50 protein-coding genes and 1 tRNA gene (1 of these 51 running past the window's edge) are annotated in these 56,435 nt (G+C 65.9%); 22 read left to right on the forward strand and 29 right to left on the reverse strand.

The annotated features are described in order from the left end of the window. The 3 genes from AB4Z00_RS18685 to AB4Z00_RS18695 all read left to right on the forward strand — a co-directional run. Positions 1-666 (forward strand): electron transfer flavoprotein subunit beta/FixA family protein (locus AB4Z00_RS18685; RefSeq protein WP_442046888.1); only part of this gene is annotated, 666 nt, incomplete at its 5' end. Next, positions 666-1,595 carry an electron transfer flavoprotein subunit alpha/FixB family protein gene (locus tag AB4Z00_RS18690; RefSeq protein ID WP_442046889.1) on the forward strand — a complete coding sequence of 310 codons (930 nt, stop codon included), beginning with the start codon at positions 666-668 and terminating at the stop codon, positions 1,593-1,595. The genes AB4Z00_RS18685 and AB4Z00_RS18690, both read left to right, overlap by 1 nt. A gap of 89 nt (positions 1,596-1,684) precedes the next feature. Next, entirely contained in the window at positions 1,685-2,560 is an 876-nt protein-coding gene (locus AB4Z00_RS18695; RefSeq protein ID WP_442046890.1) for a hypothetical protein, read from the forward strand. 55 nt (positions 2,561-2,615) lie between these two features. Here AB4Z00_RS18695 and AB4Z00_RS18700 read toward each other — a convergent pair whose 3' ends face one another. From AB4Z00_RS18700 to AB4Z00_RS18725, 6 genes are all read right to left on the reverse strand, one after another. After that, positions 2,616-3,167, reverse strand: coding sequence for a GNAT family N-acetyltransferase (locus AB4Z00_RS18700; protein ID WP_442046891.1), 552 nt, complete (start codon positions 3,165-3,167; stop codon positions 2,616-2,618). Beyond that, positions 3,164-4,384, reverse strand: a complete 1,221-nt coding sequence (locus tag AB4Z00_RS18705; RefSeq protein WP_132264384.1) for a DUF445 domain-containing protein — start codon at positions 4,382-4,384, stop codon at positions 3,164-3,166. Before AB4Z00_RS18705 ends, AB4Z00_RS18700 begins: the two co-directional genes overlap by 4 nt. A 100-nt stretch (positions 4,385-4,484) precedes the next feature. Then, on the reverse strand, positions 4,485-7,922 hold the full coding sequence (locus AB4Z00_RS18710; RefSeq protein WP_442046892.1) for an efflux RND transporter permease subunit: 3,438 nt from the start codon (positions 7,920-7,922) through the stop codon (positions 4,485-4,487). A gap of 7 nt (positions 7,923-7,929) precedes the next feature. After that, on the reverse strand, positions 7,930-9,159 hold the full coding sequence (locus AB4Z00_RS18715; RefSeq protein WP_442046893.1) for an efflux RND transporter periplasmic adaptor subunit: 1,230 nt from the start codon (positions 9,157-9,159) through the stop codon (positions 7,930-7,932). Positions 9,160-9,522: 363 nt separating this feature from the next. After that, positions 9,523-9,822: a CtrA inhibitor SciP gene (sciP, locus tag AB4Z00_RS18720; RefSeq protein ID WP_031342751.1), complete on the reverse strand. Its 300-nt coding sequence runs from the start codon at positions 9,820-9,822 to the stop codon at positions 9,523-9,525. A gap of 2 nt (positions 9,823-9,824) precedes the next feature. Further along, a complete protein-coding gene (locus AB4Z00_RS18725; protein ID WP_132264388.1) occupies positions 9,825-10,157 on the reverse strand; it encodes a hypothetical protein in 333 nt (110 codons plus the stop codon). Between the two features lie 221 nt (positions 10,158-10,378). Here AB4Z00_RS18725 and mnmA point away from each other — a divergent pair, with 221 nt between their 5' ends. Beyond that, positions 10,379-11,551, forward strand: coding sequence for a tRNA 2-thiouridine(34) synthase MnmA (gene mnmA, locus AB4Z00_RS18730; RefSeq protein WP_134094791.1), 1,173 nt, complete (start codon positions 10,379-10,381; stop codon positions 11,549-11,551). Between the two features lie 47 nt (positions 11,552-11,598). Here the strand turns inward: mnmA and AB4Z00_RS18735 are convergent, their stop codons facing one another. Continuing rightward, positions 11,599-12,042 carry a hypothetical protein gene (locus tag AB4Z00_RS18735; protein WP_442046894.1) on the reverse strand — a complete coding sequence of 148 codons (444 nt, stop codon included), beginning with the start codon at positions 12,040-12,042 and terminating at the stop codon, positions 11,599-11,601. A 32-nt stretch (positions 12,043-12,074) separates the two neighbouring features. On the opposite strand from AB4Z00_RS18735, the gene AB4Z00_RS18740 reads away from it, so the two are divergent. Then, positions 12,075-13,244 carry a serine hydrolase domain-containing protein gene (locus tag AB4Z00_RS18740; RefSeq protein WP_132264392.1) on the forward strand — a complete coding sequence of 390 codons (1,170 nt, stop codon included), beginning with the start codon at positions 12,075-12,077 and terminating at the stop codon, positions 13,242-13,244. A 145-nt stretch (positions 13,245-13,389) separates the two neighbouring features. On the opposite strand, the gene AB4Z00_RS18745 is transcribed toward AB4Z00_RS18740, so the two are convergent. The 9 genes from AB4Z00_RS18745 to AB4Z00_RS18785 all read right to left on the reverse strand — a co-directional run bounded on the left by AB4Z00_RS18745 (position 13,390) and on the right by AB4Z00_RS18785 (position 21,513). Further along, complete coding sequence (locus tag AB4Z00_RS18745; RefSeq protein ID WP_132264393.1) at positions 13,390-13,806, reverse strand: DUF3035 domain-containing protein; 417 nt, start codon at positions 13,804-13,806, stop codon at positions 13,390-13,392. A 4-nt stretch (positions 13,807-13,810) separates the two neighbouring features. Continuing rightward, positions 13,811-14,356, reverse strand: coding sequence for a signal peptidase II (gene lspA, locus AB4Z00_RS18750; protein WP_132264395.1), 546 nt, complete (start codon positions 14,354-14,356; stop codon positions 13,811-13,813). Next, positions 14,353-17,265, reverse strand: a complete 2,913-nt coding sequence (gene ileS / locus AB4Z00_RS18755; RefSeq protein ID WP_132264397.1) for an isoleucine--tRNA ligase — start codon at positions 17,263-17,265, stop codon at positions 14,353-14,355. The genes lspA and ileS overlap by 4 nt, the downstream gene beginning before the upstream one ends. A 154-nt stretch (positions 17,266-17,419) precedes the next feature. Further along, positions 17,420-18,352 (reverse strand): bifunctional riboflavin kinase/FAD synthetase, encoded by a 933-nt coding sequence (locus AB4Z00_RS18760; RefSeq protein ID WP_207912873.1) that lies wholly within the window; start codon positions 18,350-18,352, stop codon positions 17,420-17,422. A 12-nt stretch (positions 18,353-18,364) separates the two neighbouring features. Further along, a complete protein-coding gene (locus AB4Z00_RS18765) occupies positions 18,365-18,850 on the reverse strand; it encodes a dihydrofolate reductase (protein ID WP_442046895.1) in 486 nt (161 codons plus the stop codon). 9 nt (positions 18,851-18,859) lie between these two features. Then, entirely contained in the window at positions 18,860-19,924 is a 1,065-nt protein-coding gene (locus AB4Z00_RS18770) for a 5-(carboxyamino)imidazole ribonucleotide synthase (protein ID WP_442046896.1), read from the reverse strand. 22 nt (positions 19,925-19,946) lie between these two features. After that, on the reverse strand, positions 19,947-20,435 hold the full coding sequence (gene purE / locus AB4Z00_RS18775) for a 5-(carboxyamino)imidazole ribonucleotide mutase (RefSeq protein ID WP_431566981.1): 489 nt from the start codon (positions 20,433-20,435) through the stop codon (positions 19,947-19,949). A 1-nt stretch (position 20,436) separates the two neighbouring features. Further along, on the reverse strand, positions 20,437-21,123 hold the full coding sequence (gene gpmA, locus AB4Z00_RS18780) for a 2,3-diphosphoglycerate-dependent phosphoglycerate mutase (RefSeq protein ID WP_132264404.1): 687 nt from the start codon (positions 21,121-21,123) through the stop codon (positions 20,437-20,439). Positions 21,124-21,201: 78 nt separating this feature from the next. Further along, positions 21,202-21,513, reverse strand: a complete 312-nt coding sequence (locus tag AB4Z00_RS18785; protein WP_132264406.1) for a hypothetical protein — start codon at positions 21,511-21,513, stop codon at positions 21,202-21,204. A 57-nt stretch (positions 21,514-21,570) separates the two neighbouring features. On the opposite strand from AB4Z00_RS18785, the gene AB4Z00_RS18790 reads away from it, so the two are divergent. From AB4Z00_RS18790 to AB4Z00_RS18805, 4 genes are all read left to right on the forward strand, one after another. Then, positions 21,571-21,645, forward strand: a tRNA-Thr gene (locus AB4Z00_RS18790). A gap of 183 nt (positions 21,646-21,828) precedes the next feature. Continuing rightward, positions 21,829-24,642, forward strand: a complete 2,814-nt coding sequence (locus AB4Z00_RS18795) for a TonB-dependent receptor (protein WP_442046897.1) — start codon at positions 21,829-21,831, stop codon at positions 24,640-24,642. Beyond that, a complete protein-coding gene (locus tag AB4Z00_RS18800) occupies positions 24,642-25,760 on the forward strand; it encodes a phytase (protein ID WP_314467717.1) in 1,119 nt (372 codons plus the stop codon). Before AB4Z00_RS18795 ends, AB4Z00_RS18800 begins: the two co-directional genes overlap by 1 nt. Before the next feature lie 67 nt (positions 25,761-25,827). Beyond that, on the forward strand, positions 25,828-26,475 hold the full coding sequence (locus tag AB4Z00_RS18805; RefSeq protein ID WP_442046898.1) for a lytic transglycosylase domain-containing protein: 648 nt from the start codon (positions 25,828-25,830) through the stop codon (positions 26,473-26,475). Positions 26,476-26,618: 143 nt separating this feature from the next. On the opposite strand, the gene AB4Z00_RS18810 is transcribed toward AB4Z00_RS18805, so the two are convergent. Continuing rightward, positions 26,619-27,512 carry a UTP--glucose-1-phosphate uridylyltransferase gene (locus AB4Z00_RS18810; RefSeq protein ID WP_132264413.1) on the reverse strand — a complete coding sequence of 298 codons (894 nt, stop codon included), beginning with the start codon at positions 27,510-27,512 and terminating at the stop codon, positions 26,619-26,621. A gap of 127 nt (positions 27,513-27,639) precedes the next feature. Between AB4Z00_RS18810 and murA the strand changes: the two genes are divergently transcribed. Then, on the forward strand, positions 27,640-28,923 hold the full coding sequence (gene murA, locus AB4Z00_RS18815; protein ID WP_132264415.1) for a UDP-N-acetylglucosamine 1-carboxyvinyltransferase: 1,284 nt from the start codon (positions 27,640-27,642) through the stop codon (positions 28,921-28,923). A 78-nt stretch (positions 28,924-29,001) separates the two neighbouring features. Further along, positions 29,002-29,223 (forward strand): hypothetical protein, encoded by a 222-nt coding sequence (locus tag AB4Z00_RS18820; protein ID WP_132264417.1) that lies wholly within the window; start codon positions 29,002-29,004, stop codon positions 29,221-29,223. Positions 29,224-29,341: 118 nt separating this feature from the next. Here the strand turns inward: AB4Z00_RS18820 and AB4Z00_RS18825 are convergent, their stop codons facing one another. Further along, positions 29,342-29,575 (reverse strand): ribbon-helix-helix domain-containing protein, encoded by a 234-nt coding sequence (locus AB4Z00_RS18825; protein WP_134094783.1) that lies wholly within the window; start codon positions 29,573-29,575, stop codon positions 29,342-29,344. Positions 29,576-29,744: 169 nt separating this feature from the next. On the opposite strand from AB4Z00_RS18825, the gene AB4Z00_RS18830 reads away from it, so the two are divergent. Then, on the forward strand, positions 29,745-30,071 hold the full coding sequence (locus AB4Z00_RS18830; RefSeq protein ID WP_134094782.1) for a YnfA family protein: 327 nt from the start codon (positions 29,745-29,747) through the stop codon (positions 30,069-30,071). 60 nt (positions 30,072-30,131) lie between these two features. On the opposite strand, the gene phbB is transcribed toward AB4Z00_RS18830, so the two are convergent. Both phbB and AB4Z00_RS18840 read right to left on the reverse strand, forming a co-directional pair. After that, positions 30,132-30,854 carry an acetoacetyl-CoA reductase gene (phbB, locus tag AB4Z00_RS18835; protein ID WP_132264422.1) on the reverse strand — a complete coding sequence of 241 codons (723 nt, stop codon included), beginning with the start codon at positions 30,852-30,854 and terminating at the stop codon, positions 30,132-30,134. Between the two features lie 140 nt (positions 30,855-30,994). Next, positions 30,995-31,717, reverse strand: a complete 723-nt coding sequence (locus AB4Z00_RS18840; RefSeq protein ID WP_442046899.1) for a hypothetical protein — start codon at positions 31,715-31,717, stop codon at positions 30,995-30,997. Between the two features lie 385 nt (positions 31,718-32,102). Between AB4Z00_RS18840 and AB4Z00_RS18845 the strand changes: the two genes are divergently transcribed. The 5 genes from AB4Z00_RS18845 (at position 32,103) to AB4Z00_RS18865 (ending at position 38,366) form a co-directional block, all read left to right on the forward strand. Further along, positions 32,103-32,570: a DUF3576 domain-containing protein gene (locus AB4Z00_RS18845; RefSeq protein ID WP_132264426.1), complete on the forward strand. Its 468-nt coding sequence runs from the start codon at positions 32,103-32,105 to the stop codon at positions 32,568-32,570. A gap of 71 nt (positions 32,571-32,641) precedes the next feature. Continuing rightward, a complete protein-coding gene (gene leuS / locus AB4Z00_RS18850) occupies positions 32,642-35,173 on the forward strand; it encodes a leucine--tRNA ligase (RefSeq protein ID WP_442046900.1) in 2,532 nt (843 codons plus the stop codon). Between the two features lie 86 nt (positions 35,174-35,259). Continuing rightward, a complete protein-coding gene (lptE, locus tag AB4Z00_RS18855) occupies positions 35,260-35,697 on the forward strand; it encodes an LPS assembly lipoprotein LptE (protein WP_442046956.1) in 438 nt (145 codons plus the stop codon). Between the two features lie 61 nt (positions 35,698-35,758). After that, positions 35,759-36,817, forward strand: coding sequence for a DNA polymerase III subunit delta (gene holA / locus AB4Z00_RS18860; RefSeq protein ID WP_132264430.1), 1,059 nt, complete (start codon positions 35,759-35,761; stop codon positions 36,815-36,817). A gap of 148 nt (positions 36,818-36,965) precedes the next feature. Further along, positions 36,966-38,366, forward strand: a complete 1,401-nt coding sequence (locus tag AB4Z00_RS18865) for a sugar transferase (protein WP_132264432.1) — start codon at positions 36,966-36,968, stop codon at positions 38,364-38,366. Positions 38,367-38,535: 169 nt separating this feature from the next. On the opposite strand, the gene AB4Z00_RS18870 is transcribed toward AB4Z00_RS18865, so the two are convergent. Genes AB4Z00_RS18870 through AB4Z00_RS18880 form a run of 3 tightly spaced genes read right to left on the reverse strand, consistent with a single transcriptional unit; the run spans position 38,536 to position 40,381 of the window. Then, complete coding sequence (locus AB4Z00_RS18870) at positions 38,536-39,078, reverse strand: LptA/OstA family protein (RefSeq protein WP_442046957.1); 543 nt, start codon at positions 39,076-39,078, stop codon at positions 38,536-38,538. Positions 39,079-39,092: 14 nt separating this feature from the next. Further along, the gene (gene lptC / locus AB4Z00_RS18875) at positions 39,093-39,740 is read right to left on the reverse strand and encodes an LPS export ABC transporter periplasmic protein LptC (RefSeq protein WP_442046901.1); all 648 of its coding nucleotides are present in this window, start codon (positions 39,738-39,740) and stop codon (positions 39,093-39,095) included. 17 nt (positions 39,741-39,757) lie between these two features. Continuing rightward, positions 39,758-40,381, reverse strand: a complete 624-nt coding sequence (locus AB4Z00_RS18880; protein WP_132264438.1) for a ribonuclease D — start codon at positions 40,379-40,381, stop codon at positions 39,758-39,760. Between the two features lie 138 nt (positions 40,382-40,519). Between AB4Z00_RS18880 and ung the strand changes: the two genes are divergently transcribed. Further along, a complete protein-coding gene (ung, locus tag AB4Z00_RS18885) occupies positions 40,520-41,191 on the forward strand; it encodes a uracil-DNA glycosylase (protein ID WP_132265279.1) in 672 nt (223 codons plus the stop codon). A 29-nt stretch (positions 41,192-41,220) separates the two neighbouring features. Here the strand turns inward: ung and AB4Z00_RS18890 are convergent, their stop codons facing one another. The 5 genes from AB4Z00_RS18890 to AB4Z00_RS18910 all read right to left on the reverse strand — a co-directional run bounded on the left by AB4Z00_RS18890 (position 41,221) and on the right by AB4Z00_RS18910 (position 51,371). After that, entirely contained in the window at positions 41,221-41,529 is a 309-nt protein-coding gene (locus tag AB4Z00_RS18890; RefSeq protein WP_132264439.1) for a putative quinol monooxygenase, read from the reverse strand. A gap of 179 nt (positions 41,530-41,708) precedes the next feature. Next, positions 41,709-43,142 carry a glutamate synthase subunit beta gene (locus AB4Z00_RS18895; RefSeq protein ID WP_132264441.1) on the reverse strand — a complete coding sequence of 478 codons (1,434 nt, stop codon included), beginning with the start codon at positions 43,140-43,142 and terminating at the stop codon, positions 41,709-41,711. A gap of 19 nt (positions 43,143-43,161) precedes the next feature. After that, on the reverse strand, positions 43,162-47,799 hold the full coding sequence (gene gltB, locus AB4Z00_RS18900; RefSeq protein WP_442046902.1) for a glutamate synthase large subunit: 4,638 nt from the start codon (positions 47,797-47,799) through the stop codon (positions 43,162-43,164). A gap of 274 nt (positions 47,800-48,073) precedes the next feature. Next, the gene (locus AB4Z00_RS18905) at positions 48,074-50,071 is read right to left on the reverse strand and encodes a hypothetical protein (protein ID WP_442046903.1); all 1,998 of its coding nucleotides are present in this window, start codon (positions 50,069-50,071) and stop codon (positions 48,074-48,076) included. 46 nt (positions 50,072-50,117) lie between these two features. After that, complete coding sequence (locus AB4Z00_RS18910) at positions 50,118-51,371, reverse strand: TIGR04063 family PEP-CTERM/XrtA system glycosyltransferase (protein ID WP_442046904.1); 1,254 nt, start codon at positions 51,369-51,371, stop codon at positions 50,118-50,120. Positions 51,372-51,436: 65 nt separating this feature from the next. Here AB4Z00_RS18910 and AB4Z00_RS18915 point away from each other — a divergent pair, with 65 nt between their 5' ends. The 4 genes from AB4Z00_RS18915 (at position 51,437) to trmB (ending at position 55,051) form a co-directional block, all read left to right on the forward strand. Continuing rightward, on the forward strand, positions 51,437-51,673 hold the full coding sequence (locus AB4Z00_RS18915) for a hypothetical protein (RefSeq protein ID WP_132264449.1): 237 nt from the start codon (positions 51,437-51,439) through the stop codon (positions 51,671-51,673). Next, positions 51,666-53,024 carry a putative O-glycosylation ligase, exosortase A system-associated gene (locus AB4Z00_RS18920; RefSeq protein WP_132264451.1) on the forward strand — a complete coding sequence of 453 codons (1,359 nt, stop codon included), beginning with the start codon at positions 51,666-51,668 and terminating at the stop codon, positions 53,022-53,024. The genes AB4Z00_RS18915 and AB4Z00_RS18920 overlap by 8 nt, the downstream gene beginning before the upstream one ends. Before the next feature lie 204 nt (positions 53,025-53,228). Further along, a complete protein-coding gene (gene ctrA, locus AB4Z00_RS18925) occupies positions 53,229-53,924 on the forward strand; it encodes a response regulator transcription factor CtrA (protein WP_021233000.1) in 696 nt (231 codons plus the stop codon). Between the two features lie 395 nt (positions 53,925-54,319). After that, positions 54,320-55,051 carry a tRNA (guanine(46)-N(7))-methyltransferase TrmB gene (trmB, locus tag AB4Z00_RS18930; RefSeq protein ID WP_134094772.1) on the forward strand — a complete coding sequence of 244 codons (732 nt, stop codon included), beginning with the start codon at positions 54,320-54,322 and terminating at the stop codon, positions 55,049-55,051. Positions 55,052-55,198: 147 nt separating this feature from the next. On the opposite strand, the gene AB4Z00_RS18935 is transcribed toward trmB, so the two are convergent. Beyond that, positions 55,199-56,435: the 3' portion of an NADP-dependent malic enzyme gene (locus AB4Z00_RS18935; protein ID WP_132264456.1), read on the reverse strand. Its footprint extends 1,025 nt past the window's final position; only the last 1,237 of its 2,262 coding nucleotides appear in the window; its start codon lies beyond the right edge, outside the window; the stop codon is at positions 55,199-55,201.

Below are 56,435 nucleotides of genomic sequence, written 5' to 3' on the forward strand. Positions count from 1 at the left end.
CTGGCCAACGTCAAGATGAGCATGAACCCGTTCGACGAGATCGCGGTGGAAGAAGCCATCCGCATCAAGGAAGCGGGCAAGGCGGAAGAGATCGTCGCCGTCTCGGTCGGCCCGGCCAAGGCGCAGGACACGCTGCGCACCGCGCTCGCCATGGGCGCCGACCGCGCGATCCTGATCGAGACCGATACGGAAGTGGAACCGCTGGCCGTCGCCAAGATCCTCAAGGCGATCGTCGCCGAAGAGAATCCCGGCCTCGTGATCCTGGGCAAGCAGGCGATCGACGACGATTCGAACCAGACCGGCCAGATGCTCGCCGCGCTGCTGGGCCGCCCGCAGGGCACTTTCGCCAGCAAGGTCAAGATTGAGGGCGATCACGTTGCCGTGACCCGCGAAGTCGATGGCGGTCTGGAGACCGTGAAGCTGTCGCTGCCCGCGATCGTCACCACCGACTTGCGTCTCAACGAGCCGCGCTACGCTTCGCTGCCCAACATCATGAAGGCGAAGAAGAAGCCGCTCGATGTGAAGACCGCCGCCGACTACGGCGTCGACATCGCCCCGCGCCTCAAGACCCTGAAGGTCTCGGAGCCGCCGGTGCGTGTCGCAGGCGTCAAGGTCGCCGATGTCGACGCGCTGGTTGCAAAGCTCAAGGAACTGGGAGTCGCCTGATGAAGACGCTCGTTTGGGTCGAACACGACAACGCGTCGGTCAAGGACGCGACGCTCCACACCGTCACTGCTGCTGCCAAGCTGGGTGAAGTGCACCTGCTGGTTGCCGGTGCGAACTGCCGCGCCGCTGCCGAAGCCGCTGCCAAGATCGCCGGTGTCGCCAAGGTGCACGTGGCCGACAACGCGGCCTACGAACATGCGCTGGCCGAGAACGTCGCGCCGCTGATCGTGGACCTCATGGGCCACCACGACGCGTTCCTGGCGCCCGCCACCACCACCGGCAAGAACGTCGCCCCGCGCGTGGCCGCGCTGCTCGACGTGATGCAGTTGTCGGACATCCTCTCGGTCGAGGGCGAGAAGACCTTCACGCGTCCGATCTACGCCGGCAACGCCATCGCCACCGTCGAATCGAGCGATGCCAAGCTGGTCATCACCGTGCGTGGCACCGCCTTCGAGAAGGCCGCTGCCGAGGGTGGTGCGGCTGTGATCGAAGACGTAGCCGGTGCCGGTGACGCGGGCCTCTCCAGCTTCGTGGGTGCGGAACTCGCCAAGTCGGAACGTCCGGAACTGACCAGCGCCAAGGTGATCGTCTCGGGCGGCCGCGCGCTGAAGGATTCGGAAACCTTCGAGCAGGTCATCATGCCGCTGGCCGACAAGCTCGGCGCTGCCGTCGGCGCCAGCCGCGCTGCGGTCGACGCGGGCTATGTGCCGAACGACTACCAGGTCGGCCAGACCGGCAAGATCGTGGCGCCCGAAGTCTACATCGCCGTCGGCATCTCGGGCGCGATCCAGCACCTTGCGGGCATGAAGGACTCCAAGACCATCATCGCCATCAACAAGGACGAGGACGCCCCGATCTTCCAGGTCGCCGACGTCGGCCTCGTCGCGGACCTGTTCACCGCCGTGCCGGAACTGACCGGCAAGCTCTGAGCGGTTTAAAATTCTGAAATCGTGCGAACCCCGGTCGGAAACGGCCGGGGTTTTTGTAATGGGTTCGGGCATTTGCGGGGGCAAAGAGAATGATCGTTCGATATATCGGCGCGGTAGCGACGGGCATGATCGCCATTATGCAGCCGGTGAAGGCTGCTGCGGCGCAGCCAATGACACTCAAGCCGATCTCACCATGGAGCATCGAGCAATCCGACGATACCTGCCGTCTGGCTCGGACATTCGGAACTGCCGAAGATCCTTATCTGCTCCGCATGCGGGCCGATGCTCCAGGATACAAATTCGATATCACGCTGGCGGGTGCGGAGATTTCGGCATTCCAGAATGCAACGGAGCGATCCATCACTTACGGTTCGGGGGCGGCGCTGCCCTTTACGCCCGTGGTGAGGGGGGCCCTAAAGACATATGGACCCGCAATCGTCTTCTTTAACGAGATGACCGAAAAGCGGCGTGCGTACACGGACGAAACCGAGCAACCCTTCCCGAACCCGCCATTGGAAGCAGGAGTAGACCGCATTGGTGTTGCGGCTTCCAACAAGAGGCTGGTTTTGGAAACCGGGCCTATCGGAGCGGCCATGGACGCCATGCGTAAATGTATGGACGATGTAGTGCGGGGCTGGGGGTTGGACCCTGCAGTCCAGTCGACCCTGTCGCGGCCCGTAACGCCTTTGAACCGAGCTGAGGTGAACGCGCTGGTTGCCGCCAATGACCCGCCGGCGGCAGTCCGTGCCTTAGGTGGCATCGCGCGCGTACATATTCGGCTGATGGTGGATGCTATGGGCAAGCCTGTCGATTGCACAACTTGGCCGACCGATCAGGTTCCCGATTTCAAAGTGGACGCTTGCGAAATCATGCTTGAGAAAGCCCGTTACGCGGCGGCTCTCGATGCCAACGGGGTTGCCGTGCCGTCCTATTTCGTCACGAGTCTGGTCTTCAGAGTTTTCTGAATCCGCTGCGAAAGCAGGAAGCAGCGGGTGCTTTCGGAGAACATGCGAAGCGCCGTCAGTCCGCTCCGCGCTCCAGCAGGTTGACGATCAGAGTCTTGCCGTCTTCGCCGATGTCGTGTTCGCCGCATGGGGTAAAGCCTAGGGCCGCGGCGACGCGCTGCGAGGCTTGGTTGCCCTCTTCGATCATGCAGGCGATGCGGCGCTGGCCGTGGGTCTTGTCGAACCATTCGAGGGCGGCGCGCATGACTTCCTTGGCGAGGCCTTGGCCCCAATGGTCGCGGCGCACGATCCAGCCTGCTTCGGGGACGTCGTCCATGCCCTTGCCGAAGCCGCGCCAGGAGTGGAAGACCCCGCAATTCGCGACGATCTCATCGCCGCCGCGCCGGCGCACCGGGAAAGTGCCGTAGCCGCGCAGCGACCAGGATCCGGCGTTGCGTTCCAGCCTTTCGAACACGCCTTTGGGCTCCGGCTGCGCCTGGCCCAGAAAAGTGCGGGTCTCCTCGTCGGCAATCAGGCGAATCATGTCGTCGAGATCGCTCGCCTGCGGTTTCCAGAGTTCGAAGCGCTCGGTCACGAGAACTGGGCCATCCAGCGCTGCGACGGTCACAGGAACTGGTCCACAACGTGGATGCAGACGCCGAACAGGCCGCCGACCAGCGTACCGTTGATCCGGATGAACTGCAGATCGCGGCCCACAGCGCCTTCGATCCGGTCCGTCACGGTGCGCGCATCCCAGCGCTTCACGGTTTCCGACACCAGCCTCACGATCTCTCCCCCATAACGCGATACGACGCCTACGAGCGTGCGGCGTGCGAAGCGATTGACCATGTACTGCAGTCGCGGGTCTTCGCCCAGAGCCTGGCCGAGTTGGGCAAGGCTTTCGCCGAGCGCACCGGCGAGCGCCTGATCGGGATTGCGCACGGCCTTGAGCAAGGCCCCGCGCGCGCGTTCCCACATGCCGTCGAGCCACGATGCCATGGCCGGGTTGTCCAGCAGTTCCCCTTTGATGCGCTCGACCTTGGCGCGGGTCTCGGGCCGATGCAGGAGGTCGTCGGCCAGCTTGGCGAGCGCCTCGTCGATGCGGGCGCGCAGGGGATGGTCGGGCTGGACGATCACTTCGGCGAGCAGGCGATAGGCCCCATCGAGCACGCCATTGGCCAGCCGCTCGTCGAGTCCGGTCCAGCGCATGACGGTATTGGCGCGCTGGTGGATCATCTCGCGGATCATCGGCTCGTTCGCCTCGATCGCTTCACCGATCTTGCGCAGCAGGCTTTCCAGAACCGGGAGGTGTCGCCTGTCGGCAATGGCGTTGGAGAGCATCTGGCCGAGCAGGGGGGCAGCGTCGATCTTCTCGATCTGCCGCCGCAGGCCGGCCTTGACCATGCCGCCCATCTGTTCGGGATCGAGCGATTCGAGCACGTCGCCCAGCAGGTTGGCGGCGCCCGCGCGGATGCGGGACTGCTCGTCACGGGCCGGATCGGCCAGGAAGCCCCCGGCCGCGGCAGCGAGGTTGAAGCCGCGCAGGCGGCGGGCCACGACTTGGGGAGTCAGGAAATTGTCGCGCAGGAAAGTCGCCATCGAATCGGCGATGCGATCCTTGTTGACCGGGATGATGGCGGTGTGGGGGATCGGCAGGCCGAGCGGATGGCGGAACAGGGCCGTGACCGCGAACCAATCGGCCAGTCCGCCCACCATCGCCGCTTCGGTAAAGGAAATCGCGTAGCCGAGCGGCACGCTCCATTCCGGATGGAATACGGCCACACGGCGGAGCACGACGAAAGCCGCCGCCATGAACAGCAGCAGCCCGCCCGCGAACATCCGCATGCGGCGGGCCCGATCGCCAGGGACCGGACCCGGCTGGAAAAAGTCTTGCCGTGCCACGGGGATGCTACGCTTGGGGGCCGGCAATGTTCCTCCCTATCCCTTATTCCGCCGCGATCGGCTGAGGCATGGGCACGGCACCATGGGCGGTTTCCTGTGCATGATGTGGCTCGTACGTGAGCAGCTTGCGGCGCAGCCAGGGGCCGAGGCGCTTTTCGAAACCGTCTGCCAGGCTGAAGGCGGCCGGGACGATCACCAGGGTGAGCATGGTCGAGAGCAGCAGGCCGCCGATCACGGTGATGCCCATCGGCGCGCGCCAGGCGGCGTCGCCCGAGAGCGAGATCGCGGTGGGCACCATGCCCGCCGTCATCGCGACGGTGGTCATGATGATCGGCTGGGCCCGCTTGTGCCCCGCGTCCATGATCGCCGTGAGCTTGTCTACGCCCTTTTCCATCTCCTCGATCGCGAAGTCGATCAGCAGGATGGAGTTCTTGGCGACGATGCCCAGCAGCATCAGGATGCCGATGTAGACCGGCATCGAGATCGGCTGGCCGACGATCACCAGCGCCAGCAGACCACCAAGCGGGGCCAGCAGCAGCGAGGCCATGTTCACCAGCGGCGAGACGAAGCGGCGGTAGAGCAGCACCAGCACCGCGAAGACCAGGAAGATGCCGCTGATGACGGCGATGACGAAGCTGTTCACCATCTCCGCCTGCCACTTGTCCTCGCCGACGGGGGCGTTGGAGACGCCGGTCGGAAGGTCCTTCATGATCGGCAGCTTCTGGATCTGCTCCATGATCGGGCCCTTGACCTGGCCCTCGCCGAGGTCGGCACCCACGAAGATGCGGCGCGACTGGTTGTAGCGCTGGATCTGGGTGGGCCCGGCGCCGAAGCGGATTTCCGCCACGCGCTTGAGCGGCACGGAACCGCCGCTGGCCGTGGTGACCGGAAGATTCTCGATCGTCGAGAAATCCCGGCGCGAAGCGCGCGCCAGGATCACGCGGATCGGCACCTGACGGTCGCTCAGCGAGAACTTGGCGGCGTTCTGGTCGATTTCGCCGAGGGTGGCGATGCGGATGGTCTGGCTGAGCGCGGCCGTGGTCACGCCGAGCTGTGCCGCAAGGTCGAGCCGGGGCACCACGACCAGTTCGGGGCGCTGAAGATCGGCGGCGATGCGCGGGGCGATGACGCCGGGGATGGTGCGCATCTGATCGGCCAGCTTCTGCGCCGTCTTGCGCAGCAGTTCCGAATCGCTTCCCGAAAGCATGACCGAAATGTCGCGGCCGCTGCCGAAGCCGCCCGACTGCGTGGCGAAAGTCACGCGGGCATCGGGGATGTCCTGAAGCTGCGGCGCCATCCGGCGTTCGAATTCGATGCTGGTCGCCTTGCGCTGGTCGGCAGGCTTGAGCGCGATGTAGAGCGATCCCTTGCCCTCGCGCGAAGCTTCCAGGATGTGCTGCACTTCGGGCTGGCTTTCCAGCAGGCGGGTGACCTTGTCGGCCACGGCGGCGGTCTGTTCGATGGTGGTGCCGGGCACCATCTCGAGATTGACCGTGCTGGTGTCGTTATTGGTGTTCGGCTGGAACTGCGAGGGCAGGCCGGCGAGCAGGGCGAACGTCAGCACCAGCGCGTAGATACCAGCGCAGAAGGCGTAGAACCGGTGGTCGCGCATGCGGGCCGCGAAACGGTCCGAGAAGTAGCGATACCACACGCCAAAGCGGCCGATCGCGCCCAGCAGGATCTTCATGCCCGCTCCGAGCAGGAAGATCACGACCGGGACGGCAAGCGGTGCGACGACCGCCGCCAGCACCAGGGCGGCCTTGTCGAGACCGGCCTTGGTCAGGACTGCCTTGACGCCCATGAAGAGCAGGGACGCGGCGAAGAGACCGCCCGCCAGGATGGCGATGACGGCCACGGCGGCGATCACATAGTACCACCAGCGCGCCGGGCTCTTGACGAGGCGTGCCTTCAGCCGGTGCGCTTCGCTGGAATCGAGCGTCCAGGCCAGGATCTTCAGATAGAAGTCCATCGCCCGCCCGCCGCCATGTTCGGCATGGCCGTGCGCCTTGAGGAAGTAGGCCGCGACCATCGGCGTGATAAGGCGCGCAACGGCAAGGCTCATCAGCACCGCGGCCACGACCGTCAGGCCGAAAGCCTTGAAGAACTGGCCGGGGATGCCGGGCATCAGGCCGACCGGAAGGAACACCGCGACGATCGAGAAGGTGGTGGCGACGACGGCCAGGCCGATCTCGTCCGCCGCGTCGATCGAGGCCTGGTAGGCGGATTTACCCATGCGCATGTGGCGCACGATGTTCTCGATCTCCACGATCGCATCGTCGACCAGCACACCTGCCACCAGGCTGAGCGCCAGCAGCGAGAGGAAGTTGAGCGTGAAGCCCAGCATGTCCATGAACCAGAAGGTCGGAATCGCGGAGAGCGGGATGGCGATGGCGGAAATCATCGTCGCCCGCCAGTCGCGCAGGAACAGATAGACGATGACGATGGCCAGGACGGCGCCTTCGACCAGCGCCTCCATCGAACTGGTGTACTGCCCCTTGGTGTAGTCCACGTCGGAGAACAGCCGCGTGATGTGGATGTTCGGGTTTTCCTTGCGGATCTTGTCCAGCGCCTTCTCGGCCCCGTCGTAGACGGCGACGTCGGAGGCCCCGAGGGCGCGGGTGAAGCCGAAAGTCACCACTTCGCGGCCGCGCAGCTTGGCGATGCGGGTCTGCTCGGAATAGCCGTCGTAGACTTTGGCGATGTCGGACAGCTTGACCTGCCGGCCGCCGCCCACGTTGATGCGGGTCTGCGAAAGCTGGAAGGCGTCCTGGGCATTGCCGAGCACGCGAACCGACTGGCGCGAGCCGGCGATTTCCGCCTGGCCGCCCGCCGCGTCGGTATTGACCTGGCGCAGCACGCCGTTGATGTCGTTGGCGGTGAGGCCCAGCGCGATCAGGCGCTCGGGATCGACGACGACGCGGATCTCGCGGTCGACGCCGCCGTTGCGCTCTACGGAGGCCAGGCCTTCGATCGAGAGCAGGGTCTTGGAGATCGTGTCGTCGACGAACCAGCTGAGCTGCTCCATCGTCATGTCGTCGGCGCTGACGGCGTAATAGGCGAGATTGTCGCCATTGGCCTCGATCTTGGTGACCATCGGCTCGAGAATGCCGTCGGGCAACTGGCCGCGAACCTGATCGACCGCGTTCTTGACCTGGTTGGTCGCGACATCGGGATCGGTGCCGACCGTGAAGAAGACCAGTGTGGTCGAAGTGCCTTCGGAGGCGGTCGACTGGATTTCCTCGATTCCCGGCACGGAGCGCACGGCGCCCTCGATGATCTGGGTGATCTGCGTCTCGATCTCGGTCGGGGCGGCGCCCGGCTGCGAGATCATGACGTGGACGCCGGGGAATTCGACGTCCGGCATGTTGTTCACGTCCATGCGCATGAACGAGACCACGCCGGCGATCATCACGCCGATGAAGAAGACGATCGGAATGATCGGATTGCGGATCGACCAGGCCGAGATATTGCGAAGGCTCATCGCGTATTTACTCGCCCGCGTTCGGTTTGGCGGCGGCGGTCATGCGCGGCTTGACCTTGTCGCCCTCGTTGAGGAAGCCACCGGCGCGCAGCACGACCTTCTCGCTGCCGTCGAGGCCCTGCTTCACGGTGATTCCCCGTGCGGTGACGATGCCGGTCTGCACGGCGCGGCGGTGGACCACGTCCTTGGCATCGACGACATAGACGAAGGCGCCCTTGTCGTCGTTCTGGATCGCGGATTCGGGCAGCACCGGGGCCACCGTCTGGCCGCTGTTGATCACGGCGCTGGCGAAGCCGCCGGGACGCAGGGCGGAATTGTAGGCGAGGGCGATGCGGGCGATGCCCTGGCGGTTGGTGGCGTCGATCACCGGGGCGATCTGCCATACCTGGCCGGTGAAGTTCTGGTTGCTGCCGGTAGGCGTCACCGTGGCTTCCACGCCCACTTTCATGCGCGCAAGGTCATCCTCGCTCATCTGGGCGAGCAGTTCCATTTCGCCGCCCTTGGCAAGGCGGAACAGCACCGAGCTGCCGCCGCCCACGACCTGGCCCAGTTCGACATTGCGTTCGAGCACGAGGCCGGAAGCCGGCGCGACGATGTTGAGGCGGGCGGTCTGCGCCTGGAGCTGGCCCAGCGTGGCGCGCGCGACCTTGACCTGGGCATTGGCCGAATCGCGCGTCGCAGTGAGRCGGTCGACATCGRCGGCGGAGATGAAGCCGCGGTCGACAAGCTTGAGGGCGCGGTCGAGATTGGCCTGAGCCAGGCGGGCGTCGGCCTGGGCCACCGCGATCTGCGCGGACTGGCTGGCCTGCTGCTGCGACTGGACCGAGCGATCAATGACGGCGAGCACCTGGCCCTGGGAAACCCAGTCACCCGGTTCGACCAGAACCGAACGGACCTGGCCGCCTTCGCCGACCGAGCCGACCGGCATCGGGCGGCGTGCCGCCAGCGAGCCGGTGGCGGTGATCTCGCCTTCGACGGAGGCACGGCCCGGCACGACGACGGTGACCGCAGGCATCTGGATGTCCGCGGCGCCGGCCTTTTCGGTCTTTTCGCCGCCGCGCACGGCGAACCATATCCCGGTGGCCAGCACGATCGCGGCAACGATGGCGATCAGCCACCAGCGGCGCGATGCGCGGTCCTGCTCATTGTCGCTGTCGAGCGGATTGCCGCCCAGTCCGCTTCCGGTGGCCGCCAACCCCTCGTTCTCCGTCACGTCGATCCTGCTGTCGTAATTCATCGTGTCACCGCAAAAATTGCGATTGCCCCCAGTCCCGAATGCCTCGTCCGGATGCCCTTGCCCCGCGAAAGCGATGTCGCCCCTGGGGTGGCCGGAAGGCACGATCTGCCGCCGGAGCGCGGACACGTCGGTCCACGCCGCTGCGACGGCCAAATTTCCTGCGAAACGACATATACCTGCGGCGGACGGGTGGCAATCAGCAGTCGCCGTGTCGCCGACCCGGATCGACCAGCGTCGACGACAGTATCCGGCGGTCAGGCCCCTGCTATCTTTCGAGAATTGCCCGGAGATATACGAAAAACGGCGACGAACCGAGGTCCGCCGCCGCTTTCAGGTCCTTTGGGGACCAAATAGGTAGTGCGCTCAATACTTCTGCTGGCGCTCGTAGAGATCGCGGTAATGCTGAATACGCGTGACGCGCAGGCCCTGCATTCCCGAACGGTCCACGGCACGCTGCCAGGACGCGAATTCCTCGAGCGTGAGCTGGTAGCGATCGCAGACCTCGTCGATCGACAGCAGGCCGCCGTTCACGGCCGCCACGACTTCCGCCTTGCGACGCACGACCCAGCGGGTGGTGTTCGCCGGGGGCAGCGATTCCAGCGTCAACGGCTCGCCGAGCGGCCCGATTACCTGGGCAGGACGGATTTTCTGGTTTTCGATCATCATCACCCTCGTACGCCGGTGCTTGGATTGCCGGCGACGGAAAGGACCTTGGCCTGCGCTGGCTTGCGATTGCCTGAAGCATTTGGGTTAACAGTTCTTGAGACTGTCGCATATGTATGAATCACATAAGCGACCGACCCGGCGAAACTGCCGAAGCGGTGGAGGCGCGGCGAGGCGGACGTCTCGGCAAAAGCCGCACGCAGATCGTGCGCGGCGAAGAGCCGGGAACGCAAGGAAAACCAGTCGATTGGAAAACGGACCGGCATGAACTCCTCGCTGTCGCGACCCGACGCATGCCCCGCTTTGCAGGTTTCATGATCATGAGCGATGTTCATGTCGATCGCTTGTAACGGCGCTTGGTCAAGGGAGAGTAAAGGCCGGACTTACCTTTTGTTAAATATTCTTAACACCGGCTTCGCCATGACCTTTAACCGAGCGCCGTGATCCTTGGCCGGGCGAAGGCCCCGCCGTGGCCGACGGGATGAAAGCGGGTGTCTTGCCGGCCCTCCATCGTCAAAGGTAGGAATCCGGCGCGTTCGGCTGTATGGGGCGGCGCATGACCGCCCTTTCCGATCTTGAAGGACTGGTGGCCGGCCTCGACCCCGCCGCCCTGTTCCAGCTGCCTGCGCCGCTTTCGGCCCGCCGCATCGTCGTCGCCATGTCGGGCGGTGTCGACAGTTCCGTCGTGGCCGCGCTGGCCGCAGCCACCGGCGCCGAAACCATCGGCGTGACGCTCCAGCTCTACGACTACGGCGCCGCGACCGGCCGCAAGGGCGCCTGCTGCGCCGGCGACGACATCCGCGACGCCCGCGCCGTGGCCGACCGCCTGGGCATTGCCCACTATGTGTTCGACCATGAGAGCGCCTTCCGCGAGGAAGTGGTGGAGCGCTTCGCCGACGACTACATGGCCGGGCGCACGCCGATCCCCTGCATCCGCTGCAACATGGGTCCGAAGTTCACCGACCTGCTGACGATGGCCCGCGATCTCGGGGCCGACTGCCTTGCCACCGGTCACTATGTGCGCCGCGTCGAGGGACCAGCCGGCTCCGAGCTGCACCGCGCCTTCGATCCCGCGCGCGACCAGAGCTACTTCCTTTACGGAACCACCGAGGCGCAGCTGGACTTCCTGCGCTTCCCGCTGGGCGGGTTGCCGAAGAGCGAAACCCGCCGCCTGGCCGAAGCGGCAGGTCTGCGCGTTGCCGACAAGCCGGACAGCCAGGACATCTGCTTCGTGCCGGATGGCGACTATGCCAAGATCGTGCGCGCCGTCCGTCCGGAGGGCGAAGCGCCGGGCGAGATCGTTCATGCGCTCACCGGCGAAGTGCTGGGCACGCATCGCGGCATCATCCACTACACCGTCGGCCAGCGCCGGGGGCTGGAGATCGGCGGCCAACCCGAACCGCTCTATGTCGTGCGCATCGATGCGCCGGGACGCCGCGTCCTGGTCGGCCCGCGCGCGCTGCTGGGCGTTGCCGCCGCCCTCGTCACCGAGACCAACCGTATCGGTCCGCTTCCCGATGCGCCGCTGACGGCCAAGGTGCGCTCGCTGGCGAAGCCGGTGCCGATCACGCTCGAAGGCGACTTCGGCGGCGGCGCGGCCGTCACGATCCGTTTCGCGAACCCCGAATATGGCGTTGCGCCGGGGCAGGCGGCGGTGATCTATGCCGGCGACCGGGTGGTGGGCGGCGGCTGGATCGAGGGGACCGAGTCCGCCGTTCCGCTGGACTGAAGGTACGTAAGGGGCCCTGCGCCTGATGCGAGAAGCGCCGTGGCCCGTCAGTTGGCCCAGGGTTCGAGCTGGCATCCGCGATCGGGTGCGAAGGTGGCGGTCTGGCTGGCCAGCAACGGGACGCTGGCCTTGACCGAGCGATTCTCGGCATCTTCGGAAAGCATCATCAGCGACGCGGTGCGGCCCAGCCCGGCGATGGCGATCTGCCCCTTGCAGGTGCCGAGGTCCTGCTGCGAGACGAAGCGGCAGGCGCAGGCGACGCGGGCGCCGTAGGACGTGCCGACAAGCGCCTGTTCGCGCAGGCCGCGCCACGACATCGCCATGACCAGCACCAGCGCCAGCAGGGCCAGCAGCAGCGAATTGCGGATCCAGCGCGAGGGCTGGCGGCTGCGATGGGGGCTTCCGGAGGAGCCGTTATCGGCAGGCCCGTTTGCAGCAGGCCCATCTCCTGGGGGGCTTTCCCCGGTCGTGTACCTCGTGCCTGTTGCCATATTCCTGCGCCTCGCACATCACACCGCGCGTCATGCCGGTGCGCCGTCCCCCCCTTATCCTTGCCCTTTCCGTCCTGCCAGCCCTGGCGCTGAGCGCGCTTGCCGGCTGTGGACAGGATGCGCAGCAGGGGCCGCCGCCGCCGAGCGCGGAATCGCAGGCGGCGATCAAGGACGATGGCGGTGCGCCGCGCGCCGCCTTCGGCCGCGCCATCGACGGACTGTTCGACGAGGATCTCGGCCGTACCCAGGCACTGGTGGTGATGAAGCGCGGCTCCGTGATCGCAGAGCGCTATGGCGCCGGGGTCAAGCCGGACACCCGGCTGGACGGGCTGGGCATGGGCCAATGCGTCACGGCGCTGATGGTCGGGCAGCTCGTCAGCGACGGACGGCTGCGCCTCGCCGAATCGGCCCCTATCCCTGCATGGCAGCGCCCGGGCGATCCGCGCGGCGAGATCACGCTCAAGCAGCTTTTGCAGATGCGCTCGGGCCTGCGCCATTCCGAAACGGCCACATCGGCCACCGGCGGTCCGGCCCGCCAGTCCGACCGGATGCGGATGCTCTATCTCGATGGGCGTGACGACATGGCGGCCTATGCCGAGGCCCAGCCCCTGGAAGCCCCGGCGGGCGCGCGGTTCGTGGACAGCGCGGCAACCTCGGTCATTCTCTCCGACCTGGCCGCGCGCGTGCTTTCGTCCGATCGCAACCCCGATCGGCGCCGCAAGGCCGTGAACGACTATCTGCGCAACCGCGTCTTCGCCCCGATCGGGATGGATTCGGCCACCGCGGGCTTCGACCGTGCGGGCACGATGGTCGGCTCGGCCATGGTCCATGCCTCGGCGCGCGACTGGGCGAAGCTGGGCGAATTCCTGCGCCATACCGGCTCGATCCAGGGCGCGCAGATCCTGCCGCGCCGCTGGGTGCAGTTCATGCTGGAATCCTCGCCGCGCAATCCCGGCTATGGCGCCGGGGTCTGGCTCAACAAGGCCAAGGCGAAAGCCGGGGCAGGGGGCGAGGAAGTGCTGTTCCCGGGCATGGCGCCCGGCAACGTTTTCGCCTGCGTGGGCGAATATGGCCAATACGTGATCGGCTCGCCCGATCAGCTGCTCACCATCGTGCGCCTTGGCGAAAGCGATCCGCAGCAGGAACGGCTGGTGCACGACCGACTGGGCAAGCTGCTCGCGATGTTCCCGGGCGGGATCTGACGGCCTTTTGGGAAAATTCCCGAAAAGGATATTCTCGCGTGCCGCCAAAAATCCGCCCGCGTCGGATTTTCAGACAGAGCAGGCATGAAAAAGGGCCGGAGCAGCCATGCCGCTCCGGCCCTTTTCGCGTTCGTCGAAGAGGGGGTCAGCCCTCGATAGTCGTCTGCGCGTCGCGGCCGTCGCCTTCCGGGGCGGCGAGGATCGCGCGGGTCACCTGGCCCTTGGCGACGGTGTACGTGCCCGGATCGCCCACGGTGGAGCGGATCGAGGGCGCGGCCGGGCCGGCCATGCTCAGCGTCGACTTCTCGATTTCGCTGCGGGCCTGCGGGCCGCCGAACAGCGCGTCGAGGGTCTGTTGCTGCAGATTGTCGTCATTGGGGCGAGGCTGTCCCTGCTTCGGCGGGGCCAGCGAGAAATCGGGCGGCACCACCAGCGGCGACTGGCGCTGCACGGCGAATTCATCGGGGCGGTTGTGGTTCAGCAGGCCGCTGCTTCCGCAGCCGGACACGAGCACCGCACCGGCGGCGACGAGAATCAGGGCTCCGGTCTTCTTCATGGGCATCAACTCAAATCTCCGGGGCGGCGTCGGGCGCCGTGTCATGTCCGCCATTCGTTTCCGGCTTGTCGCGCGAAAGCAATGAGCGGGCAAGGATAATCAGGACGCCGACGGTTATGGCGACGTCTGCGATGTTGAAAATGAGGAACGGCCGCCATTCACCGAAGTGAAGGTCGGCATAGTCGATCACGTAGCCCATGGTGAAGCGGTCGCGGATGTTGCCCAGCGCACCGCCCAGAACCATGGCCAGCGCGGCGATTTCGCCCAGCTTGCGTTCGCGAAGCATCCAGATGAGGACGAACAGCGCGATTGCGCCGGTCATCGCCACCAGGGCCCAGCGGCCCTCCGGCGAATCCGCGGTGAACAGGCCGAGCGAGACGCCCAGGTTCTTGGTCCAGCGCAAGTTGAAGAACGGCGCCAGCTCGATCACGCCCACGTCGCGCAGCTTCAGTCCGGTGACGACCCAGGCCTTGAAGCCCTGGTCCACCATGAAGACCACCGCTGCGATCAGAAAGCCGATGAGGCGCTTGCGGCCAACGGTCATCTCGGCGCTCATGCCTCGGTCTCCAGCGCGCCGACCACGTCATCGCAGCGGTCGCACAGGGCGCCGTCTTCCGAAACTTCGGGAAGATGGCGCCAGCAGCGGCCGCACTTGTGGTTGGTGGAAGGCGTGACGGTCACGTCATCCCCCTGCCCACGCGCGACTTTCGCGGTGATGAACAGTTCGGCCAGATCTGCGTCGGAGGCACTGGCCGGCGCGGAGGCGGGAACCGTAACTTCGGCGGCCAGGCTGGAGCCGACGATCTTCTCGCGGCGGAGCGGTTCGATCGCCTCGGTCACCTTCACGCGCAGGGCGCGCAGTTCGGACCAGCGGGCAGCGTCCGCTTCCACGGCCGGGACTTCCGGCCATTCGAGCAAGTGCACGCTCTCGCTGCCGGGGAAGCGGCTCTGCCAGACTTCCTCGGCGGTGAAGACGGTGACCGGCGCGGCATAGCGCACCAATGCGTGGAACAGCGTGTCCAGCACCGTGCGATAGGCGCGGCGCTTCGGATCGGCAGGGCTGTCGCAGTAGAGGCAGTCCTTGCGGATATCGAAGAAGAAGGCCGAAAGGTCTTCGTTGCAGAAGTCCAACAGGGTGCGCACGTAGGTGTTGAAGTCGAAGTCCGCGACGGCCTGGCGCAGCGCGGCGTCGACGCCGGCCAGCAGCGAGAGCACGTAGCGTTCCAGCTCGGGCATCTCGGCAACCGGCAGCTTCTCCTCGTCGGAGAAACCGTCCAGCGCGCCCAGCAGGTAGCGCAGGGTGTTGCGCAGCTTGCGGTACTGATCGGCCACGCCCTTCAGGATCTCGTCRCCGATGCGGTGGTCTTCGGTGAAGTCCACCGAGAGCGCCCAGAGGCGGATGATGTCGGCGCCGTTGGTTTCCATGACCTTCAGCGGGCTGATCGTGTTGCCCAGCGACTTCGACATCTTGAAGCCCTTGGCATCCATCGTGAAGCCGTGAGTCAGCACTGCCTTGTAAGGCGCATGGCCGCGCGTGGCGCAGGATTCGAGCAGCGAGGACTGGAACCAGCCGCGATGCTGGTCGCTGCCTTCCAGATAGAGGTCCGCCTTGGGGCCCTGGTAGCCTTCGGGGCGCAGGAGGTCGGGCCAGCGGCCCGATTCGAGCACGAAGGCGTGAGTCGAACCGGAATCGAACCAGACGTCGAGAATGTCGGCAACGCGCTCGTAGTCGTCGGCGCTGTAGTCCGGCCCGAGCAGGTCCTGCGCGGCTTCATCGGACCAGGCGTCCACGCCGCGGGCGAGGATGGCATTGACGATACGGTCGTTGACGGCGGGGTCGACGAGGTATTCGCCGGTCTTGCGGTCGACGAACAGGGTGATCGGCACGCCCCAGGCGCGCTGGCGGCTGAGCACCCAGTCCGGGCGGCCTTCGACCATGGCGCCGATGCGGTTGCGGCCCTTTTCGGGAACGAAGCGGGTGTCGGCGATGGCCTGGAGCCCGGCTTCGCGCAGCGTGGGCGCGTCGTCCCGGTTTTCCTCGGCGGGATCGATGGCGCCGCCTTCGTTCTCCCAGCGGGTATCGGCGCGGCTCTTGGGCGAGATGTGAGTCATCGCCTTGTCCATCGGCACGAACCACTGCGGGGTGCAGCGGAAGATCACCTTGGCCTTGGAACGCCAGGAGTGCGGATAGGAGTGCTTGTAGTCGGCCGAAGCTGCCAGCAGCGCGCCGGCCTCGCGCAGGTCCGAGCAGATCGGGCCGTCGGGGGCATTGAACTTCGGGTTGATGACCGAACCCTGGCCGCCCAGCCAGCCCCAGTCCTCGCGGTACTTGCCGTCGGCTTCGACCACGAACTTGGGATTGATGCCATGCGCCTTGCACAGCAGGAAGTCGTCCTCGCCGTGGTCGGGTGCCATGTGGACAAGGCCGGTGCCGCTCTCGGTGGTGACGAAATCGCCGGCCAGCAGCGGACGCGGTTCGGCGAAGAAGCCGCCCAGCGCATGCATCGGGTGGCGAGCGAGAGTGCCGGCGAGGTCGGCGCCGCGATAAGTGCCGAGCGCGTATTCGGACAAGTCGGCATCGCCGATCATGTTCTCGGCCACGGGGCCCAGGCCGGTGCGCGCGAAGAAGGCTTCGAGCAAGGGCACGGCGATCAGGAAGCGGCGGCCGTCATGCGCGCGGTAGTGGTGGTATTCCACCTCCGGCCCATAGGCGAGCGCCTGGTTGGTCGGGATCGTCCAGGGCGTGGTCGTCCAGATCACGGCATGGGCACCGACCAGTTCCGCGATGGGCGATTCGGTGATCTCGAAGGCCACGTCGATCTGGGTCGAGACGATGTCCTCGTACTCGACTTCGGCTTCTGCCAGCGCGGTCTTTTCCACCGGGCTCCACATCACCGGCTTGGCGCCGCGGTAGAGCATCTGGTTCTCGGCAAATTTCAGCAGTTCGCCCACGATGGTGGCTTCGGCCTGGAAGTCCATCGTCAGGTAGGGATTGTCCCAATCGCCATTGACGCCGAGGCGCTTGAGCTGCTCGCGCTGCACATTGACCCAGTTCTGGGCATAGGCGCGGCATTCGGCGCGGAACTCCTCTGCGGGAACCTCGTCCTTGTTCTTCTTCTTCTTGCGGTACTCTTCCTCGACCTTCCACTCGATGGGCAGGCCGTGGCAGTCCCAGCCGGGGACATACGGGGCATTCTTGCCCAGCAGGGTCTGGGTGCGGACGACCATGTCCTTGAGGATATGATTCAGCGCATGGCCGATGTGCATGTCGCCATTGGCGTAGGGCGGACCGTCGTGCAGCACGAACATGTCGCGGTCGGCCCGCGCTTCGCGCGTCTTGCGGTAAATGTCCTGTTCCTGCCAGCGCGCAAGAATACCCGGCTCCTTCTGGGGGAGCCCGGCTTTCATGGGGAAATCGGTCTTCGGAAGGAAGACGGTCGCTCTATAATCGCGCTGTTCGGTCATATGCGCTGCGCACTAGAGCAATTGCGCGCCTGTTGGAAGAGTTCGCAGGCATGGCGATACGCGGGTTTCGATCGCGACGAAGCTCTGTGCGGCGCGCTCGCCACTCCAGACTAGTTTCAGGGTGATGTCGTTTCTTGAGGCGAGCGGACTTTGCTCAGCCGATGTGCGACAGCAGCTCGCGGGCCCGGTCGCAGTCCCGGCCCATCTGCGCCACCAGGGCGTCGAGCGAATCGAACTTGGCTTCGGGACGCAGGAAGTGGTGGAAGGCCACCTCGATCTCCTGTCCGTAGAGATCGCCCGAAAAGTCGAAGAAGTAAGGTTCGAGCAGTTCGATCGGCGGCTCGAACGTCGGGCGCACGCCCATGTTGGCGGCGCCGGGCAGCACGCGTCCGTCCGGCATGCGCCCGGTCACGGCGTAGATGCCGTAGCGCGGGCGCAAGTAGTTGTGCATGTCGATATTGGCGGTGGGGAAGCCGATGGTCCGGCCCAGCTTGCCCCCGTGCTGCACCACGCCGCGCGCTGCGAAAGGGCGGGTGAGCAGGCGGGTGGCGGTCTCGCACTCGCCTAGCTTCAGCGCGTCGCGGATGCGGCTGGAGGAGATGACGCCCCGCTCGTCGTGCACGGCGCCCACGGTGCGGCCGATCAGGCCGATGCGCGCGCCGACCTCGCGCAGGACCTGCGGATTGCCGCCGCGGCCCTTGCCGAACGTGAAGTCCTCGCCGGTGACGACCCCGACGCAGCCAAGCTGCCGGCCGAGCACCTGTTCGATCCAGTCTGCCGCTTCCATCGAGGCCATGGCGCGGTCGAAGTGGAGCAGCAGCATGGCGTCGGCGCCGGCTGCCTCGAACAGGTCCTGCCGCTGGTCCAGCGTGGTCAGGCGGAAGGCGGGCGCGTCGGGCTGAAACAGGCGGACGGGATGGGGATCGAACGTCGCGACGATGGCGGGCCGGCCGAGTTCGCGGGCCCAGCGGATGGCCTCGCCCACCACGGCCTGGTGGCCCTGGTGGAACCCGTCGAAGTTGCCGAGCGCCAGAACGGCGCCGCGCATCGATTCGGGAACGGGTTCGCGGTTGTCGAGACGAATCATGTCAGATCAGGCCTATAAGTCCCGGACCAGCGTGACGAAAGCGTGCGCGGGAAAATCACCCGCGGCGGGATGCTCCTCGCGCGCGGCTTCGCGCCATTGCGGGCCTGCCGCGGGCATTTCGGTATCGCCGGGATAGTCGGCGTGGATCTCGGTCAGTTCGATGCGGGGCGCCAGCGGCAGGAACAGGCGGTAGATTTCCGCGCCGCCGATCACCGCCACTTCGCCGTCACCCACCAGCGCCAGCGCTTCGTCCACCGAATGGGCCACTTCCGCGCCCTCGGCCGTCCATGCCGCGTCGCGGGTGAGCACGATATGGCGGCGGCCGGGAAGCGGGGAAGGGAAGCTGTCGAACGTCTTGCGGCCCATGATCATCGGCTTGCCGAGGGTCATGGCCTTGAATCGCCGGAGATCGGCAGGCAGGCGCCAGGGCAGGGCGCCGTCGCGGCCGATCACGCCGTTGGCGGCGCGGGCGTAGATGAGGAAGAGGTCCTGCGCCAAGGCTCTGGGTCAGTCGCGCTGGAAGGAGAGGCGGGTGACATGGCCCATCTTGCGGCCGGGACGCGCGGCGCCCTTGCCGTAGAGATGCAGATGGTTGGCCGGATCGGCGAGGATCTTGGCCCAGTCGTCGGCCTCGTCACCGATCAGGTTGCGCATTTCCACGGCATCGGCGGCCAGGCCGGTTTCGCCCAGCGGAAGGCCGCAGATCGCGCGGACGTGGTTCTCGAACTGGCTGGTGACTGCGCCCTCGATGGTCCAGTGCCCGGAATTGTGCACGCGCGGCGCCATCTCGTTGAAGACGGGTCCGTTCTCGGTCGCGAAGAATTCCAGCGTGAGCACGCCGACATAGTCCAGCGCTTCGGCCACTTTGGCGGCCAGCGCGCGCGCGGCGGGAACCTGGTCGAGCAGGCGCTGCGGTGCAGGCACCGTGCTGACCGAGAGAATGCCGCCCTCATGCACGTTGTGGGCGGAATCGAAGTAGCGGATGTCGCCATCCGCGCCGCGGCACAGGATCACCGAGAATTCGGCGAAGAACGTGACGAAGCCCTCGTAGATGAGCGCCTGGTCCGGAAGATCGAGCCCCTCGGCGTCTTCCGGCGTCATGATGCGCCACTGGCCCTTGCCGTCATAGCCGTCGCGCCGGGTCTTGAGGATGCCCGGTGCGCCGATCGTGGCGACGGCCCTTGCAAGGTCCTGGGCCGAATCCACGGGCGCGAAGGGGGCAGGGGTGCCGCCCAGTTCGGTGACGAAGCGCTTCTCGCTCAGGCGATCCTGTGCGGTTTCGAGCGCGCGGGCATGGGCCAGCAGCGGCACTTTGCCCAGCGCCGCGAGCGGCGCCACCGGCACGTTCTCGAACTCGTAAGTCACGACCGCGCAGCCCGCTGCGAAGCGGGCCATCGCTTCGGCATCGTCCCAGGCGGCACAAGTGAATTCCGCGCTCACTTCGGCGGCGATGGAATCGGCCTCCGGCGCGTAGATGTGGCAGCGATAGCCGAGCTGGGCGGCGGCCATCGCGATCATCCGGCCGAGCTGGCCGCCGCCGAGTATGCCGATGGTTTCGCCGGGAGGGATCATCTTCAGGTGCTTGCTCGATCGGTCAGGAGGGACGTTCGGCGACGCTCGCCGTCTGGTCTGCGCGGAACGTCTTGAGGCGTTCGGCCAGGGCCGGGTCGGCCGTGGCGAGGATCGCGGCGGCGAGCAGGCCGGCATTGGCCGCGCCCGCCTCGCCGATCGCCAGCGTGCCCACCGGAATGCCGGCGGGCATCTGCACGATCGAGAGCAGGCTGTCCTGTCCCGAAAGCGCCTTGGACTGTACCGGCACGCCCAGCACGGGAAGGTGGGTCATCGAGGCGATCATGCCGGGCAGGTGGGCAGCGCCCCCCGCACCGGCGATCACGACCTTGAAGCCTTCGCCGTCCGCACCCTTGGCGAAATCGACCAGCCGCTCCGGCGTGCGGTGCGCCGAGACGATCCGCGCGTCGTAAGCGACGCCCAGCTTGTCCAGCATGTCGGCAGCGCGCTGCATGGTCGGCCAGTCCGACTGGCTGCCCATGACGATGGCAACAGGAGCCCCCACCCCGCTCATGTCAACGCTCCGACAGGTAGTAGCGGTCGAGCACCGCGAGATCGTCTGCCAGTTCGTAGACGATCGGCTGGCCGGTCGGGATTTCCAGGCCGGTGATCTCGTCGTCCGAGATGCCCGAGAGGTGCTTCACCAGCGCGCGCAGGCTGTTGCCGTGGGCGGAGACGAGCACGTCGGCACCGGCCTTGAGGTGCGGGACGATCGAGCCTTCGTAGTAAGGCAGGACGCGTGCGATGGTGTCCTTGAGGCTTTCGGTCATCGGCACGTCGATCCCGGCGTAACGCGGGTCGGACGAGAGATCGAACGCGCTGCCGCGCTCCAGCACCGGCGGCGGCGTGTCGAAGCTGCGGCGCCAGATCTTGACCTGGTCGTCGCCGTGCTTGGCTGCGGTTTCCGCCTTGTTGAGGCCGGTGAGGCCGCCGTAGTGACGCTCGTTGAGGCGCCAGTCCTTGGTCTCGGGGATCCAGAGCAGGCCCGCGGCTTCGAGCGCGAAGTGCAGGGTGCGGATCGCGCGGGTCTGCAGCGAGGTGAAGGCGACGGTGGGCAGGATGCCCTTTTCCTTCAGAAGCGTTCCTGCGGCGCGGGCTTCTTCCTCACCCTTTTCGGTAAGGTCGACGTCCCACCATCCGGTGAAGCGGTTCTCAAGATTCCATTGGCTCTGGCCGTGGCGGACGAGGATCAGGCGAGGCAAGGCGTACTCCCAGGTCTCAGCGGCGATCCCCTCGGGAAACGCCCGTTGGCAGACTGACTCTATGTCTGGGCGCAGCCCCTAGCTTTCCGGGGCGGGTTTGGAAAGACCGGCTGATTCGTTTTCAGCGTTCGATTCGCCCGCAGCGGCGCTATCCGCGTCCCCTGCCGACGCTTCGCTGGCGGAGGCAGGGGCATCGGAAGCCAGTGCGCGTGCCTGGACCTTGCGGCGGCGAAGATTTTCCCGAAGCTTGGCGGCGAGCCTTTCGTCGCGGGTTTGCTGGGCTTGCGTCATGGTCAGGCGTCTTTCGGAACGGTCTTCGATGGGTCTGGAAATGGCTTTCTGAAAAAGAATGCGCAAGAGGCGCTTGACAATCAGGCCGGTCACGGACATTAGCCCGCCCCTGCCCCGGGTCGCCGGGACACAGCCTTTCCGGACACGGAAAAGAGCGCTGCTGTAGCTCAGTGGTAGAGCGCGTCATTGGTAATGACGAGGTCGGGAGTTCAATCCTCCCCAGCAGCACCATTCTCCCTTATCGAGATTCGGTGAACCGCAAGCAAGTTGCGGATGTTCCACGTGAAAACACGCGGACTGTGGCTTTTTTGCTGCACTGCAGCGATGTCACGAAAGTGCCATGGCATTGGCACGTAACTGTCACGAACCCTGCCTAGACGCGCCGCAATTCGTCGCAAAACAGGGTTCCAGTACATGAAAACCTCCTTCCGGATCGCAGCCGGCCTGCTCGCCTCGGCATCGTTCGCCACGATCGCGCACGCCGGCGAAGTCGCCGGCAGCGTTCATGACGCGTCGGGCGTGCGTCCGTTGCAGTCGGCTTCGGTTCGCATCGTCGAACTGAACCGCTCGRCCGAGACCGACCGCGGAGGCAACTTCATCTTCGGTGACGTGCCCGCCGGTACCTACACCCTGGAAGCGCGCTATGTCGGCGCCGAAGTGACCACGCAGTCGCTCACGGTTCCCGCGACCGGCCGGATAGCCGGCGACTTCAATCTGCCCGCGATCGGCGGCGGCGACATCCTCGTCACCGGCCAGACCGCAAACCTCACCAGCGCCCTGTCGCGCCAGAAGGCCGCCGACGGTGTGGTTTCCGTGCTGACACGCGACGCCGTGGGCCAGTTCCCCGACCAGAACGTAGCCGAATCGCTGCGCCGCCTGCCGGGCGTAAACATCCTCAACGACCAGGGCGAAGGCCGCTACGTTTCGGTTCGCGGCCTCGATCCCGACCTCAACGGCACCTCGATCAACGGCGTGCGCATGCCTGCGCCGGAATCGGACGCCCGCTCGGTCGCGCTCGATGTGATTTCCTCGGACACCATCGAATCGGTCGAAGTGAAGAAATCCTTCACCCCCGACATGGACGGCGATTTCATCGGCGCCTCGGTGGAGATCAAGACCACCAGCGCTTTCGATTCCAAAAAGAACCGCTATTCGCTCAGCGCCGAGGGCAGCTGGAACGACTATTCGGGCAAGGTCACGCCGAAGGGCTCGTTCGACTTCACCCAGAAGCTGGGCGACGATTTCGGCATCGCCGGATCGGTCAGCTACTACAAGCGCAAGTTCGAGACCGACAACGTCGAGACCGGCGGCTGGAAGCAGGACGTTAACGGCAACGCCTGGGCCGAATCGATCGAATACCGCGACTACGACGTGGAACGCACCCGCATCAACGCGGCGCTTTCTGCCGACTGGCGCGTCTCGGATACGACCAAGGCTTATGTGCGCGGGAACTGGGCGCAGTTCGACGATCACGAATATCGCCGCCGCACCACGCTGGACTTCAGCGACTTCGACGGCCCGAGCGATGTTACTGGATCGACCGCCACGTTCGATTCTGACGATGAGCGCATCACCGTGGAGCGCGACCTGAAGGACCGCTTCGAACGTCAACGCATCCGCAGCGTCGCCATCGGCAGCGATACCGATACCGGCACCTGGAAATTCAACTGGCAGGCCAGCTATGCCAAAGCGACCGAGAAGGAAACGTTCTCGATCGACCCGACCCGCTTCCGCGCCCGCTTCAATGAAGGGGTCGTGGTCTCCACCGACTATGCCAACAAGTATTTCCCGACCTACTCGGTGGACGCCGATCCCGACGGTGAATTCAATGACCCTTCGGCCTATGGGTTCAACAAGACCGAACTGACCACCCTGTCCGACAGCCAGGACGAGGAATGGGCGGTCAAGGCGGACCTCGCCCGCACCTTTGCCGGCGACAATGGCGACTTCACCGTCCAGGCCGGTGCCAAGGCGCGCTGGCGCAAGAAGTCCTACGACTTCAACATGAACTACTACGAACTGGCCGACGACGCGCCGGACTACACGCTGGCCGACGTGCTGGGCAAGCAGACCTACCGCCTGCTCGACATGGGCCCGGTCAGCAGCAAGCGCGGCCCGGCCGACTACCTGCTGTCGAACCCGGACTCGTTCGTCATCAACGACTACGAAAGCGGCATCCCTTCCGCTTCATCCGATTATTCGGTGCGTGAGGATATCGTTGCCGGTTACGCCATGGCCCGCTGGGACAGTTCGACGCTTCGAGTGATCGGCGGCGTGCGCATGGAGCGCACCCATAACGAATTGAACGGCAACGACGTGACCGATCTGAGCGAGGAAGAGGAATACACCGTCACGCCGGTCAACCTGAAGCGTAACTATACCAATTGGCTGCCCAGCCTGACGCTGCGCTACAGCCCGCAGCAGAACGTCGTCGCCCGTCTGGCCGGTTACAAGACGGTGGTGCGTCCCAAGCTTTCGCAGCTTGCGCCGCGAAACTTCATCAGCAAGGATTCCAGCAGCAACAATGTAGAGCTCGAGGCCGGCAATCCCGAGCTGAAGCCCTATCAGGCCTGGAACTTCGACACCGGCTTGGAATACTATTTCTCGAACAACGGTGCGCTCTCGGTCGGCGCGTTCTACAAGTCGATCAAGGACTACACCTACACCTACAACACCAGGGAAAGCGGCGTTTATCAGGGCACGGCTTATGACGAGCTGACCGTGCCTATGAACGGCGACAAGGCCGAGATCGCCGGTGTCGAGGTCAGCTTCAGCCAGGTCTTCTCGATGCTGCCCGCGCCGTTCGACGGCCTGCTGACGCAGCTGAACTACACCTACACTTACGCACGCGGCACCGTGTTCGCCGACGACGACGGCGTGCAGGTCGCGCGTCGCATCGGCCTGCCCAATGCATCGAAGAACACCTTCAACGCGGTGCTCGGCTATGAAAAGGGCCCGATCAGCCTGCGCGCCGCTGGTACTTTCCGCGACAAGTATCTCGACGAAGTGACGAGCTCGGCCGAGGAAGACCGCACGGTCAACCAGCACTTCCAGCTGGACCTCTCGGCCAAGTACAAGGTCACCGAGAATATCCGCCTCTTCGCGGACTGGGTGAACGTCAACAATGCCAAGTACTTCGCCTATCAGAACCTCGGCGGCGCCAAGCGCGTCCTCCAGTACGAGGAATATGGCTCGACCGTGAAGTTCGGCGCGCGGGTGACCTTCTGATGAAGGCAGCCTTCACGAACCTTTCGGGAATCGTGAAGCAGGGGTCGGGAGCATTGCTCCCGGCCCTTCTGCTTGGCGCCCTTGGCGGATGCGCGACGACGGGCGGGGCGCCTGCCGCCGTCATGCTTCCAGCCACGGATGTTCCCGCACAGGCCGAGACCGACCCGGTCGGCACGGCCAATGTCGATGCCGCCGACGATCCGGCGATCTGGCGCAATGCCGCCGATCCGGCCGCCAGCCTGGTGCTGGGCACCGACAAGAAGGCGGGGCTCTACGTCTACGGCCTCGACGGCAAAGTGCGGGACTTCGCCGCGGCAGGCGCGCTCAACAATGCCGACTTGCGCGAAGTGCGCTTCGCCGACGGTTCGCAGCGGATCCTCGTGGGCGCGAGCGACCGTACCGACCGCGCCGAGCCGCGCATCGCGCTTTTCGCGCTGGACGGTGCCACCGGCAAGCTGGCGGCGCTCGGGTCCGAGACGTTCCTGCCCGCCGGCCATGCCCCGGCCGAGGCTTACGGCTTCTGCATGGGCAGCCCCCTGGCGCGTGACGAACTGGCCCGCGCCTATGTCGTGCTCAAGGACGGCTCGGTGGCGGAGAGCCGCCTGGTCGAAAAGGACGGCCGGATTGCCGCGGACTACGTGCGGCTGGTGAAGTTCGCGACGCAGTCCGAAGGCTGCGTGGTGGACGATGCCGGCAAGGTGCTGTTCGTGGCCGAGGAAGACGTCGGCATCTGGAAGGTGCCGCTGGCCGGCGCCACCCTGGTGGCCGAGCCCTTCGCCCGTGTCGGGGCGCAGGATGGCCTCGTCGCCGATGTCGAGGGGCTGGCGATCGCGCGCGAGAGCGGGGGCCGGGCCTGGCTCGTGGCTTCCAGCCAGGGCGACAATGCCTATGCCCTGTTCGACTTGTCTTCGGGCAAGCTCTCCGGCCGTTTCCGCATCAATGGCGGTCCGATCGGCGGAACCAGCGACACCGACGGCATCGAAGTCGCGCTCGGCGATTTCGGTCCGCAGTTCCCGGAGGGCCTGATGGTCGCGCAGGACGGGGACAACGCCCCGAAGGCGCAGAACTTCAAGATGCTGTCCTGGCGCGCGATTCGCACGGCTCTGGGCATTCAGTGATGCGTGCCGACGCCCTGCGAATCTCCGGCCTTGAGGGGGTGTACCGGGCTGGAGTAACAGGGCGGCGATGACGCGGATCACGAATCGCATGATGGGAATCGCCGGCGCGGCCGTGATGGCTGTGTCTGGCTTGGCTTGTCCGCAGGCCGCCTTGGCCGATGTGCTCCAGGTCGGCACCGGAGGCTACCAGTGGGTGGCCGGCGGTCCGGCGGGGCAGGGCGGTGACACCGTGGGCGCGCAAGTGGCCGAAGTGGAGCCGGTTCCGGCCGGACTGGAAGCCTCGCAGCTCCATCCCCAGTCGATCACCCAGGCGCTCGATGCTGCGGGTCCCACCCGCTGGCGGGCGCGGGTGGCGGAACTCGCGGCCAAGTACGACATCAGCCCGACCCTGTTCGAAGCGGTGGTCTGGCAGGAAAGCCGCTGGAACGAGGCGGCGCTCTCACCCGTCGGCGCGCGCGGGCTGACTCAGCTCATGCCCGGCACGGCGGCGCAGATGGGGGTCAATGCGGGCGACCCGATGGCCAACCTCGAAGGCGGCGCGCGCTATCTGCGCATGCAGTTGGATGCTTTCGGCGGCGATATCGAAAAGGCGCTCGCGGCCTATAATGCCGGTCCCGGCCGCGTGCAGAAGGCGGGCGGAATCCCGCGCATCCGCGAGACCCAGGCCTATGTCGCCTCGATCATGGCGCGCCTGACGGACCCGGTCCGCCACTAAAAACGCGCCGATCGGTGTGATCGCTCACCGGCGGACAGAACGCCGGAGCCAGCGGTTCGACGCCGCTCTTCCGATCATTCCCGCCCAAGAAAAAAGCGCGCCTTGCGGGGCGCGCTTTTCGTCTGAATCACAGGGAAAAAGGCTCAGCCCAGGAGCTTCTTCGCGATGGTCCGCACTTCCTCGCCGATATCCGAGCGATCGAGCGCGATGGCGAGCGTGGCTTCCACGAAGCCGACCTTCGAACCGCAGTCGAAACGCTGGCCGGCGAAAGTCACGGCGTGGAACGGCTGCTGGCCGATCAGCTTGGCCATCGAATCGGTGAGCTGGATCTCGCCGCCGGCGCCCTTGCCCTGGTTCGCCAGGAGATCCATGATTTCCGGCTGGAGGATGTAGCGGCCCGAAACGATCTTGTTCGAGGGCGCTTCGGCCACCTTGGGCTTTTCGACCAGGCCCTTCACTTCGGTCAGCGCACCGCCGAGCACGTCGAGCGTGGCGCCCGGCGCGATCACGCCGTAGCTGGAGACTTCTTCTTGCGGCACTTCGAGCACCGAGACGAGGTTGCCGCCCACTTCGTTATAGGCTTCGACCATCTGCGCCATGCAGCCGGGCGAGCCGTACATCAGTTCGTCGGGAAGGAAGATCGCGAAAGGTTCGTCGCCGATCACGGCGCGGGCGCACCAGACGGCGTGGCCCAGGCCGAGCGGGACCTGCTGGCGCACGGTCACCAGGTTGCCGGGCTGGATGCGGGTCGGTTCGAGGGGATCGAGCGACTTGCCCCGTGAGGACATGGTCGCTTCCAGTTCATAGGCCGTATCGAAATGTTCGACGATCGCGGTCTTGCCGCGGCCGGTGACGAAGACGAACTCCTCGATCCCGGCTTCGCGGGCTTCGTCGACCGCGTATTGGATCAGAGGCCGGTCGACGACCGGAAGAAGTTCCTTCGGAATCGCCTTTGTGGCGGGAAGAAAGCGGGTTCCAAGTCCTGCTACCGGAAATACGGCTTTTCGGACGGGCTTTTTGAACTGTGGTGCAGACATGGGTAAAGGTCTGACTCCGTTTGGTTACAATGCGATTAAAGCCGCTTCGCAGATGCAGCGCAACAGTCTATCCATCTTTCTCCGAGGTGTGCTTGCTGCACGGCCAAATCCCGTTAAAGAGCGGGCCATGGACAAGATCATCATCCAAGGCGGCAAGCGCCTCTCCGGCACCATCCCCGTTTCCGGCGCGAAGAACGCGGCGTTGACGCTCCTGCCCTGTGCCTTGCTGACCGAAGAGCCGCTGACCCTGCGCAATCTGCCGCGCCTGGCAGACATCGACGGGTTCCAGCACCTGATGAACCAGTTCGGCATCTCGACGATGATCGCCGGCAGCCGTCCCGAAGATTTCGGCCGGGTGATGACGCTCCAGGCCACCCGCATCACCAGTTCGGTCGCGCCATACGATCTCGTGCGCAAGATGCGCGCCTCGATCCTGGTGCTCGGCCCGATGCTGGCCCGCATGGGCGAGGCGACCGTGTCGCTGCCCGGCGGCTGCGCGATCGGCAACCGCCCGATCGACCTGCACCTGAAGGCGCTGGAAGCGCTCGGCGCCCAGATCGAGATGGCGGCGGGCTACGTCCGCGCCATCGCGCCGGACGGCGGCCTTCCCGGTGGCCGCTATTCCTTCCCGGTGGTCTCGGTCGGGGCGACCGAGAACGCGCTGATGGCCGCCGTGCTCTGCACCGGCAAGTCCACGCTGCACAACGCCGCGCGCGAGCCCGAGATCGTCGACCTCTGCAACCTGCTGGTCGCCATGGGCGCGCAGATCGAAGGGATCGGCACTTCGGACCTCACCATCCACGGCGTGTCCCGCCTTCACGGCGCGACCTACATGGTCATGCCCGACCGTATCGAGGCTGGCTCCTATGCCTGCGCGGCGGCGATCACCGGCGGCGAAGTGACGCTGAAGGGCGCGAAGATCGAGGATATGGAAGCCACCGTGCAGGCCCTGCGCGATGCCGGCGTCCATGTCGAACCGACGGCTGACGGCCTCCATGTCGCGGCCGACGGTCCGCTGAAGCCCGTCACTCTTTCCACCGCGCCTTACCCCGGTTTCGCCACGGACATGCAGGCCCAGCTGATGGCCCTGCTGTGCCGTGCCGAAGGCTCCAGCGTGCTGACCGAGACGATCTTCGAGAACCGCTACATGCACGTTCCCGAACTCAACCGCATGGGCGCGCATATCGAGACCAAGGGCCGCACCGCCGTGGTCCACGGCGTGCAGAAGCTGACCGGCGCGGAAGTGATGGCAACGGACTTGCGCGCTTCGATGAGCCTGGTCATTGCCGGCCTGGCGGCGGAGGGCGAGACGCAGGTACACCGCCTCTACCACCTCGATCGCGGCTACGAGCGGCTGGAAGAAAAGCTCGCTCTGGTCGGCGCACAGATCGAACGGGTCGGCGGCGAGTAACGCAACCTATCGGCGCGATGGCGCGTTGCTCCCCCGAATACCCGAAAGGGTCCGGACACCCCAGGAGGAGCAACGACCATGGGCTTGATCAAATTGGCCGCAGCCGGAGCCATCGGCTACGCGCTTTACAAGTATGCCAATCGCGACGGCCAGCAGGCGGCAACCGCCGGCGGGTCCGAGAACTATAGCGTGCGCGATGCCGGGCCGGAGAACATGACTCACAAGCCGCCGCGCTGGTCCAAGACCGACGAGGCGATCGACGAGAGCTTCCCGGCCAGCGACCCGCCGTCCACCTACTGATTTCCTGCGGGAACACGATCTCCTGCGAGCCATCGCAGTGTACCCAAGGGGCGGGACCGCAAGGTTTCCGCCCCTTACCGTTTGGCGCCTGACCGCTTTGTGGCGCAAGGCCGGGCGTTCAGGCCTGCAGGGCCGCGACCAGCCATACGCGGATAGCGCTTGCCAGACCGGGCGGGGTATCCGCTTCCAGCCGCTCGGCATCGATCCGGGCCACGAGCGCGTTGATCGGAATCCCCCCTTCCGCGGCGACCTGGCGCAGCAGGTCCCAGAACACCGGTTCGAGGCTGATCGAGGTCTTGTGACCCGCGATCTCGATCGAGCGCTTGATCGGCGGGTGGTAGATCGACGTCATTGCCCTTGCCTAGCAGGCGGCGCGACCCGGGTGAATGGCCTGGAATCGCGTCAGGCTGACTTGCCGCTGATTCCGGGACGCCGGCGCTTTCGTCGCCCGCTGCCTCACCTTTGCGCCATGGCCCGAGAAGCCGGGAGACAGGCTGGCCGCCCCTCGCTATCGATCGGGAATGCAGAGCGTTATCATCTACATCGGCGCGGCGCTGGCCGAAATCGGGGGCTGTTTTGCGTTTTGGGCTTGGCTGCGGATGGGGAAGTCTCCCCTTTGGCTATTGCCGGGCTGCGTTTCGCTGGTGCTTTTCGCCTGGCTGCTGACGCTGGTGGACAGCAGCAATGCCGGGCGGGCCTATGCCGCCTATGGCGGAATCTACATCTCTTCAGCCCTGCTATGGCTCTGGATCGCCGAGGGCGTTCGCCCGGATCGCTGGGATCTCGGCGGAGTGGCCGTCTGTCTGGTGGGCGCGGCCATGATTCTCTTCGGGCCGCACAAGGTCTGAACCCAAAGGCCAGAAGAGCAGGGCGGACCGACCCGACGCGCGGGCCGGTCCGCCGATGGCTCAATACATGTGCTGGCCGCCGTTGATGCTCAGGGTAGAGCCGGTGACGAAGCCCGCATTGTCGGAGCAGAGGAAGGCACAGCCGCGCGCGATCTCGTAGGCGTTGCCGAGGCGGCCGACGGGGATCTTGGCGACGATCTTCTCAAGGACCGGCGCCGGGACGGCGGCGACCATGTCGGTATCGATGTAGCCGGGCGCGATGGCATTGACGGTGACGCCGTACTTGGCGCCTTCCTGGGCCAGCGCCTTGGTGAAGCCGTGGATGCCGGACTTGGCCGCGGCATAGTTCACCTGGCCGTACTGGCCGGCCTGGCCGTTGATCGAGCCGATGTTGACGATGCGGCCCCAGCCGCGCTCGCGCATGCCGGAGAACGTGGCCTTCGCCATGTTGAAGCACCCGCCGAGGTTGATGCGCATCACCTCGTTCCAGTCATCGAAGCTCATCTTGTGAAGCACGCCGTCGCGCGTGATGCCGGCGTTGTTGATGACGATATCGACGGGGCCGACTTCCTCGGTCACCCGCGCGACGCCGTCGAGCACGGCTTCATGGTCGCCTACGTCCCACTTGTAGGCGGCAATTCCGGTCTTGTCCGTGAAAGCCTTGGCCTTCTCGTCATTGCCTGCATAATTTGCAACTACGGTGTGGCCCCTCTCCTGGAGGGCCAGCGACACAGCCTCCCCGATACCCCTGGTTCCGCCGGTAACGATAGCAACGCGCGCCATTCAAATAGCCTTTCGCTTAGTGAGCATCCACCAAGCACAGGCTAGGAAATGCCGTGCGCAAGGGCAAGCGGAAGCCCTCCCGCAGCAAGCTTTAATTACGCCATGTCGGATTGAGAGAAATGCAGCCTGAGTTGCAAAAATCAGAACTTGAACTGCGTGCCCACATAGACTGCCTGGCTGTCCTGCCTGCCGTCGGTCAGGGGCACCAGGCGTTCGCGATCCTGCGAGTAGCGAACGCCTGCCGTCAGATCGAGATTGTCGGTCACGCGGTAGGCTCCGGCCAGGTCGACCTCACCCGCTTCGCCTACGAAAGTGTGCGGTGCGCGGCCAGGCGCGCGCTTTTCGTCGATCGACAGGCGCGTGGTGAACCGCGGCTCCTTCTGCGAAGGCGTTCCGGCCTGAAGGCTGAACTTCTTCAGTTCCGGCGCGTCGGCAAGGCCGCGGGCAGGGGGGGCGGGCGGAGTGATGTCGGCCGCGAAGTTCTGATAGCCGCGCGCCACGCCCAGGTTGAAGGCGGCGGGCGCGATCTTCAGGCCGCCGACGCTGGCCAGCTCGCTATGCGGCATCGGGTTGCGATTGCGCACGATGATCGCCTGCGCGGCTTGGGGATCGACGCGCACCGCCACCGTGACGGCGCGTTCGCGGCGGCCCGCGGCCCCGGCCGGGGTGAACGGGAAGGCATCGCCATTACCCAGCGAGCGCATGGCAATGGCGCGGGACAGGTTCTCGGGCGAAGTCTCGGCATCGAGCGCATCGAGGGCGCGATTCGAGGGATCGGCCTTGAACGTGGTGGTGAAGGCCAGGACGGCGCTGGGCAAGGCGAGCACGGTCACGCAGCAGGCCAGCATCATGCTGGTCCTCATGCCGCTTTTCGACGCGTGATTGCGCTCGCTTTCCGTCACTTCAAGTCCCAGTCGTCTTCCATTCCGGCAGGCCCCAATTCCGCCTTCCGGCGCCAACACATCCTGCCCGGCCATGCCGGCCTGCAGGATGGCGCGGCGAAAGGCGATAGCCGGTAGCTCCATTCTGGCCGCGGCATCTTAACACAGGCTGATCCACGCGGGGAAGGGGCAGAAAGGCGCTTTCCCGCGCCGCGCCGCCGTTCAGCAAGCGTTTAGCCTTGCAGGGGTTATGGCCGCAAGCTGAAGAAGCCGCACTTGCCGCCGGGCAATGGCGGCTATAGAGGCGTTTTACGGCAGGCGCGCGGAAAGTCCGGCGCCTTCGCCAAGACAGGAACTGGGAATTACGATGACAGGCAGCACCCATACCGGCCTTCTCTCTGCTCGATCGCTGGCAACCGCGGGCTTCTGCGCCGTGGCCGCGCTTGCACTGGCCGGCTGTGGCGGTGGCCGCAAGCAGGTGAATTCCTCGATCGCGCCCTCGGCGGTGACCACGATCGGCGTGAACAGCTACTTGTGGCGCGCCAGCCTCGATTCGCTCTCGTTCATGCCGCTGCTCCAGTCGGACAGCGCCGGCGGCGTCATCGTCACCGACTGGTACGTGAATCCCAAGCAGCCGGGCGAGCGCGTCAAGGTCACCGTCATGATCCTCGACAAGGACCTGCGCGCCGACGCCCTGCGCGTCACCGCGCAGCGCGAAGTCTCCGCCAACGGCGGCTGGGCTGCGGCACCGGTGCAGGCTGCCACCGTGCAGAAGCTGGAGGACATCATCCTCACCCGCGCCCGCGACCTTCGCCGCGATTCGATCGGCGGCTGATTGTTTTTTGAACGCGGCACCGGCCGGTGCCGCGACTGTGCGGGGGCTTACCCGCAGGAGACTCGATTAAGATGACCGAGCGGTTCGATCCGGCTCAGGCGGACACGCGCTGGCAGGCTGCGTGGGACGACGCGCAGTGCTTCAAGGCGGACGACACTTCGTCCAAGCCGCGCAGCTTCGTGCTTGAGATGTTCCCCTATCCTTCGGGGCGCATCCATATCGGCCACGTCCGCAACTACACGATGGGCGACGTGCTGGCGCGCTACAAGCGCATGACCGGCCACGAAGTGCTCCATCCGATGGGCTGGGACGCGTTCGGCATGCCCGCCGAGAACGCGGCGATGGAAAAGGGCGTCCACCCCGGCGGCTGGACGCGCGAGAACATCGCCAACATGAAGGCGCAGCTGAAGCGCCTGGGCTTCGCGCTCGACTGGAGCCGCGAGATCGCCACCTGCGAGCCGGAATACTACGGCCATGAGCAGGCGCTGTTCCTCGATCTCTACGCAAACGATCTCGTCTACCGCAAGGAATCGGCGGTCAACTGGGATCCGGTCGACATGACCGTGCTTGCCAACGAGCAGGTGATTGACGGACGCGGCTGGCGCTCGGGCGCGCTGGTGGAGAAGCGCAAGCTTTCCCAGTGGTTCCTCAAGATCACCGACTTTGCCGACGAACTGCTGGACGGTCTCTCCACGCTCGACAAGTGGCCCGAGAAGGTCCGCACGATGCAGGAGAACTGGATCGGCAAGTCGCAGGGCCTGCAGTTCAAGTTCGACCTCTCGGCTGAAATCGGTGGCATCGGCTCGGTCGAAGTCTATTCGACGCGTCCGGACACGATCTTCGGCGCCAGCTTCGTGGCCGTCGCCGCCGATCACCCGATCGCGCAGGCGGTGGCTGTGGGTCGTCCCGAGGTCGAGGACTTCATCGCGCTGTGCAAGCAGGGCGGGACGACGGCGGCCGAGCTGGAAACCGCGGAGAAGCTGGGCTTCGATACCGGCGTCAAGGCCAAGCACCCGTTCACGGGCGCCGACCTGCCGGTGTTCATCGCCAACTTCGTGCTGATGGACTACGGCACCGGCGCGGTCATGGCCGTTCCCGGCCACGACCAGCGCGACTTCGAATTCGCCACCAAGTACGGTTTGCCGATCCTGCGCGTCGTCGCGGCGAGCGAAGCCGATGCCGACAAGCCGTTCGACGGCGAGTCCGAAGCCGGTGACGGTGTCTGCGTCCACTCCGACTTCCTCAACGGCATGGCCGTGAAGGACGCCAAGGCCGCCGTCATCGCGCGTGCCGAGGCGGAAGGCTGGGGCGAGGGCAAGACCGTGTGGCGCCTGCGCGACTGGGGCGTCTCGCGCCAGCGCTATTGGGGCACGCCGATCCCGTTCATCCACTGCGAGGTTTGCGGCGTGGTGCCGGTGCCCAAGAAGCACCTGCCGGTCACGCTGCCCGAGGACGTCGATTTCACGACCCCCGGCAACCCGCTGGTGCGTCACCCGACCTGGAAGCATGTCGATTGCCCGCAGTGCGGCCATGCCGCGCGCCGCGAAACCGACACGCTCGACACCTTTGTCGACAGCTCGTGGTATTTCCTGCGCTTCGCCAGCCAGCCGGAAGATCGTCCGTTCGATCCGGCCAAGATCGCCGAATGGCTGCCGGTTGAGCAGTACATCGGCGGTATCGAGCATGCGATCCTGCACCTGCTCTACGCCCGCTTCTGGACGCGCGCGCTGGCCCGCATCGGCAAGATCGAGGTGAAGGAACCCTTCGCCAGCCTGTTCACGCAGGGCATGGTCACGCACGAAACCTATTTCCGCATCAACGATGCCAATGGCCAGCCGGTCTACTTCTCGCCCGGCGAGATCGAGCGCGGCGCGGAAAGCGCTACCCTCAAGGCCGATGGCGCCCCGGTCGAAGTCGGCCGCGTCATCAAGATGTCGAAGTCGAAGAAGAACGTCGTCGACCCCGATGAGATCGTCGCGACTTACGGTGCCGACGCGATCCGCTGGTTCATGCTGTCGGACAGCCCGCCGGAACGCGACCTGCCGTGGTCGGAAGCCGGCATCGAAGGCTGCGGCCGCTTCGTGCAGCGCCTGTGGCGCCTGTTCGCCCAGTACGACGCCTCGGCAACGGGCGAGGACAAGGCGATCGACCGCAAGGCGCACCAGACGGTGGCCGCGGTCGCTTCGGACATCGAATCGCTGGGCTTCAACAAGGCCGTGGCGCGCATCTACGAACTGACCGGCGCGGTGGAGAAGGCGGCCCCTTCGGCCAGCCGTTCGAACGCGATCCGTACGCTTCTGCTGCTCGTTTCGCCGATGATGCCGCACTTGACCGAGGAAGCTTTTGCCCAGTTCGGCGAAGGTCTCGTCGCCCAGGCGGCTTGGCCTGCCGTCGATCCGGCGCTGCTGGTGGAGGACGAAGTGACCGTGGCGGTCCAGGTGAAGGGCAAGCTGCGCGACACCCTGACCGTGGCCAAGGGCACGTCGAAGGAAGAGCTTGAAGCGCTTGCCCTTGCCAGCGAGAAAGTGCAGCGTGCACTGGATGGAGCCGAGGTGAGGAAAGTGATCGTCGTTCCCGACCGACTGGTAAATCTCGTCGCGTGAAGGGTTTCCAGCGCCCTCGTTTCCTGCGTCTCGTCAGCCCGGCTCTTCTCGGGGCCGCTGTGCTGTCCGGATGCGGTCTCCAGCCGATGTATGCAGGGGGCGGCAGCGGTGCCGTTGCGCGCGGGCTTCAGGGCGTGCAGGTCGCGGCGATCGAAGGGCGTGCGGGCTGGCTGGTCCGCAATGCCGTGGTCGATCAGCTCGGCGCGGAAAAGAGCGGCGTAGCGCCGCGCTACCGCCTCGACATCCGCCTGGACGACAAGCTCGAAGGCTTCGCCCTGCTTTCGGACGATACCATCGGCCGTGAACGCCGCACGCTTCGCGCGCGGTATCAGCTGGTCGACATGTCCAACAACGAGATCGTGCTCGACGCCACTGCCGGATCGGATGCGGGCATCGACGTCGTCTCTTCGGACTATGCGACGATCGCGGCGGAACAGACCGCGCTCGAAAACATGTCGAAGGACGTCGCCACCCGGATCGTCACCGCCGTCGCGCTGCGCCTGCGCGGCGACACCAAGCAGTAACCGGGCCGATGCGGCCCAGAGAAATGAGGCCAGCGCCCGTGCGTCCTTGCGGAGCGGGGGCGTGAAGGCCACCCAGAAGGACTTCGGCGGCCTTGCAGCCCGCGCCGCACAGCAGGCGCGGGTTTTCTTCTTCTGCGGCCCGGACGAGGCCGGCGCGAGCGATGCCGCGGCGAAGATCCTCTCTTTCCTGCCCGAACCGGGCGAGCGGGTGGAGATCGCCGGCTCCGAACTGCGCCGCGACCCGGTCAAGCTCGGTGACGAGGCGCGCTCCAATTCGCTGTTCGGCGGCACCTCGCGCCATATCTGGGTGCGCGCCCAGGGCGACGAGGCACACGATGCCGTCCAGATCCTGCTCGAAAACGAAGTGGACGCCTGCCCGGTCCTGATCGTGGCGACCGGCGCCACCGACAAGTCACGCACCGCCAAGCTCCTGGCGAATCGGCCCGACGGGCTGGTGGCGATGTTCTACCCGCCCGACCTATCGTCGGTGACCAGCGCGGTGCGCACGATGGCGAATGGCGCCGGCCTGAAGATGGGCAGCGACCTTGCCGAGCGAATCGCCCGGGCCTCCGGCCTGGATACCCGTCTGGCGCGCTCGGAAGTGACCAAGCTGGCGCTCTATCTCGATGCCAGCGCGGAGACGCCGCGCCCGGTGTCTGCCGCGGATCTCGATGCGGTGGGCGCTGCGACCGAGGATGACGATTTCGGACCGCTGGTCGACGCGGTGCTGGGCGGCAAGCGGGATGCGATCGGCCCCGAACTCAAGCGCTTGCGCGACCAGGGCATCAATGCCGTTGGCCTGCTGCTCGCCTTCGAGCGGCGCACGGCGCAGCTCGCCGGGCTGAATTCGCGGCTTGGAAGAAGCGGCGACGTGGCCGCCCTGATCGATTCGGAAGCGGCTTCCCGCCGAATTTTCTGGAAAGACAAACCAGCACTTGGGGTGCAATTGCGGATCTGGCGTGGTAATCGTTTGGAACGGCTGGTTGCCCGTCTTATTGCAATGCACCAAACCCTTTTGGGTAATAGCCAGGATGCTGACCTTCTTCTCGCGGAAGGGTTAGTCGAAATAGCTAGAATTGCTACGCTTGATGGCAAACAACGGATAAAAAGAACAGCTTAACTGAATCGGCTTTCCCGCGCCGATGGAATGTTCATAAGGACATTCGCCTATTGCAGTGCAGCACGGACTTTCATTCGTGGCATTGGTGGTAGGACAGGACGAGGGGATCCGGGGGGCATGAGTTCGACAATTCGGGAGTGTTGAACGCATGAATGCGCCATTTGCAGTATCGACCCAAGCCGTTCAGCGCTCCGAAGCAGACGAACTTCTCGTCGCACCTTCGCTCGAACGTAGGCGGCTTCAATGTTATCTTGCCTTGCTGGTTGGGGACCTTGTGGCCCTGCTGGCTGGCTTCGCACTGGCTGGCTGGCTTTATGATACCGGCCGGGGATTTCAGATGGCACTCGTCTACGGACAAGTGCTCTTGCCGATTTTCCTCACATTGGCCTTGTACAATGCCGCCTACTCCACCGACGCGCTTCGCGACGGCTGGCGAGGTATCTTCCGTGCGGAAGTGTCGATGGTGGTGGCGGTCGTCGTCGTCGTCTTCGTGCAGTTCCTCATGAAGTCCTCCGCCGAACTGTCCCGCGGGGCGTTCAGCGGCGGGGTGATCTGCGCCATGGGCTTTATCGCCTGGTCGCGGCTGCAGCTTCGCAGCTTCGTCCACTGGCGCTGCGGTGCCAATGTCATCAATGAGCTGATCATCGATGATGGCGGTCCGCAGCTGCGCATGCCGGGCGCGATCCGCGTCTCGGCGGCAGCCATGGGTTTGCGGCCCAACCTCAAGGACCCCGATTCGCTCGACCGCGTCGGCCTCGTGCTGCGCAACATCGACCGGGTCGTGGTGAGCTGCCCGGCCGACCGCCGCGCGGAATGGGCCATGGTGCTCAAGGGCGCCAATGTCGACGGTGAAGTGCTGGACGACGAAGTCGCCCGTCTGGGTGCCCAGGGTGCGCGCGTCACGGGTCAGCACGGCCTGCTGCTCGTCTCGGCAGGGCCGCTCGGAATACGCGAGCGCGCCATCAAGCGCATCTTCGACGTCGCCTTCTCCGGCGCGGCGATTCTGGCGCTCTCGCCGCTGCTGCTGGTCGTGGCACTGGCCGTGAAGCTGCAGGACGGCGGACCGGTGTTCTTCGTCCAGCGCCGGATGGGCCGCGGCAACCGCTTCTTCAACATGTACAAGTTCCGCAGCATGACGCAGGCCTTGTGCGACACGAACGGCAACGTCTCGGCCTCCAAGGAGGACCAGCGCATCACGCGGGTCGGCCGCTTCATTCGCGGCACCAGCATCGACGAGCTGCCCCAGCTCTTCAACGTGCTGCTGGGCGACATGAGCCTGGTTGGGCCGCGTCCCCACGCCACGGGCTCGCTGGCGGGCGAGAAGCTGTTCTGGGAAGTGGACCGCCGCTACTGGCAGCGCCACTGCCTGAAGCCGGGCCTGAGCGGCCTGGCCCAGGTGCGCGGCTATCGCGGCGCCACGGACCAGGAATCGGACCTGATCAATCGCCTTCAGTCCGATCTCGAATATCTCGAAGGCTGGACCATCATGCGCGACCTGCACATCATGTTCCTCACCCTGCGGGTTCTCGTCCACGATCGCGCCTTCTGACCCGTCGCGGAGCGCGGCCTTTCCCGAAGGCCGCATCCGCCCGGAAGAAGGTCCCGGCACAGCAAAAAGGCCGGTCATGACCTCAGGGTCGTGACCGGCCTTTTTGCTGTGCCTGCTGAATGCGCTTTCGTCCTGAGGGCGACCCCTCAGACGTATCGACCCTTCGGCGTCAGTTGGTCTTCTTGGGGACGTTGAAGGTGCCCTTGACGCGGCCTCCCGAGGCCGAGGAGACGCCGCTCTTGAGGTCCATCACGAAGCGGCCGCCGTGCAGGGTATCGCCGGTGCCGCGCTTGAGGCTGGCATTGCCGACCATCGTGATGATGCGCTGGTTGAAGTCGTAGATGGCGGTATCGCCGGTGGCCACCTGGTCCTGACGGGTGACGACGACATTGCCACTGGCGGTGATGCGCTGCACCTGGGTCTGGTCGCCCTTGGTGAAGTCGATCACCGTGCGCGCGCCGCGCAGGCGCAGGTCGGCCTGGGTAATGTCGACATTGCCGGTCAGCACGACCCGGTTCTGCTTGTCCTGCAGCTCGATGCGGTCTGCACCGAAATCGACGGGCGCATTCGAATTGTGGCCCGAGATCGCCTGCGCGCCCAGCTGCTGGCCGGCGGCGAACAGGGCCAGCCCGGCCACCGGGGCCGCGATGGCGGCGCGGAACAGGCGGGACTGGAGCAGGCCCGATTTGGACAGGCTGCCTCGGAAGGTCATTTTGGCGCGGGGGGTCATTGCGGCATCCTCAGCTTGCCGGGCGTAATGCGCATCCGGGCATTGCCTTCGAGCGTAATATTGCGGGTGTCGAGATCGGCGTGCATCTTGTCGGCCTTGAAGGTGCCGGAGGGCACGGTGCCCTGGACACCGCCCGATGCGACCGCCGTCTTCTCCTTGATGTCGACGTCCACCTTGCTGGTGGTCATCGTATAGCCGTCGGACGACTTGAAGTTGACCGGGCCGTCCACCGCCATGGTGTCATTGTCGAAATTGTAGGCACCGCGCGGCGCGGCGATGTCGGCCGGGCCGTCGCGCAAGTTCATCCTGGCGATGAGCTTCTGCATCTCGACGATGGGGATTTCGGGCGAGCGCTGCACCGCAGTGCCGGCCGTGACCACGAAATCGCGGCCCTGGTTGTCCTGGCCGCGATAGGCGGCGTTGTCGACGGCGATACGCTCGCCGGTGGTCGCCACCTTGTTACGGTCGAGCAGGAAGCTGATCTCGCCCCGCGGGGAGAGCGGCACCAGGATCATGACGGCCGCCACCAGCCCGATGCCCGCGGGCAGGGCTTTGGCAAGGAAGGCCACCATGCGATCGTGCGAGCCGCCGGGCGCGGCAGGGTGCCGGCGGCGGTTGCGGACCTGGTTGGCTTCGACCGACATGCCTGTTTACGCTCCGATCAGGCGGCTTCGTGGCTGAAGATATCGTGGTCCGGCCAGCCGGCCAGGTCGAGCCGGGCGCGGGCGGGCAGGAAGTCGAAACAGGCCTGGGCGATGTCGCTGCGATTCTCGCGCGCAAGGCGCATCACCAGGATCTGGTGCATCGCATGAAGGTATCGCACGTCCGAAGCGGCATAGTCCTTCTGCGCCTCGGTCAGTTCGGCGGCGCCCCAGTCGCTGGACTGCTGCTGCTTGGAGACTTCCTTGCCCAGCAGTTCGCGCACCAGGTCCTTCAGCCCGTGTCGATCGGTGTAGGTCCGCACGAGCTTGCTGGCGATCTTGGTGCAGAATACCGGTGCGGCGGTGACGCCCAGGTAGTGCTCGATCGCCGCGAGGTCGAACCGCGCGAAGTGATAGAGTTTCAGGCGCGCCGGATCGGCCAGCACCGCTTTCAGGTTCGGCGCGGCAAACTCGCTGCCGGGCGCAAAGCGGACGAGATGCTCGTCGCCCTGTCCGTCGGAAATCTGGACCACGCAAAGGCGGTCGCGCGGGGTGATCAAGCCCATCGTCTCGGTGTCGACGGCGACGGGTCCCGGCGCAAGCACGCCTTCGGGGAGATCTTCTTCGTGGAGATAGACAGCCATGGTCCGGAAATGCTTAGGGACTGGGCCTGAGTTAGGCAATGGCCAAGGCGGCCGGAGTTTGATCCGAACGCACAAGTCCGGGACGCCGATGGCCGTCGACAGATCGGGAGTAAGCCGCAAGTGGACGCTTCAGGAGCCATGCAGGGCGTGCCGCCATCCTGGCAGGCCGCGCTAGGTCCGGTGCTCGATTCCCCCGAATCGCGCCATCTCGGCGGCTGGCTTCAGGCCGAGGAAGACGCCGGAAAGCGGATCTATCCGCCGCGCGGCAGCCGCCTCAGCGCCCTGGAACTGACGCCGCTGGACGAAGTGCGCGTGGTCATCCTGGGGCAGGATCCCTACCACGGCGCCGGACAGGCGCATGGCCTGGCCTTCTCGGTGGCGCATGGCGTGCGGGTGCCGCCTTCGCTGGCGAACATGTACAAGGAACTGGCGACCGATTGCGGCGTCACGGCGCCGGGACACGGCAACCTGGAGCACTGGGCGCGGCAGGGCGTCCTGCTGCTCAACAATGCGCTGACAGTGGAGGAGGGCCAGGCCGGGTCTCACCAGAAAAAGGGCTGGGAGGCGATCACCGATGCTGCCGTGGCCGCCGTCGCCGCGAAAGCGGAGCCCTGCGTGTTCCTGCTCTGGGGCAATCACGCGAAGAAGAAAGCCATGCGGGTGCCGGGACTGGCCTCCAGCCATCACCTCGTGCTGACCGCGCCGCATCCCAGCCCGCTGTCTGCCCATGCCGGGTTCTTCGGCAGCCGGCCCTTCAGCCAGGCCAATGCCTTTCTGGAGGCCAACGGTCGCGGCCGGATCGACTGGTAGGCCGCTGGCGCCGCGTCACAGCAGCGCGTTCAGGCGGAGACGCCGGATATGGCCTCGTCCATGACGTAATGGCTCATCGCCCCGCCCACGCCCATGTCGCCGAAGGCGGCGCGGAAGCGGGTAAAGCTGTCCAGCGCGCGGGCAGCCTCGTGGGCTTCCATCGATGTCCACACGACGTTGAAGGTGAATTTCGACGGATTCTCCACGCCCCGACCGAATCGGACGGAGACGACGCCCTCGCAAGCGGCGAGCTGGGCCAGCCCGTCTTCGTTCATGGCCGCGGCGAAAGCGTCCTCGGCGCCCGGACGCACTTCGATCTCGGCGATTTCCAGCAGCATTCGGGCGTTCTCCGGGGGACAGGTACGAGCGAGCCTCGCCGCGTCCCGGCCTTGGGTCAATCGCCGGCCGGGAGTGATCGCCCGGACGGAATGCCGGCATGAAAAAGGGGCGCTCCTTGCGGAACGCCCCTTTTCAATTCAGCGGAACGTCCTTTTTCAATCCAGCGGACCGGCCGGCTTCAGCGCGGCAGTTCGGAAGCACCCATGAGCGCTTCGTCCACGGCGCGGGCGCACTGGCGGCCTTCGCGGATCGCCCAGACCACCAGCGACTGGCCGCGGCGCATGTCGCCGCAGGACCAGATGGCCGGGTCGCTGGTGCGGTAGTCGACCATGGTGGCCTTGACGTTGCCGCGTGCGTCCAGATCGACGCCCGACTGGTCGAGCATGCCGGCCTTGCGGGGGCCGACGAAGCCCATGGCGAGCAGGATGAGGTCGGCCTGGAGCGTGAACTCGCTGCCTTCCACTTCCTGCATCTTGCCGTCCTTCCACTCGACGCGGACGCATTCGAGGGCACGGACGTCGTTATCGCCGACGACGCGCTTGGTCAGCACCGCCCAGTCGCGATCGACGCCTTCTTCGTGGCTGGACGAGGTGCGCAGCTTGAGCGGCCAGTTCGGCCAGGACATCGCCTTGTTCTCGTGCAGCGGCGGCTTGGGCATGATTTCCAGCTGAGTCACCGAAGCGGCGCCCTGGCGGTTGGAAGTGCCGACGCAGTCCGAACCGGTGTCGCCGCCGCCGATGACGATGACGTGCTTGCCGGTGGCCGAGAGCGTGCCGCGCGGAGCGGCGCGGAGTTCGTCGTCGCCCGCGTTGCGCTTGTTCTGCTGGGTCAGGAATTCCATCGCGAAGCGCACGCCCGGCAGTTCGAAGCCGGGGATGTTCAGCGGACGGGGATCTTCGGCACCGCCGGAGAACACGACAGCGTCGAAGTTCTCCTTGAGCGAGGCGACCGAGACCGTCACGCCCACTTCGGTAGAGGTGCGGAATTCCACGCCTTCAGCCATCATCTGCACCAGGCGGCGGTTGATGAGGTGCTTTTCCATCTTGAAGTCAGGAATGCCGTAGCGAAGCAGGCCGCCGACCCGGTCGTTCTTCTCGAACAGGGTCACCGAGTGGCCGGCGCGGGCCAGCTGCTGCGCGCAGGCCATGCCTGCCGGGCCGGAACCGACCACGGCCACCGACTTGCCGGTCTTCTTCTCGGCAGGCTTCGGCGTGATCCAGCCTTCCTGCCAGCCCTTGTCGACGATCGCGCATTCGATCGACTTGATGGTGACCGGCTGGTCGATGATGTTCAGCGTGCACGCGGCCTCGCACGGGGCGGGGCAGATGCGGCCGGTGAACTCGGGGAAGTTGTTGGTCGAGTGGAGGACTTCCAGCGCGTTCTTGAAGTCGTCCTCGTAGACCAGGTGGTTCCAGTCGGGGATGATGTTGTTGACCGGACAGCCGGTATGGCAGTGCGGCACGCCGCAGTTCATGCAGCGCGATGCCTGGTCCTTCAGCGCTTCCGTCGACAGCGGGACGACGAATTCGTTGTAGTTCTTCAGGCGCTCGGTGGCGTCGCCGTAAGTGCGATCCTGGCGGTCCAGTTCGAGGAAGCCGGTTTCCTTGCCCATCTTGATACGTTCCTAGATCTTATTCTGCTGCGACCGAGGCGGCTTCGAGGCGTTCCGCCTCCTGCTGGCGCAGAGCCTTCGCATAGTCGCGCGGCATCACCTTGACGAACTTGCCCAGCGCGTTCGACCAGTCGTCGAGCAGCGCGCGGGCTCTTTTCGAGCCGGTGTGCAGGTGGTGGCGTTCGAGCAGGATGCGCAGGCGCTCCGCATCGTGGCGCAGCATGTCGCCCATGCCCAGGTCGCGGACCGAGACGGTGCGCTGCTGGGGACGGCCGGTTCCCTCTTCGTCTTCGTCTTCGGCCGAGATGCGGATGAGATCGACCATCGCCGGGTTCACCAGCTTCTCGAACTCGCCGTCCTCGTCGTAGACGTAGGCGATGCCGCCGGACATGCCTGCCGCGAAGTTGCGGCCGGTCTTGCCCAGCACCGTCACGACGCCGCCGGTCATGTATTCGCAGCCGTGGTCGCCGCAACCTTCGACGACCGCGATCGCGCCCGAGTTGCGGACTGCGAAGCGCTCGCCGCCGACGCCGTTGAAGAACGCCTCGCCGGAAATCGCGCCGTAGAGCACGGTGTTGCCGACGATGATGTTCTTGAGCGGATCGCGGTTCACATGGCCGGGCTGGCGCACGATCACGCGGCCGCCGGACAGACCCTTGCCGACATAGTCGTTGGCATCGCCGGTCAGGTCGAGCGTGACGCCGTGGGCAAGCCAGGCGGCGAAGCTCTGGCCGGCGACGCCGGTGAGCTTCACGTTGATCGTGTTGTCGGGCAAGCCGTCATGGCCGTAGCGACGGGCCACTTCGCCCGAGAGCATCGCGCCGACCGTGCGGTTGACGTTGATGACGCTCTTTTCGATGCGAACGGCCTGGCGGTTGTCCAGAGCGTCGCCCGAAGCGGCAATCAGCTCGTTGTCGAGCGCGTTCTCAAGACCGTGGTCCTGCGCTTCGCTCCAGCCCAGCGAGGGGCTGTCGCCCAGCGGTGCCTGGTAGAGCACCTTGGACAGGTCGACACCCTTGGCCTTCCAGTGCTGGACGGCCTTCTTCATGTCGAGCTTGTCGACCCGGCCGACCATTTCCGCGATCGTGCGGAAGCCGAGTTCGGCCATGATCGCGCGCAGTTCCTCGGCGACGAAGAAGAAATAGTTGACCACATGCTCGGGCTGGCCGGTGAAGCGGGCGCGCAGGACGGGGTCCTGGGTGGCGACGCCGACCGGGCAGGTGTTGAGGTGGCACTTGCGCATCATGATGCAGCCGGCCGCGATCAGCGGCGCGGTGGCGAAGCCGAATTCTTCCGCGCCGAGCAGCGCGGCCACGGCAACGTCACGGCCGGTACGCAGGCCGCCGTCGGCCTGGACCACCACGCGGCTGCGCAAGTTGTTGAGCAGCAGGGTCTGCTGGGTTTCGGCCAGGCCGATTTCCCAGGGCGAACCCGCGTGCGTCAGCGAGGTGAGCGGCGAAGCGCCGGTGCCGCCTTCATAGCCCGAGATCGTGATGTGGTCCGCGCGGGCCTTGGAAACGCCCGCGGCAACCGTGCCCACGCCCACTTCGGACACCAGCTTGACCGAGACGCGGCTGGTCGGGTTCACGTTCTTGAGATCGTGAATGAGCTGCGCGATGTCTTCGATCGAGTAGATGTCGTGGTGCGGCGGCGGCGAGATCAGGCCGACGCCCGGCGTCGAGTGACGGGTGGCGCCGATGGTCTTGTCCACCTTGTCGCCCGGCAGCTGGCCGCCTTCGCCGGGCTTGGCGCCCTGGGCCATCTTGATCTGGATGTCGTCGGCGTTGACGAGGTACTCGGTGGTCACGCCGAAGCGGCCCGAGGCGACCTGCTTGATCGACGAACGCATGGAGTCGCCGCCCGGCAGGGGCTTGAAGCGCGAGGGATCCTCGCCGCCTTCGCCGGTGTTCGACTTGCCGCCGATGCGGTTCATCGCCATCGCCAGCGTGGTATGCGCTTCCCACGAGATCGAGCCGTAGCTCATCGCGCCGGTGGCGAAGCGCTTCACGATCTCGCTGGCAGGTTCCACTTCGGAAATGTGGATCGCCTGGCCGGGAACGAACTCCATCAGCCCGCGGATGGTGAGCATCCGGGTCGACTGGTCGTTGATGGTGCGGGCGAATTCCTCGTACTTGGCGGGGATATTGCCGCGCACGGCGTGCTGGAGCGCGCCGATGTTCTCGGACGTCCAGGCGTGTTCCTCGCCGCGGACGCGCGAGCCGTAGATGCCGCCGACGTCGAGCATGCTGGCGTAGATCGGGTTGTCGCCATAGGCCGCATCGTGGCGGCGGACGGCTTCTTCCGCGATTTCGGTCAGGCCTGCGCCTTCGATGGTGGTGGCGGTTCCGGTGAAGTACTTGTCCACGAAGGCGGTCGAGAGGCCGACCGCGTCGAAGATCTGCGCGCCGCAGTACGACTGATAGGTCGAGATGCCCATCTTGGACATGACCTTGCGGATGCCCTTGCCGACGGCATAGACGTAGTTCTTCGCCGCCTGCTCCGCCGTCACCGGCAGGTTCTTGCGAACGCGCACGGCCTCGATGGTTTCGAAGGCGAGATAGGGGTTGATCGCTTCGGCGCCGAAGCCCGCCAGCGCGCAGAAGTGGTGGACTTCACGCGCTTCGCCGGTTTCCACGACGAGGCCGGTCTGCATGCGCAGGCCCTGGCGGACGAGGTGGTGGTGGACGGCGGCCGTCGCCAGCAGGGCCGGCATCGGGATACGGTCGGGGCCCTGGGCACGGTCGGACAGGACGAGGATGTTCTTGTCCGCCAGAACCGCTTCGGTCGCGGCCCAGCACATTTCCTTGATCGCCATTTCGATGCCCGCGGCGCCGGTCTTGGCGTCCCAGGTCATGTCGATGGTGGCGGTGCGGAAGGCGCCGTCGAGCGCGGCTTCCACCGAACGGATCTTGGCGAGGCCAAGGTCGGTCAGGATCGGCTGGCTGACTTCCAGGCGCTTGTGCGTGCCGGCATCGTGGCCGAGCAGGTTCGGGCGCGGGCCGATCATCGAGACGAGGCTCATGACCAGTTCCTCGCGGATCGGGTCGATCGGCGGGTTGGTGACCTGCGCGAAGTTCTGCTTGAAATAGTCGTAAAGCAGGCGGGCCTTGTTCGACAGCACCGGGATCGGCGTATCGGTGCCCATCGAGCCGAGCGGATCGTCGGCAGCGACGGCCATCGGCTCCAGGAAGCGGCTGACGTCTTCCTGGGTGTAACCGAAGACCTGCTGGCGATCGAGCAGCGTGCCCGTGGGGGCGGGCAGCTCGGCCAGTTCGGGTTCGATCACGTCGAGATCGGCCAGCTTGTACTGCGCCTGGTCGAGCCACTTCTCGTAAGGCTCTTCGTTGGCAAGCTGGGTCTTGATTTCCTCGTCCTCGATGATGCGGCCCTGATCGAAGTCGATCAGGAGCATCCTGCCGGGCTGGAGGCGCCACTTGCGGACGATGTTGTCTTCCTTGATCGGAAGCACGCCGGATTCCGACGCCATGACGCAGATGTCGTCGTCCGTGACGAGGAAGCGCGCGGGGCGCAGCCCGTTACGGTCGAGTGTGGCGCCGATCTGGCGGCCGTCCGTGAAGGCCACGGCGGCCGGACCGTCCCAGGGCTCCATCAGGGCGGCGTGGTATTCGTAGAAGGCGCGGCGTTCCGGCGTCATCAGCGGGTTGCCCGCCCATGCTTCCGGAATCAGCATCATCATCGCATGGCTGAGCGAATAGCCGCCCGCCAGCAGCAGCTCGAAAGCGTTGTCGAGGCAGGCGGTGTCCGACTGGCCATGCGGGATCAGCGGCCACATCTTGTCGAGATCGGCGCCGAGCAGCTCCGATTCCATGGTGCGGCGGCGCGCGTTCATCCAGTTCACGTTGCCGCGAACCGTGTTGATCTCGCCGTTATGGGCCATGAAGCGGAACGGATGCGCCAGCTTCCAGCTCGGGAAAGTGTTGGTCGAGAAGCGCTGGTGCACGAGGCCGAGCGCCGAGACGAACTCGGGGTTGCGCAGATCGTCGTAGAACGAGCCGACCTGGGTCGCCAGCAGCAGGCCCTTGTAGACGATCGTGCGGCTGGAGAAGCTCGGCATGTAGAGCTCGGTCAGGCCGGGCAGCTTGTGCTTTTCGGCCATGGCCTTGAGCGGGTTCTGCGTCTGCTTGCGGATCGCCAGGATCTTGCGCTCGAAAGCGTCCTGGTCGGCGCAGTTGTCGCCGCGGCCGACGAAGCACTGGCGGATCACCGGCATCGAGTTGATGACGGTCTTGCCCAGGCCATCGAGCGTGACGGGAACGTCGCGCCAGCCGATCAGGTGCTGGCCTTCCTTGGCGATGAACTTTTCGAAGGTCTGCGTGATGAGGTCGCGGCTGGCCTCGTCCTGCGGCAGGAAGCACATGGCGACGGCATAGTCGCCCGGCTGCGGCAGTTCGACGCCGGTCGCGGCGGCCCAGCTACGGAACAGGCCATCGGGAAGCTGAGTCAGGATTCCTGCGCCGTCACCCAGCAGCGGGTCGGCACCCACCGCACCGCGGTGGTCGATATTTTTCAGGATTTCCAGCGCCTGAGTAATGATAGCATGCGTTTTCTGGCCTTTGATATGGGCTACGAAGCCCACACCACAGGAGTCGTGTTCGTTACGCGCATCATAAAGGCCCTGGGGCTTAGGAAATCCCATCGATATAAACCCATCCTGTCATTTTTTGCCGGGGACCTGTCCACGCCCCGCCGCGCACGAATCGTGCGGCGCCGGTGCGCGTCATGGTGGTCCCTCGCGCCCCCATGACGATTGCGGGACGCTTTTGCAATGGTGAAGGCAGGGGTGCGCGCAAAATTTAGTGCGTGTGCGCGGGAAAAAAGGGAATTTTGTTATGCGAAAACGTGTTTCAGTTGCGTGGAACGCGTTTTGACAGGGACCGGCTGCTCAAAGGCCAGTCCCCGGGACCGACCGTTCAGGCGGCCCCGCTCATGCGCTGGAGCGTGGCAAGCGCGGCGCGCAGGGCTTTTTCTGTTTCGCTGGGATCGGGGCGCGCGGGCGGGTCGAACGGGCGGTGCCCACCGTCCTCGGCAAGGTGCGCCTCTTCCACCGAGCCTGAGTCCTCGCCGAATGTCTCGGCGGGGGCGGCGTTCTCGTCGAAGCGCACGAAGTTCTGGCGGGGCGCCTGGCGCGAGAGGTTGAGCAGCGAGGAGTAACCCTGCTCGAGCACGGCCTCCTGTTCGTCGTCCTCGGGAGCCTCGGCATAGTCGAAGTCCTGCGAGAGCGGGTCGAAGGCGGCATATTTGCCGAGATCCTCGGCCTCGGCCTCATCACCAAGCCGTTCCGCCTCTTCGGCATCCGCCAGGGTGCGGGCCAGGACCGAGATCGGGCGGGCCGGCGCCAGGCCGATGTGGCGGGGCGGGACGTAGCCGGGCAGTGCGTCCTCGGCTTCGTCATGGCCGAAGGCATCGAAGCCCACCGGACGCAGAGCCGCGGGGATGCGGGTGGTGGCGGAAGGGACGATGTCCTGCTCCGGCGATTCCCGATCCGGCGATGCTTCGTCCGGGACCGGGCGCAGGGGCGCCGTGAACGGCGCTACCGAGGCAAGGCGCGGGAGCGTGGAGAGGGAAGTGGCAGGCGCGGGGAAAGCGATGGTCTCGGTGCCCGGCGATGCGGGATCGAAAAGCGGCGCCGGCATTTCGGCGGTTGCGGTGCCGTTGGGCGCGTTGATTCCTGAAGCCGTGCCGTCGGACGGCGCGCTGTCAGGAGTGGCGGCCTGAAGACGGCGCCTGCGCTGCTGCTCCATGGCCAGCGCCAGGCGTTCGAGCAGTTCGACTTGCGAAAGGTCTTCGAGATCGGCGCCGGCAATCCGCTCCGCGGCCTGCGGCAGCTCTTCTGCGGCCCGGAAGGACACGGCGATATCGGCCGTCTCCGCCGCTTCGGATGAAAACAGCGGCCGGCCTTCGGAAGCCGGCGTTTCGGCCACTTCCGACAAGGAGCGCGAATAGGCTTCGAACAGGCGGTTGTTCAGGGTTTCGGGCGCCGGTGCGGATGCGGCAGGCTCGGGGACATCGTCCTGCGAGACGGCCCAGGCGGCCGGCGAGAAGGTGTGGGTTTCCTGGCGCGGTTCGAGCCATTCCGGGATGCGGCCGAAGGGGCCGTGATCGTCTTCGGCAAAACCGTCTGGGCCAGGAACGTCCGGGCCGATGGTTTCGGGCGCGGCTTCCTCAGCGCGGGCCTCGGAAGCGATTTCGGCTTCGTCCTCGTTCGCGACAGACCATTCGGCGGCCAGTGATTCGGGCATGTGCGATTCGGGCATCTCGGCGGTTTCGAGAGCGCCGGCCGTGTCCAGGTCGCTCTCGGCCAGAGTCGGTTGGCGATAGGCGTGCTGCTCGGGCGGGAGCGCCGGGTCGGTCAGGCCGGCGGCCTCGATGCCTTCCAGGTCGAGATCGGAGAGGTTGAGAATCGGCGGCTGGCCGTTCCCGGAAACTTCGGCGTCGGTTTCGGCTGCGGCATCGGCCTCTTCCAGCCGGGGCGCTTCCTCGGCCACCAGCGCGAAAGCACGGCGGCGGCGCGGCATGGCGGCGGACTTGCGATCCTGCGCCGGGTCGGCTTCAGGTTCGAGATCGGTTTCCGCAGGTTCCAGCCCGGCGAAGGGCATGCGCGCCGTGCCGCTTTGCGAGGTCTGCGCTTCGGCGGTCTGGGCCACGCGGCGGGCGGCCACCAGGCCGATCAGTCCGCCCAGGCCGGTAAGCCCGAGGGCAAACAGGATGCGGGCGGTCGTCCCCAGCGGGGGCGCGGCCATGGGCACCAGCTTGGCAATGCCGGTCGACAGGACGATATGCTCGATCAGCGCCGGACTGACGATGATCGAACCCAGGCCGAACAGGGCCGCGAACCACAAGGCCACGATGGCGGGGAACAAGGGATGACGGCTGATCGGCTGGGGCTTCCTGTTCTCTGGTTTCGCCACGTTTCTAAACCCCGTTCTCAGATCTGTTTGAGCGGAAGCCGCCAGCTCAGGCAGCGGTTTCCAGCCCTTTTCGTGCATCGAGAGGTGCCACCATTTGGTAAACGTCTCGATAACGACCGGCATTGACGGCCCAATCGTGCCGTTCCCGGACATGTTGGAGCCCGGCCTGGCGGTAGGCATCCCACGATTCGCGCGCCTCCAGCAAGCCCGCAAGTGCGGCGGCGCAGGCGGCGGGATCGTCTGGCGCGAAGAGAGTGCCGGTCTTGCCGTGAGTGACCAGTTCGCGGTGCCCGCCCACGTCGCTGGCGGCCACGAGCTTGCCCTGCGCCATGGCCTCCAGCGGCTTGAGCGGCGTGACGAGGTCCGTCAGCCGGCTTTTCTTGCGCGGATAGGCCATCACGTCGGCCAGGGCGTAATAGCGCTCCACGTCCTGATGCGGCACGCGGCCGATGAAGCGGATCGCGCCGGCAGCGGGAGAAGCCAGCGCCTGCGCCCGCAGCGCCTCTTCGCGCGGGCCGCCGCCCACCAGCAGCAGCCGCGCCAGGGGCTGGCGTTCCAGCAGCAGCGGCATGGCGGCGATCAGGTCGTCCAGCCCTTCGTAGTCGTAGAAGCTCCCGATGAAGCCGATCACCGGGCAGGCCAGGGTGCCGGCGGGGCCCTCCACCTCGAACCCGAGTTCGCGGGCGAGCGCGGGATCGCGCGGGGGCGGCGCGCCGAACAGGCTGAGGTCGACGCCGTTGGGCATGAGCGTGATCTTCCCCGCCGGCACGCCGCGCGCGACGAGGTCTTGGCGCAGGCCGTCGCAGATCGTCACGACGGCATCGGCGCGCGACACCACGCGGTTCTCCAGCGCCCGGGTCAGGCGGTACTTCAGCGAGCCTTCGCGGCCCGTGCCGTTGCCGACCGCGGCGTCTTCCCAGAAGGCGCGAATTTCATAGACGAGCGGAATGCCGTGGCGCCGGGCGACGCGCGCGGCGGCCGCGCCGCAGAGCGAGGGCGAGTGGGCATGGAGCACGTCCGGCCGCCATTCGTGCACCACCCGCTCGATGGATTCGGCGAAAAGCCCGATCTCGCGCCATTCGCGCAGGACCGGCGGGCCGCCGACCGATCCCGACGTGCGATGGAACACCAGGCCATCGGCTTCCTCCACCGCGGGACCGGCCGCCTTGTGGCGTATGCCGGTGACGCCCCGGACTTCGAAGCCCATGGCCTCCTGCGCCTTCAGGATCGCACGGGTGCGGAAGGTGTAGCCGCTCTGCATCGGCAGCGAATGGTCGAGGACGTGAAGGACGCGGGTCATGAGCCAGGTCGTAAGTCTGCAAGGCTTAACGCCGCGTCAACTCCGCACTGCTAGGCCCGGCGCCGATGGTCGACATCCTTGCCCTTGCCCTGAGTCACGGACTGCTGGCGCTGGCCGCCTGGCGGCTGCTGATGCGGCCGGATCTCGATGTCGAATCGGCGCGCGGGAACGCATCCTCTCCGCCCGACACGGCGCCGGCTGCCGGCGGAAAGGCCCCGGCCTCGCGGTCGAGAACCGCGCCCGTCCGCCGCGAGATGCGCTGGCCGGGCGGAGACGACCCGCGCGAGGACGGCGATGCTTGACCTTGCGCTGACGGGCTTCGTCGCCTGCTTCCTGCTGATCGGCTTCCGGCGCCCGTTCCTCTGGGTGCTATGCTATCTCTACGTGGACATCGTCTCCCCGCAGATCATCTCCTGGGGCATCCTGGCTCATCTGCCGATCTCGCTGATGGCTTTCGCGGCGGCGTTCCTGGGCTGGGTGGCTCTGGACGACAAGCGCGATTCGCGGTTCACCTGGCGGCAGGGCATCCTGGTGCTGCTGCTGCTCTATTGCGGCTTCACCACCTGGACTGCCGTCTATCCGGCCGAAGCGGCGGAAAAGTGGGCCTGGGTGTGGAAGGCGCTGGTCTTCGCGATCTTCCTGCCGTTCACTTTGCGGACCCGCCTGCGGATCGAGGCGGTGGCGCTCGTGATGGTGCTGGCGGCGAGCGCGCTCATCATCGACGGCGGGCTCAAGACGGCGGGCGGCGGCGGCGGCTACGGCACGCTGCGCATCTTCGTGGAGAACAACACCGGCCTTTACGAAGGGTCGATCCTCTCGGCCGTGGCGATCTCCATCATTCCCATCATTCTCTGGCTGGTGAAGTACGGCACGGTCTTTCCGGCGGACTGGCGCGTCTATCTGTTTGCCGGGGCGCTGATCTTCGCCGCTTCGCTGATCCCCGTGGGCACGCAGGCCCGCACCGGGCTGGTGTGCCTGGGCGTGCTCTGCCTGTTCTACCTGAGGACCGCGAAGCACAAAGTGCTGATCGCCGGGGGCATGGCGCTGGCGGTGATGGTGGTGGTGCCGTTCCTGCCACCGGCCTTCCTGGCGCGCATGGGCACGATCGAGAATCACGAGGCCGACCAGTCCGCCAGCACGCGTCTGGGCGTGTGGAAGTGGACCTGGGGCTATGTGAAGCAGCACCCCCTGGGCGGCGGCTTCGTGGTCAACCAGTCCAGCCGCGTCGAATACGATACCGTGGCCAAGACGACCGTGGACGGCAGCACCGAGATTCGGCGCACTCATGTGGTGGAGGAGGGCCGGGCCTTCCATTCGAGCTACTTCGAGATGCTGGGAGAGCAGGGCTTCCCCGGTTTCGGGCTATGGATCCTGCTCCAATTGACGGGCCTGCTGCAGATGGAGCAGATCCGCCGCCGCTGGCGCAAGCGCACCGGTCCGGACGAGGCCTGGGTGGCGCCGCTGGCGGTGTCGCTCCAGCTGGCCCAAGTGGTCTACCTGATCGGATCGCTGTTCGTGGGCATCGCCTTCCAGCCGTTCATCCTCATGCTGATCGGGCTGCAATGCGGGTTCTGGAGCTATCTGAAGCGCATCGATGTGCGGCTGCCACAGGCCCCGATTCGCCCCGCCAAGACGGCCATGCGAACCGCCTGACCCGGCTTTCGGACATCGCGCACCGGTTTTCCGCGATGAAATATTCCTAACACCCGCGGATTCCCTATCGCCCTGAAAATGCCCGGGCATTCGCATTTACGGCAAATTAACCTTTAACCTTCATTGGTCCTATGGTTAATACATGGAAATATCCGTTCCGGCTGGGGATTTGGGCCGATGGACGGGGGGCGAAAGGGAATTCCGATGCGAGTGCTGCTGATCGAGGATGAACCGACTACTGCGCGGGCCATCGAACTCATGCTGACGGCCGAAGGTTTCAACGTCTACTCCACCGATCTCGGTGAAGAAGGCCTCGATCTCGGCAAGCTCTACGATTACGACATCATTCTGCTCGACCTCAACCTGCCGGACATGCACGGCTATGACGTGCTGAAGAAGCTGCGCGTGGCCAAAGTGCAGACGCCGGTTCTCATTCTTTCTGGCATCTCCGAAATGGATTCGAAGGTGCGCTCGTTCGGCTTCGGCGCCGACGACTACGTGACCAAGCCCTTCCACCGCGAAGAACTGATCGCGCGTATCCACGCCGTGGTTCGTCGTTCGAAGGGCCATTCGCAGTCGGTCATCCGCACCGGCAAGCTGGTGGTGAACCTCGACGCCAAGACCGTCGAAGTCGACAGCGCCCGCGTGCACCTGACCGGCAAGGAATATGCGATGCTGGAGCTGCTCTCGCTCCGCAAGGGCACCACGCTGACCAAGGAAATGTTCCTCAACCACCTCTACGGCGGCATGGACGAGCCGGAACTGAAGATCATCGACGTCTTCATCTGCAAGCTGCGCAAGAAGCTGGCCCACGCCTGTGGCGGCGCCAACTACATCGAGACGGTCTGGGGCCGCGGCTATGTGCTGCGCGATCCGGACGAGCTTCAGGAAGTCGCGTAAAACCTACCCCTTGCGCGCCCCTGACGGGGATGTGACGCGTGAACGGAACGGCCTGCCCCTCGGGGTGGGCCGTTTCGTTTTGCGGACCCGGCCCACCCTACCTTCGTCACCCGCGAGGAGGCGAAGCCGACGCGGCAATCCAGGGCGGCGCAGAACTGCCCTGGATTGCTTCGCTACGCTCGCAATGACGAAGGTTGGTGTGGGACAGGCACGCCCAGACAGGGTGCTAGGGCATAGGGAATAGTGTGCAGGGAAGAAACCGAACCGAACCGGACCATAGACACACACAAAAGGCCCACGAAACCCCACCCTCGGCCGGTAAATCGCCGCCTCCACGGCCCCGTCAGCGGCTGCCACGTTGACCTTGCCCCGCATCGGTGCCAGTGGCCCGCGCCATGACGGCTCACAAATCCGGCGATCCGACCACGCTCAACCGCCTTTACGGCCGCGCCAAGGGCAAGCCCCTGCGCGCGGGCCAGCAGGCGCTGGTCGACAACCTGCTGCCGCGAATCGCGGTTCCCCTCGAAGGTCCGGTGACGGCCGAGCTGCTGTTCGGCGAGAATTGCCCGCTCCATTTCGAGATCGGCTTCGGCGGCGGCGAGCACCTGGCCTTCCGCGCGGACCTGCTGCCGGGGCATGGCTTCATCGGTGCAGAGCCCTTCATCAATGGCGTGGCGCAGGCGCTCACCCATGTCTCGGGCGAGAATCCGGTAGGCGGCGGGCCGGCGCAGCCGCCGCTCGGCAACGTCCGCATCCATCACGGCGATGCCCTGGAAGTGCTCTCGCGCATTCCGGACGGCTCGCTCTCGTTCCTTTACCTGCTGCACCCGGACCCTTGGCCCAAGGCGCGCCACGCCAAGCGGCGCATGATGAACGACGGCCCGGTGAACATGTTCGCGGCCAAGCTCAAGCCCGGCGGCGAGTTCCGCTTCGGCACCGACCATGCGGTCTACGTGCGCCATGCGCTGATGGTGATGCAGCGCCATACCGACCAGTTCGAGTGGCTTTGCGACAAGCCGCAGGACTTCCAGGTCCGTCCCGGCGGCTGGCCGGAAACGCGCTACGAAAACAAGGCGCGCACCGTCTATGGGCATGAGGTCTGGTATTTCCGCTATCGGCGGAAGTGAGGCGAGGATGATGTCCCGGCAATGACGTCGTCCCGGACTTGATCCGGGACCGCGAGCCATGACCAGCCCAAATCGCGGGCAGGCGCTCTTCTGAACGGTATGTCTGAAAAAGCGGCGCCCGGCATGATCCGGGCGCCGCTTTTTTCGTTACCCGGCGATCCCGGCCGCAGCCAGTACCGCCAGCGTCAGCACGTCGGGTGCCAGTGCGGTCATCGGCACGATCTGCACCGGCTTTTCCGCGCCCAGCAGCATCGGCCCGATCGAGGTGGTGCCGCCGATCTCCTTGAGCAGCTTGGCCGAGATATTGGCCGACTGCAGGCCCGGCATGATCAGCACGTTGGCAGGCGCCGAAAGGCGGCTGAAGGGATAGAGCGCCATGATCTTCGGGTTCAGCGCCGCGTCGGGGGCCATTTCGCCTTCGTATTCGAAGTCGGGCTGTTCCTCGTCGAGGATGCGGATCGCCTCGCGGGTCTGTTCCAGCCACTTGCCCGACGGATTGCCGAACGTGGAGTAGCTGAGGAAGGCCACCCGCGGTTCATGGCCCAGGCGACGGGCGACGGCCGCGGTTTCCTTGGCGATCACCGCGAGCTGCTCGGCAGTCGGGCGCTCGTTGATGGTGGTGTCGGCCATGAACACCGTGTGGTTCTTGCCCACCAGCATGTGGATGCCGAAGGCCAGCTTGCCCTCGGCCGGATCCAGCACGCGGCGCACTTCCTTGATTGACTGCGCGAAGGGGCGGGTCATGCCGGTGATAAGGCCGTCACCCACGCCCAGCTTGAGCAGGCCGGAAGCGAAGATGTTGCGATCGGTATTGACCATGCGCTGCACGTCGCGCTGCAGGAAGCCGCGACGTTTCAGGCGTTCGTAAAGCATCTCCACCATCGGGGCGACATGCTCGGAGACCATCGAATTCTCGATATGGAAGCTCTCCGGGTTGGGCACGCCCAGCTCGGCCATCTTGTCGAGGATGACCTGGGTGCGGCCGACCAGCACGGGTTCGCCATAGCCGAAGTCGCGGTACTGGATCGCCGCGCGCAGCACCACTTCGTTGTCCGCTTCGGCGAAGATCATGCGCTTGGGATTGGCGCGGACCTGTTCGTAGACGCGGGTGAGCACCGAAGTGGTGGGATTGAGGCGCGCCTTGAGCTGGTCGCGATAGGCCTCGAAGTCCTCGATCGGGCGCTTGGCGACGCCCGAATCCATGGCTGCCTTGGCCACCGCCATGGGCACGACTTCCATCAGGCGCGGATCGAACGGCGCGGGGATGATGTAGTCGCGGCCGAACTGCTGCGATTCGCCGTAAGCGACGGCCACGTCCTCGTGAACCTGCTCGCGCGCCAGTTCGGCGATGGCCGTGGCGGCCGCGATCTTCATCTCTTCATTG

Origin of the sequence: Novosphingobium sp. YAF33 (assembly GCF_052113265.1) — a bacterium.
Taxonomy (GTDB): Bacteria; Pseudomonadota; Alphaproteobacteria; order Sphingomonadales; family Sphingomonadaceae; genus Novosphingobium.

Excerpts from the sequence above, each read along its gene's own strand:
- sciP (WP_031342751.1), bottom strand. The coding sequence starts at position 9,822 with ATGATCGAAAACCAGAAAATCCGTCCTGCCCAGGTAATCGGGCCGCTC.
- AB4Z00_RS18785 (WP_132264406.1), bottom strand. The coding sequence starts at position 21,513 with ATGTCCGTGACCGGCCTGATTGTCAAGCGCCTCTTGCGCATTCTTTTT.
- AB4Z00_RS18895 (WP_132264441.1), bottom strand. The coding sequence starts at position 43,142 with ATGGGCAAGGAAACCGGCTTCCTCGAACTGGACCGCCAGGATCGCACT.
- AB4Z00_RS18705 (WP_132264384.1), bottom strand. The coding sequence starts at position 4,384 with ATGCGGATGTTCGCGGGCGGGCTGCTGCTGTTCATGGCGGCGGCTTTC.
- murA (WP_132264415.1), top strand. The coding sequence starts at position 27,640 with ATGGACAAGATCATCATCCAAGGCGGCAAGCGCCTCTCCGGCACCATC.
- AB4Z00_RS18735 (WP_442046894.1), bottom strand. The coding sequence starts at position 12,042 with ATGGCAACAGGCACGAGGTACACGACCGGGGAAAGCCCCCCAGGAGAT.
- AB4Z00_RS18800 (WP_314467717.1), top strand. The coding sequence starts at position 24,642 with ATGAAGGCAGCCTTCACGAACCTTTCGGGAATCGTGAAGCAGGGGTCG.
- AB4Z00_RS18740 (WP_132264392.1), top strand. The coding sequence starts at position 12,075 with ATGCCGGTGCGCCGTCCCCCCCTTATCCTTGCCCTTTCCGTCCTGCCA.
- ung (WP_132265279.1), top strand. The coding sequence starts at position 40,520 with ATGCAGGGCGTGCCGCCATCCTGGCAGGCCGCGCTAGGTCCGGTGCTC.
- mnmA (WP_134094791.1), top strand. The coding sequence starts at position 10,379 with ATGACCGCCCTTTCCGATCTTGAAGGACTGGTGGCCGGCCTCGACCCC.
- gltB (WP_442046902.1), bottom strand. The coding sequence starts at position 47,799 with ATGGGATTTCCTAAGCCCCAGGGCCTTTATGATGCGCGTAACGAACAC.
- AB4Z00_RS18770 (WP_442046896.1), bottom strand. The coding sequence starts at position 19,924 with ATGATCCCTCCCGGCGAAACCATCGGCATACTCGGCGGCGGCCAGCTC.
- lptC (WP_442046901.1), bottom strand. The coding sequence starts at position 39,740 with ATGTCGGTCGAAGCCAACCAGGTCCGCAACCGCCGCCGGCACCCTGCC.
- purE (WP_431566981.1), bottom strand. The coding sequence starts at position 20,435 with ATGAGCGGGGTGGGGGCTCCTGTTGCCATCGTCATGGGCAGCCAGTCG.
- AB4Z00_RS18825 (WP_134094783.1), bottom strand. The coding sequence starts at position 29,575 with ATGACGTCGATCTACCACCCGCCGATCAAGCGCTCGATCGAGATCGCG.
- AB4Z00_RS18880 (WP_132264438.1), bottom strand. The coding sequence starts at position 40,381 with ATGGCTGTCTATCTCCACGAAGAAGATCTCCCCGAAGGCGTGCTTGCG.
- AB4Z00_RS18910 (WP_442046904.1), bottom strand. The coding sequence starts at position 51,371 with ATGACCCGCGTCCTTCACGTCCTCGACCATTCGCTGCCGATGCAGAGC.
- AB4Z00_RS18890 (WP_132264439.1), bottom strand. The coding sequence starts at position 41,529 with ATGCTGCTGGAAATCGCCGAGATCGAAGTGCGTCCGGGCGCCGAGGAC.
- lptE (WP_442046956.1), top strand. The coding sequence starts at position 35,260 with ATGTATGCAGGGGGCGGCAGCGGTGCCGTTGCGCGCGGGCTTCAGGGC.
- AB4Z00_RS18840 (WP_442046899.1), bottom strand. The coding sequence starts at position 31,717 with ATGAGGACCAGCATGATGCTGGCCTGCTGCGTGACCGTGCTCGCCTTG.
- trmB (WP_134094772.1), top strand. The coding sequence starts at position 54,320 with ATGACGGCTCACAAATCCGGCGATCCGACCACGCTCAACCGCCTTTAC.
- phbB (WP_132264422.1), bottom strand. The coding sequence starts at position 30,854 with ATGGCGCGCGTTGCTATCGTTACCGGCGGAACCAGGGGTATCGGGGAG.
- ctrA (WP_021233000.1), top strand. The coding sequence starts at position 53,229 with ATGCGAGTGCTGCTGATCGAGGATGAACCGACTACTGCGCGGGCCATC.
- AB4Z00_RS18805 (WP_442046898.1), top strand. The coding sequence starts at position 25,828 with ATGACGCGGATCACGAATCGCATGATGGGAATCGCCGGCGCGGCCGTG.
- AB4Z00_RS18810 (WP_132264413.1), bottom strand. The coding sequence starts at position 27,512 with ATGTCTGCACCACAGTTCAAAAAGCCCGTCCGAAAAGCCGTATTTCCG.
- AB4Z00_RS18845 (WP_132264426.1), top strand. The coding sequence starts at position 32,103 with ATGACAGGCAGCACCCATACCGGCCTTCTCTCTGCTCGATCGCTGGCA.
- AB4Z00_RS18915 (WP_132264449.1), top strand. The coding sequence starts at position 51,437 with ATGGTCGACATCCTTGCCCTTGCCCTGAGTCACGGACTGCTGGCGCTG.
- AB4Z00_RS18745 (WP_132264393.1), bottom strand. The coding sequence starts at position 13,806 with ATGCCCATGAAGAAGACCGGAGCCCTGATTCTCGTCGCCGCCGGTGCG.
- AB4Z00_RS18870 (WP_442046957.1), bottom strand. The coding sequence starts at position 39,078 with ATGACCTTCCGAGGCAGCCTGTCCAAATCGGGCCTGCTCCAGTCCCGC.
- lspA (WP_132264395.1), bottom strand. The coding sequence starts at position 14,356 with ATGAGCGCCGAGATGACCGTTGGCCGCAAGCGCCTCATCGGCTTTCTG.
- AB4Z00_RS18725 (WP_132264388.1), bottom strand. The coding sequence starts at position 10,157 with ATGAACATCGCTCATGATCATGAAACCTGCAAAGCGGGGCATGCGTCG.
- AB4Z00_RS18920 (WP_132264451.1), top strand. The coding sequence starts at position 51,666 with ATGCTTGACCTTGCGCTGACGGGCTTCGTCGCCTGCTTCCTGCTGATC.
- AB4Z00_RS18695 (WP_442046890.1), top strand. The coding sequence starts at position 1,685 with ATGATCGTTCGATATATCGGCGCGGTAGCGACGGGCATGATCGCCATT.
- AB4Z00_RS18820 (WP_132264417.1), top strand. The coding sequence starts at position 29,002 with ATGGGCTTGATCAAATTGGCCGCAGCCGGAGCCATCGGCTACGCGCTT.
- AB4Z00_RS18865 (WP_132264432.1), top strand. The coding sequence starts at position 36,966 with ATGAATGCGCCATTTGCAGTATCGACCCAAGCCGTTCAGCGCTCCGAA.
- AB4Z00_RS18760 (WP_207912873.1), bottom strand. The coding sequence starts at position 18,352 with ATGATTCGTCTCGACAACCGCGAACCCGTTCCCGAATCGATGCGCGGC.
- leuS (WP_442046900.1), top strand. The coding sequence starts at position 32,642 with ATGACCGAGCGGTTCGATCCGGCTCAGGCGGACACGCGCTGGCAGGCT.
- AB4Z00_RS18830 (WP_134094782.1), top strand. The coding sequence starts at position 29,745 with ATGCAGAGCGTTATCATCTACATCGGCGCGGCGCTGGCCGAAATCGGG.
- AB4Z00_RS18690 (WP_442046889.1), top strand. The coding sequence starts at position 666 with ATGAAGACGCTCGTTTGGGTCGAACACGACAACGCGTCGGTCAAGGAC.
- AB4Z00_RS18710 (WP_442046892.1), bottom strand. The coding sequence starts at position 7,922 with ATGAGCCTTCGCAATATCTCGGCCTGGTCGATCCGCAATCCGATCATT.